The organism is Streptomyces sp. NPDC101166, assembly GCF_044768125.1.
Classification (GTDB): Bacteria; Actinomycetota; Actinomycetes; order Streptomycetales; family Streptomycetaceae; genus Streptomyces.
The window spans coordinates 110132-167167 of the sequence record NZ_JBIWPF010000013.1 but is presented as its reverse complement, the minus strand read 5'-3'; the positions used below and the strand labels follow the sequence as shown (position 1 = coordinate 167167).

Genomic DNA, 57036 nt, shown 5'->3' with positions numbered 1-57036 from the left:
CCGAGGTCAACGAGGAGTGGATCTGCGACAAGGGGCGCTTCGCGTTCCGGTACGCGCAGCAGCGTGACCGGCTCGACACGCCGCTCGTGCGCGACGCCGAGGGCGTCCTGACGCCGGCGTCCTGGCCGGAGGCCCTGCAGATCGCGGCGCAGGGCCTGCTCGCCTCCCGCGGCCGCACCGGCGTCCTGACCGGCGGGCGTCTCACCATCGAGGACGCGTACGCGTACAGCAAGTTCGCGCGCGTGGCGCTCGACACCAACGACATCGACTTCCGCGCGCGCGTGCACAGCACCGAGGAAGCGGACTTCCTGGCCGCGCGGGTGGCCGGGCGCGGCCGCGATCTCGACGGCACGGGCGTCACGTACACCGCGCTGGAGAAAGCGCCCGCCGTCCTCCTCGTCGGCTTCGAGTCGGAGGAGGAGGCGCCCGGCGTCTTCCTGCGGCTGCGCAAGGCCTGGCGCAAGCACGGGCAGAAGGTGTTCTCCCTGGCCACGCACGCCACGCGCGGTCTGGAGAAGGCGGGAGGCACGCTGCTGCCGGCCGCTCCCGGCACCGAGACCGAGTGGCTGGACGCGCTGTCCGGCGGCGTCGGCCTGGAAGACGACGGCAGCAGGGCCGCCGAAGCGCTGCGCGCCGAGGGCGCGGTGATCGTCGTCGGTGAACGGCTGGCCGCCGTGGCAGGCGGTCTCACCGCCGCCGCGCGGGCCGCGAACGCGACCGGGGCCGCCCTGGTGTGGATCCCGCGCCGGGCAGGCGAACGGGGCGCCGTCGAGGCCGGCGCGCTGCCCTCGCTGCTGCCCGGCGGGCGTCCGGCCACCGACCCGCGCGCGCGGCAGGAGGTCGCGGCCGCCTGGGGCGTCGCGGAACTCCCGCACCGCCACGGTCGGGACACCGGGCAGATCGTCGAGGCCGCCGCCAGCGGTGAGCTTCAGGCACTGCTCGTCGCCGGTGTGGAGGTCGCCGACCTGCCGGATCCGGCACGCGCGCGTGAGGCGCTCGCCGAGGTCGGGTTCGTGGTGTCGCTGGAGTTGCGGCCCGGGGAGGTCACCGAGCACGCCGACGTCGTCCTGCCGGTGGCCGCGGTCGTCGAGAAGGCGGGCGCCTTCCTCAACTGGGAGGGGCGGGTGCGCTTCTTCGAGGCCGCGCTCAAGCCCGACCAGATGACCCGGAGCCTCGCGCCGGCCGACGCGCGCGTGCTGCAGATGCTCGCCGACGCCATGGACGTCCACCTGGGCCTGCCGGACCTGCGCACCGCCCGCGCGGAGCTGGACCGGCTCGGCGCCTGGGACGGACCGCGGGCCACCGAACCGCTGGACACCGCGGGCGTCCTGCCCCGGCCCGCCGCCGGCGAGGCCGTGCTCGCGGGGCACCGCCTGCTGCTCGACCGGGGCGTCCTCCAGCAGGGCGACGAGGCGCTCGCCGGGACGCGGCACGCCGCACACGCACGCGTGTCGCCCGCGACGGCCGCCGAGGCGGGCGTCAAGGACGGCGACGCGCTCGCGGTGACCGGACCGGCCGGGACCGTGGAACTGCCGCTGGAGATCACCGAGATGCCCGACCGGGTGGTGTGGCTCCCGCTGAACTCCGTGGGCGGGGGCGTCGCCTCCGACACCGGGGCCCGGCCCGGCTCCCTCGTCCGTATCGGCCCGGCGACGCTCACCGCCGACGCCCCCGAGGAGGTGGAGGCATGAACATGTACCTCGCCGCTGAAGATCTCTCCATGTTCGGCCGCGACCCGTGGTGGCTGGTCGTCGTCAAGGCGGTCTTCTGCTTCGCCTTCCTGATGGTGACCGTGCTGTTCTCCATCGTCTGGGAGCGCAAGGTCGTCGCCTGGATGCAGCTGCGCGTCGGCCCCAACCGGCACGGCCCCTGGGGCATGCTCCAGTCGCTCGCCGACGGCATCAAGCTGATGCTGAAGGAAGACGTCATCGTCAAACGCGCCGACAAGGTGGTGTACGTCCTCGCACCGATCGTCGCGGCCGTCCCCGCCTTCATGGCGATCGCGGTGATCCCCTTCGGTCCGGCCGGCAACGAGATCTCGATCTTCGGCCAGCGCACCACGATGCAGCTCACCGACCTGCCGATCGCGATGCTCTACATCCTCGCGGTCGCCTCGGTCGGCATCTACGGCATCGTCCTGGCGGGCTGGAGCTCCGGATCCACCTATCCGCTTCTCGGCGGTCTGCGCTCCTGCGCGCAGATGATCTCCTACGAGATCGCGATGGGCGCCGCGTTCGCCTCCGTCTTCCTGTACTCCGGTTCGATGTCGACGTCGACGATCGTCGAGCAACAGCACGACCGCTGGTACATCATCCTGCTGCCGGTCTCCTTCATCCTCTACGTCGTCACGATGGTCGGCGAGACCAACCGCGCCCCGTTCGACATGCCGGAGTCCGAAGGCGACCTGGTCGGCGGCTTCAACACCGAGTACTCGTCGATCAAGTTCGCGATGTTCATGCTCGCCGAGTACGTGAACATGGTGACGGTCTCGGCCGTGTCGGTGACGCTCTTCCTCGGCGGCTGGCGGGCCCCGTGGCCGATCAGCGGCTTCTGGGAGGGCGCGAACCACGGCTGGTGGCCGATGCTCTGGTTCACCGTCAAGGTGCAGCTGCTGCTGTTCTTCTTCATCTGGCTGCGCGGCACGCTCCCGCGTGTGCGCTACGACCAGCTGATGAAGCTCGGCTGGAAGGTCCTCATCCCGGTCTCGGTGACCTGGCTGATGCTCGTCGCGACCGTGCGGACCCTGCGCAACGAGAACTACGACTTCGCCGACATCGCCCTCTACGTCGGCGGCGCGGTCCTGCTCCTGCTGCTGCTCTCCTTCGTCGCCGACATGTACCGCGACCGCGGCAAGCAGGCCGAGACCCCCGCCGAGCCCGCCGCGTTCGACCCGATGGCGGGCGGGTTCCCCGTACCGCCGCTGCCCGGACAGGAGCTGCCGTCGGCCCCGAGGCGCCGCCCGCGCCGGGAGCGGGAGTTGATTGTCAGTGGCGGGCCCGATACTCAGAGTGACGGATCTCTGGATGGAAAGGAGGCGTCCGATGGCTGAGGAGCCCAAGGAGGCCGGGGACACGTCGCCCGGTTTCCAGAACCCCGTCGCCGGCTTCGGCGTGACCTTCAAGGCCATGTTCAAGAAGCGGCTGACCGAGCAGTACCCGGAGCAGAAGAAGACCACGGCTCCGCGCTTCCACGGACGGCACCAGCTCAACCGCCATCCGGACGGCCTGGAGAAGTGCGTCGGCTGCGAGCTGTGCGCCTGGGCCTGCCCCGCCGACGCCATCTACGTCGAGGGCGCGGACAACACCGAGGAGGAGCGCTACTCCCCGGGCGAGCGGTACGGCCGGGTCTACCAGATCAACTACGCCCGCTGCATCCTGTGCGGCCTGTGCATCGAGGCGTGCCCCACGCGCGCGTTGACGATGACCAACGAGTTCGAGCTCGCCGACTCCAGCCGGGCCAACCTGATCTACACCAAGGAGCAGCTGCTCGCCGGCCTTGACGAAGGCATGGTCGACACGCCGCACGCGATCTACCCCGGGACGGACGAGCAGGACTACTACCGGGGACTGGTCACGGAGGCCGCGCCCGGTACCGAGCGGCAGGTCGCCCTCTCCAAGGGCGAGGCCCCGCAGGAGGCCGACTCCACCGTCGGTGAGGACGAGCCCGCCTCGCAGGAGGTGATCGGCCGATGAGCGCCCAGCTCGCCGCGCACTCCGTCGGCCGGCTCGCCGCCGACTCGGCCCCGCAGCTCGCGGCCTACTCCACCTCCACCGGCGAGGCGTTCCAGTTCTGGGTGCTCGGCACCGTCGCGGTGATCGGCGCCCTGTGCACCGTCTTCATGAAGAGGGCCGTGCACAGCGCGCTCTGTCTCGCCGGCACCATGATCGTCCTGGCGGTGTTCTACCTCGCCAACGGCGCCTACTTCCTGGGCATCGTGCAGATCGTCGTGTACACCGGCGCGATCATGATGCTGTTCCTGTTCGTGGTGATGCTCGTCGGCGTCACCGCGGCGGACTCCCTGAAGGAGACCATCAAGGGCCAGCGCTGGCTGGCCCTCCTGTGCGGCGTCGGCTTCGGGGTCCTGCTTTTCGCGGGCATCGGCAACGCCTCCCTGACGGAGTTCGACGGCCTCGCCGAAGCCAACGGGGGCGGCAACGTGGAGGGCCTCGCCGCCCTCATCTTCACCAAGTACGTCTTCGCCTTCGAGATCACCGGCGCCCTGCTCATCACGGCCGCCGTCGGCGCCATGGTGCTCACCCACCGGGAGCGCACCGAGCGGCCCCCCACCCAGCGCGAGCTGGCCGAGAAGCGCGTACGCGAGGGCAAGCACCTGCCGCCCCTGCCGGCCCCGGGCGTGTACGCGCGGCACAACGCCGTCGACATCGCCGGACTGCTGCCCGACGGCACCCCGTCGGAGCTCACCGTCAGCAAGACGCTGCGTGAGCGCGGTCAGATGCGTGATGTGTCCACCGAGGCGCTCAACGATCTCAAGGCGCTGGAACAGCGCGCCGAGGACCGCCTGGAGCGGGCCGCGGTCGAGCCGCCGACCTTCAAGCGGACCGAGGAGGCGTCGAAGTGAACCCGGTCAACTATGTCTACCTCGCCGCCCTGTTGTTCACGATCGGCGCGACGGGCGTACTGATCCGGCGCAACGCGATCGTCGTGTTCATGTGCGTCGAGCTGATGCTCAACGCCTGCAACCTCACGCTCGTCGCCTTCTCCCGGATGCACGGCAATCTCGACGGCCAGATCATCGCCTTCTTCACGATGGTCGTCGCCGCCGCGGAGGTCGTGGTCGGACTCGCGATCATCGTGTCGCTGTTCCGTTCCCGCCACTCGGCCTCGGTCGACGACGCCAGCCTGATGAAGCTGTAAGGGGTCGGAAGAATCGTGGACAACCTGATTGCGCTGCTCGTCGCGGCGCCCCTGCTCGGAGCGGCCGTCCTGCTGCTCGGCGGACGCCGGTTCGACGCCGTCGGCCACTGGGTCGGCACCGTGTTCGCGGCCGCCTCCTTCGTGATCGGCCTCGTCCTCTTCGCCGACATGCTCGGCAAGGGGGCCGACCAACGCACGCTGACACAGCACCTGTTCAGCTGGATCCCCGTCGGAGGCTTCCAGGCGGACATCGCCTTCCGCGTCGACCAGTTGTCGATGACCTTCGTGCTGCTGATCACGGGCGTGGGCTCGCTGATCCACCTGTACTCGGTCGGGTACATGGAGCACGACGAGCGGCGCCGCCGCTTCTTCGGCTACCTCAACCTGTTCCTCGCGGCGATGCTGCTGCTCGTCCTCGCCGACAACTACCTGCTGCTGTACGTCGGCTGGGAGGGCGTCGGTCTCGCGTCGTACCTGCTCATCGGCTTCTGGCAGCACAAGCCCAGCGCCGCCACCGCCGCGAAGAAGGCCTTCCTGGTCAACCGCGTCGGCGACGTGGGCCTGTCGATCGCCATCATGCTGATGTTCACGACCTTCGGCACCTTCGCCTTCGGCCCGCTCCTCGGCACACAGGAGAAGGCAGGGCTCGCCGGGGACGCGAGCGAGGGACAGCTCACCGCGATCGCCCTGATGCTGCTGCTCGCGGCCTGCGGCAAGTCCGCCCAGGTGCCGCTGCAGTCCTGGCTCGGGGACGCCATGGAGGGCCCGACCCCGGTCTCCGCCCTCATCCACGCGGCGACCATGGTGACCGCGGGCGTCTACCTGATCGTCCGCTCCGCGGCGATCTTCAACGCGGCCCCCGACGCGCAGCTCGTGGTCACGGTCGTCGGCGCCGTCACGCTCCTGTTCGGTGCGATCGTCGGTTGCGCGAAGGACGACATCAAGAAGGCGCTGGCCGGCTCGACCATGTCGCAGATCGGCTACATGGTCCTCGCCGCGGGCCTCGGCCCCATCGGCTACGCCTTCGCGATCATGCACCTGGTCACGCACGGCTTCTTCAAGGCGGGCCTGTTCCTCGGGGCCGGCTCGGTCATGCACGGCATGAACGACGAGGTCGACATGCGCAAGTACGGCGGTCTGCGCAAGTACATGCCGATCACCTTCGTCACCTTCGGCCTCGGCTACCTCGCGATCATCGGCTTCCCGGGTCTGTCCGGCTTCTTCTCCAAGGACAAGATCATCGAGGCGGCGTTCGCCAAGGGCGGCACCGAGGGCTGGATCCTCGGCGGCTGCGCACTGCTGGGCGCGGCCATCACCGCGTACTACATGACACGCGTGATGCTGATGACGTTCTTCGGCGAGGAGCGCTGGAAGAACCAGCCCACCCGCTCCCCCGAGGCGCCGAGCGCGGAGCCCGCCGCCGAACACCACGGCGCACACGGCGAGCCGCACCCGCACGAGTCGCCCAAGGTCATGACGGCCCCGATGATCGTGCTGGCCTTCGGATCGGTCTTCGCCGGCGGCTTCTTCAGCATCGGTGAGCGCTTCGTGCACTGGCTGGAGCCCGTCACCGGCTTCGAACACGGGCACCCGCCGGTCAGCGCCCTGACCGTCACCCTGTCCACGGTGGCCGTGATGGTCCTGGGCGTCGCTGTCGCCTACGCCCAGTACGGCCGCCGCCCCGTCCCGGTCGTCGCCCCGCGCGGATCGCTGCTCACCCGGGCCGCCCGGCGCGACCTGTTCCAGGACGACTTCAACCACGTCGTCCTGGTGCGCGGCGGCGAGCACCTCACGCGGTCCCTGGTCTACGTCGACCACACCCTGGTCGACGGCGTCGTCAACGGCACCGCGGCTTCGGTCGGCGGCCTCTCCGGGCGGATGCGCAAGCTGCAGAACGGCTTCGCGCGGTCCTACGCGGTCTCGATGTTCGGCGGTGCGGCGGTCCTCATCGCCGCGACCCTGCTGATGAGGGCGGTCTGATACCGATGTCCTTTCCCCTCCTGACAGCGACGGCCGCGCTCCCCGCCATCGGGGCGATCGCGACGGCCGCCGTGCCCGCCGCGCGGCGCAATGCCGCCAAGTCCCTGGCGCTGCTCTTCTCGCTCGCCACACTCGCCCTGGCGGTCGTCGTCGCGGTCCGCTTCGACCCGGGCGGCGACCGCTACCAGCTCACCGAGTCCCACTCCTGGATCAAGGACTTCGGCGTCCGCTACGAACTGGGCGTGGACGGCATCGCGGTCGCGCTCATCGCGCTCACCGCGCTGCTGATCCCCTTCATCATCCTGGCGGGCTGGCACGACGCCGACCCGCTGGAGACCGGCAGCAGGCGCTGGCGGCCGACGCAGGGCTTCTTCGCCCTGATCCTGGCCGTCGAGGCGATGGTGATCATCTCCTTCGAGGCCACCGACGTCTTCCTCTTCTACATCTTCTTCGAAGCCATGCTCATCCCGATGTACTTCCTCATCGGCGGCTTCGGGGACCGGGCCCATGAACACGGCGAGCAGGCGGCGTCCACGCAACGCACCTACGCCGCCGTGAAGTTCCTGCTCTACAACCTCGTGGGCGGGCTGATCATGCTGGCCGCGGTGATCGGGCTGTACGTGGTCGCCGGGAGCTTCTCGCTCACGGAGATCGCCCAAGCGCGGGCCAACGGCTCCCTCGACATGGCGACGAACACCGAACGCTGGCTGTTCCTGGGCTTCTTCTTCGCCTTCGCCGTCAAGGCGCCCCTGTGGCCGCTGCACACCTGGCTGCCCAACGCCATGGGCGAGTCCACCGCGCCGGTCGCCGTCCTCATCACGGCGGTCGTCGACAAGGTGGGCACCTTCGCGATGCTCCGCTTCTGCCTCCAGCTCTTCCCGGAGGCGTCGAAGTGGGCGACGCCCGTCATCCTCGTCCTCGCCGTCATCAGCATCGTCTACGGGGCGCTGCTCGCCGTGGGCCAGCGGGACATCAAGCGGCTGGTGGCCTACGCGTCGATCTCCCACTTCGGCTTCATCATCCTGGGCATCTTCGCGATGACCAGCCAGGGCCAGTCCGGTGCGACGCTCTACATGGTCAACCACGGCATCTCCACCGCCGCGCTCATGCTGGTCGCCGGCTTCCTGATCTCGCGGCGCGGCTCGCGGCTCATCGCCGACTACGGCGGGGTGCAGAAGGTGGCTCCGGTGCTCGCCGGCACGTTCCTGATCGGCGGTCTGGCGACACTGTCGCTGCCCGGACTCGCCCCGTTCGTGAGCGAGTTCCTGGTGCTGGTCGGCACGTTCTCGCGGTATCCGGTGATCGGCGTCATCGCCACCTCCGGCATCGTCCTGGCCGCGCTCTACACCCTCGTCCTCTACCAGAGGACCATGACCGGCCCGGTGAAACCGGAGGTCTCCGCGATGCCGGACCTCCGCGCGCGTGAACTCGTGGTCGTCGCCCCGCTGATCGCGCTGCTGATCATCCTGGGCGTCTACCCGAAGCCCGTCACGGACATCGTCGACCCGGCGGTCAAGCAGACGCTGTCCGACGTACAGAAGAAGGACCCCCAGCCCGAGGTGGAGGCGGCCAAGTGAGCACAGCAGTCGTCCACAGCCTGTGGACAACCGCGGCCGACCCGATCTCGAAGATCGACGCGCCGAAGATCGAATACGCACAGCTGTCGCCCACCCTGATCGTCGTGGGAGCGGCGATCGTCGGGGTGCTGGTCGAGGCACTCGTCCCGCGCAAGCACCGCTACTACGCGCAACTGTTCGTCTCCGTCGTCGCCCTGGCCGCCGCCTTCGCCGCGGTCGTGGCCCTCGCGGCGGACGGCTACGGCACCACCAAGGCACGCATCGCCGCGATGGGAGCGATCGCCGTCGACGGGCCGGCCCTGTTCCTGCAGGGCACGATCCTGCTGGCGGCCCTGGTCGGCCTGTTCACGTTCGCCGAACGGCGGCTGGACCCCGAATCGCACGGCAACCGCGTCGACTCCTTCGCCGCCCAGGCCGCCTCGGTGCCGGGCAGCGACAGTGAGAAGGCCGCGATCAAGGCCGGGTTCACCACCACGGAGGTCTTCCCGCTCCTGCTGTTCGCGGTCGCGGGCATGCTGGTCTTCCCGTCGGCCAACGACCTGCTGACCCTCTTCATCGCCCTGGAAGTCTTCTCGCTCCCGCTGTACCTCCTGTGCGCGGTGGCCCGCCGCAAGCGGCTCATGTCGCAGGAGGCCGCGGTCAAGTACTTCCTGCTCGGCGCGTTCGCCTCGGCGTTCACGCTGTTCGGCATCGCCCTCGTCTACGGGTACGCCGGCTCGGTGTCGTACGCGACCGTCGCGCAGGTCGTCGACGGCACGGTCACCGATGTGAGCCCCGCGCTCGCGAACACCATGGGCAACGACGCGCTGCTCCTCATCGGCGCCGCCATGATCGTCATGGGCCTGCTGTTCAAGGTGGGCGCGGTGCCGTTCCACATGTGGACGCCCGACGTCTACCAGGGCGCGCCCACGCCGGTCACCGGCTTCATGGCCGCAGCGACCAAGGTGGCCGCCTTCGGCGCGCTGCTGCGAATCCTGTACGTCGTCCTGCCCGGCCTGCGCTGGGACTGGCGGCCGGTGATGTGGGGCGTGGCGATCGTCACCATGCTGGGCGGCGCGATCGTCGCGATCACACAGACCGACATCAAGCGGCTTCTGGCGTACTCGTCGATCGCCCACGCCGGATTCATCCTCGCGGGTGTCATCGCGACCACACCTGACGGGGTCTCCTCCGTCCTCTTCTACCTCGCCGCCTACTCCTTCGTCACGATCGGCGCGTTCGCCGTGGTCACCCTGGTGCGCGACGCCGGCGGCGAGGCCACTCACCTGTCCAAGTGGGCGGGGCTGGGCCGTCGCTCGCCCTTGGTGGCGGCGGTGTTCGCGGTGTTCCTGCTCGCCTTCGCCGGTATCCCGCTGACCAGCGGTTTCGCCGGGAAGTTCGCCGTGTTCAAGGCGGCGGCGGAAGGCGGCGCGGCACCGCTGGTCGTGGTCGGTGTGATCTCCTCCGCGATCGCCGCGTTCTTCTACATCCGCGTCATCGTGCTGATGTTCTTCAGCGAACCGCGACCCGAGGGCCCGACCGTCGCGGTGCCGTCACCCCTGACGACGACGGCGATCGCCGTGGGACTGGCGGTGACCGTGGTCCTCGGCGTTGCGCCGCAGTACTTCCTGGACCTGGCGGGACAGGCGGGCGTCTTCGTGCGCTGACACCTGCCCGAGGTTCCCTGCCGCTCTCGGCCCGGCCCGGCACCCGCTCACGGGGGCGCCGGGCCGAGCCGTGTGACGGGACGGACCTGTGGACAACTCCGGCGGTGTCAGTCCTGACGCCTATGGTGGGGGCAGTGGTCGAGGGACGACGTGCGGGGGACGAGACGATGGGCGGACGGGCGGGATCAGGGAGATGACAGACGTCAAGGAGATGCCGGGGACGGAGAGCGAGGCGCTGGCCACGCTGCACCGGGTCTTCGGGTACGACGCCTTCCGCGGAGAACAGGAAGCCGTCGTCGAGCACGTGGTGGCCGGCGGGGACGCGGTCGTCCTCATGCCGACCGGCGGCGGAAAGTCCCTCTGCTACCAGATCCCGTCCCTGGTCAGAGCCGGCACGGGCATCGTCGTCTCACCGCTGATCGCGCTGATGCAGGACCAGGTGGACGCACTGCGGGCTCTGGGCGTGCGCGCCGGCTTCATGAACTCCACGCAGGACTACGACGAGCGGCGCATGGTCGAGGCCGAGTACCTCGCGGGCGAGCTGGACCTGCTGTACCTCGCGCCGGAGCGGCTGCGTCTGGACTCCACGCTGGAACTGCTCTCCCGCGGCAAGATCGCCCTCTTCGCGATCGACGAGGCGCACTGCGTGTCCCAGTGGGGGCACGACTTCCGCCCCGACTACCTCGCCCTGTCCCTGCTGGGCGAGCGCTGGCCGGACGTCCCGAGGATCGCCCTCACGGCGACGGCCACGCGTGCGACCCACCAGGAGCTCACCCAGCGGCTGAACATGCCGGCGGCCCGGCACTTCGTGGCCAGCTTCGACCGGCCCAACATCCAGTACCGGATCGTGCCGAAGGCCGACCCGAAGAAGCAACTGCTGAGCTTCCTGAGAGAGGAGCACGCCGGCGACGCGGGCATCGTGTACTGCCTGTCCCGCAACTCCGTGGACAAGACCGCCGAGTTCCTCTCCCGCAACGGCGTCGAGGCGGTGCCCTACCACGCGGGCCTGGACGCGGGGACGCGTGCCGCGCACCAGTCGCGGTTCCTGCGCGAGGAGGGCCTGGTCGTGGTGGCGACCATCGCCTTCGGCATGGGCATCGACAAGCCGGACGTACGCTTCGTCGCCCATCTCGACCTGCCCAAGTCCATCGAGGGCTACTACCAGGAGACGGGCCGCGCGGGGCGCGACGGGCTCCCGTCGACGGCATGGATGGCCTACGGCCTGGGCGACGTCATCCAGCAGCGCAAGCTCATCCAGTCGGGTGAGGGCGACGAGGCGTTCCGGCGGCGGGCCGCCACCCATCTGGACTCCATGCTGGCGCTGTGCGAGACGGTCGCGTGCCGCCGCGGCCAGCTCCTCGCCTACTTCGGCCAGGATGCCGCCACCGAGACATGCGGCAACTGCGACACCTGCCTCACCGCCCCCGAGACCTGGGACGGCACCGTCGCCGCGCAGAAGGTGCTGTCGACGGTGGTGCGGCTGCAACGGGAACGCGGGCAGAAGTTCGGCGCGGTGCAGATCGTCGACATCCTGTTGGGCCGGCGCACGGCCAAGGTGATCCAGTTCGACCACGACCAGCTCTCCGTGTTCGGCATCGGCGAGGACCTCTCCGAGGGCGAATGGCGCGGAGTGGTACGCCAGTTGCTGGCGCAGGGACTGCTCGCGGTCGAGGGGGAGTACGGCACGCTGGTGCTGACCGAGGCCAGCGGGGCGGTGCTGCGCAGGGAGCGGGAGGTCCCGCTGCGCAAGGAGCCGAAGAAGCCGACTGCGGCCAAGTCGGGTGCGTCCTCCGCCGGGCGCGGCGACCGCAAGGCGAAGACGGTCGCGGCCGAGCTGCCCGAGGAGCTGCTCCCCGCGTTCGAGGCCCTGCGTGCCTGGCGAGCCGAACAGGCCCGCGAGCAGGGCGTCCCGGCGTACGTCATCTTCCACGACGCGACGCTGCGGGAGATCGCCACGGTGTGGCCGACGTCGGTGCGCCAGCTCGGCGGGGTCAGCGGAGTCGGTGAGAAGAAGCTGGCGACGTACGGCGAGGGCGTGGTCGCGGTCCTGGCCTCGCTGGGCGATGCGCCCGGCCCGGCGCCGCAGACCGCCCAGGAGAAGGGCGCAGCGGACGGCGCGGACGACTGGCCGGAGATGGCGGAGGAGCCGGAACCGGAGGACTGGGTATAGGGCTCGCCGGTGAGGCTCGAGCGGCTTGCCCTAAGGGCACCGCGCACCGCTCTGCCTCGCCCGGCCGCCCCTCCCGGGCCCTCGTCCGCCTCGCCGCTCCGCCCTGCCCGGCCGGACGGACTCAGAGGCCCCGCGCCGCGTACGCCCTGACGTCCGCGTCCGTGTCCGTCGTCGCCGTGGCGAGGGCAGCCCGGGCGGCGTCGATGGCGCGGTGCCGGGTCAGGGCCAGCACGGCGGCCTTGCGGACGTCGCCGTTGGGGTCGGCCAGGGCCTTGGCGAGCACCGGAACCGCTGTCTCGGAGTCCGTGGCGGACAGGGCGGTGGCGGCGCCGGCCCGGACCTGCCACGCCGGGTCGTCCAGGGCGCTCACGGCGCGGGCGGCGAGCGGTGCGGGGCAGCCGGTGGCGCCGAGCGCCCCGTAGGCGGCCGCGCGGACCAGGGCGTCGGGATCGGCGATGAGGGAGGTGAGGGCCGTGCGGACGGAGGTGACATCGGCTGTCGTCAGGGTGCCGGAGGGCCCGCCGGAGCCGGAATCGGTGCCGGTCTCGGCGTCGGAGCCGCTCGCGGGGGCGTCGGCCAGGCGGCCCGCGGCCACGGTGGCCAGGGCCTTGGCGAGGGTGACGCGGACCTCGCGGGACGGGTCTGCGGGCGCCGCGTGGGCGAGTTCGGCGGCGGCGTCGACGGAGACGAGGGCGCGCACCGCCTCGATGCGGACGGTGATGTCGGCGTCCGCGAGGGAGCCCGCGAACAGGCCGGCGTCTCCCAGGCGCAGAGCGCGCAGTACGTCGAGCGCGGCGGCGCGGACCACGGGGTCGGGCTCGGCCAGAGCGGCGGAGAGGCCCTCGCGCAGGGCGGGTTCGGGCGGCAGGGTCTCGACGAGTTCGCGCAGTGACGCCGCGGCGGCGGCCCGCACCTCGGGGGCGGTGTCCCGCAGCGCCCCGGCGAGCGCGGTCCCGGTGCCGGGCGGAACCGTCTCGGTCAGGACGGAGACGGCCTCGCGCCGAACAGCGGGGGCCGGGTCGGTGAGATAGGGGCGCAGTGCGTCGAGATCGGGCTGTTCCTCGGCGAGGGCGACCAGGGTGAGGAGGCGGGACGAGGACTCCTCCGGGGCAGGCCCGGTGACCGCGAGGGCGGGGGAGACGACGTCGGCGGGCGACGGCGAGGTCCCACCGGGGTGGGTCGCCACGGGCGCCACCTCGCGCGAGCCGGCCGTGGCCACGTCCTCGGCGTGAACCTCGCCGAGATGCCGAGAGGGGCCGCCGACGGGAGTGAACTCCTCGACCGGGACCAGATAGGGAGCCACGGGACGGGCCGTGAACTCCATGGCGCCAGAGGGGGACTTGTGCAGATCGAGGTGATGGAACCAGGACGCGTCGTCTCGGCCGGGATGGTCGAGGCGTTCGTGGTAGAGACCCCAGCGGGACTCCGTCCGGGCGAGGGAGGCGCGCGCGGCCATCTCGGCGCAGTCGCGGATGAAGGTGACCTCGGCGCAGCGCATCAGTTCGTGCGGGGTGTGCGCGCCCATCGCGGCGATGTCGTCGTGCATCCGCTCGAACGCCTCAAGGGCCAGGGAGAGCCGGGCGCCCGACTTCGGCGGGGCCACGTAGTCGTTCACGAAGCGGCGCAGCTTGTACTCGACCTGGGTCTGCGGCGCGCCGTCCGGGTTGCGCAGCGGGCGGTAGATCAGCTCGTGCGCCTCCCGGAGCTGCTCGGCAGGCAGGTCGCCCTCGTACGCGCGGTACTGGGCGGCGTCGGCGCCCGCGAGGTCGCCGTAGACGAACGCGCCGATCATGTAGTTGTGCGGGACGCAGGCCAGGTCGCCGGCGGCGTACAGACGGGGCACGGTCGTGCGGGCGTGGTCGTCGACGCGGACGCCGGAGGCGGAGTGCCCGCCACACAGCCCGATCTCGGAGATGTGCATCTCGACGTCGTGGGTGCGGTAGTCATGGCCGCGGCCGGAGTGGAAGGTGCCCCGGGTGGGACGCTCGGTGGAGTGCAGAATCGACTCCAGTGCGGAGACCGACTCCTCGGGGAGATGGCTCAGCTTCAGGTACACGGGCCCCCGGTCGGAGGCGACCTCGGCGGCGAACTCGGCCATCATCTGGCCCGACCAGTAGTCGGAGTCGACGAAGCGCTCGCCGTGCCGGTTGACCTGGTAGCCGCCGAAGGGGTTGGCGACGTAGGCGCAGGCCGGGCCGTTGTAGTCCTTGATCAGCGGGTTGATCTGGAAGCACTCGATGCCGGTCAGCTCGGCGCCCGCGTGGTACGCCATGGCGTAGCCGTCGCCCGCGTTGGTCGGGTTCTCGTACGTGCCGTACAGGTAGCCGGAGGCGGGCAGGCCGAGCCGGCCGCACGGCCCGGTCGCGAGGACGACCGCTCCCGCGCGGACCGTCACGAACTGCCCCGTACGGGTGTTGAAGCCCGCGGCGCCCACGGCGCGCCCCTCGGCCGTGAGCACGCGCACCGGCATCACCCGGTTCTCGATGCGGATCCGCTCCCGCATCTCCCGCCGCCGCAGCTGCCGGTACAGCACCTTCTTGACGTCCTTGCCCTCCGGCATGGGCAGGACGTAGGAACCGGAGCGGTGGACCTGGCGGACCGCGTACTCGCCGTGCTCGTCCTTCTCGAACTTCACGCCGTACGACTCCAGCCGCTGCACCATGGCGAAGCCGCGGGTGGCGGTCTGACGGACGGTGGACTGGTCGACGATGCCGTCGTTGGCGCGGGTGATCTCGGCGACGTAGTCGTCCGGCTCGGCGCGGCCCGGGATGACCGCGTTGTTGACGCCGTCCATGCCCATGGCGAGCGCGCCCGAGTGACGCACGTGCGCCTTCTCCAGGAGCAGGACGTTCGCGCCCTGCTCGGCTGCGGTCAGCGCCGCCATGGTGCCGGCGGTGCCGCCGCCGATGACGAGGACGTCGCAGCTCAGCTTCTCGGCGTCGGCGAGCGCGGGGATCCGCGCGAGGGCGTTGGCGGGGGGTGTGTCGACGAGGGTGGCCACCGGGGTGCCTTTCACGTGCCGAAGGGGGTGAGGACGTCGCGCCGCAGGGCCACGCGCGCGGGGTCGTCGTGGGCGGAGCGGTCGCGTGGGCGTGGGACGTCCCGGACGGCGGCGACGCCGCCCGCGCCGAGCAGGGCGACGCGGTCGCCGAGGAAAAGGGCCTCGTCCACGTCATGGGTGACGAAGACGACGGTCGCGCCCGTCCCCTGCAGCACCTCCACCAGCAGGTCCTGCATCCCCGCGCGGGTCTGCGCGTCGAGCGCGCCGAACGGTTCGTCCATGAGGACGGCGCGCGGCCGGCCGGCCAGGGCGCGCGCCAACTGGGCGCGCTGGCGCTGTCCGCCGGAGACACGGTGGGGCAACTGCCCGGTCAGGTCGGCCAGTCCGACACGGCCGAGCCAGGACTGCGCCTGCTCCCTGCGCTGTGCGCGCGGCAGCCCCTGGATGGCGAGCGGGAGTTCGACGTTGGAGCGCAGGGTGCGCCAGGGCAAGAGGGCGTCCTCCTGGAAGACCAGCGCCCGGTCCGCCTCCGGGCCGGTGATCGGCCTGCCGTCCTGTTCCACGGTCCCGGCGAGGGTGGGCAGCAGTCCGGCCAGCGTGCGCAGCAGCGTCGACTTGCCGCAGCCCGAGGGGCCGACGAGGGTGAGGATCTCGCCCGGCGCGATGTCGAGGTCGACGCCGGACAGAGCCGGGGCGCCGGGGCGGCCGAGCGTGGCGGCGCGGAAGCTCAGCCGGGTGCCGCGGCCCGGTGACGGCGTGGGCGTCGCCGGGGCCTGGCGGACCTCGGCGCCGGCGGGCGTTGCGCCCTGTGCGCGGCGCTCGGACGTCTCAGACGAGGTGCTCATCGCGTGCCTCCTCGGCGTCGGATGCGGAACCCCTGCGCGGGGTTCCCCCGAGCACGGAGCCCCTGCGAGCGGATCCCTTGTCCGCGGGGGCGGTCGTGGACGGCGTCGGCGCGCCGGCCCTGGGAGTGCGGGGCCGTGCCCCGAGGACGTACGACGTCCGGGGCAGCCAGCGGGTCAGCCGACGGCCCAGGAGCTCCACGGCCGTGGAGGTGAGCCAGCCGAGCACGCCGATGGTGACCATGCCGACGAAGACGCCCGGGTAGTTGACGATCGTGTAGTCCTGCCAGGTGCGGTAGCCGACGCCGTACTGGCCGGAGATCATCTCGGCGGAGATCACGCAGATCCACGACACGCCGATGCCGACCGACAGGCCGCCGAAGATGCCGGGCAGCGCGCCCGGCAGGACGACGGAGCCGAGGATCCGCCACCGGCCGCCGCCCATGGTGCTCACCGCCTCCTCCCAGACGGGGGTGAGCGCCCGGACCGCGTGGCGCGTGGAGACCAGGACGGGGAAGAACGCGGCGGTGAAGGTGATGAAGACGATGCCCTGCTCGTTGGAGGGGAAGAGGAGGATCGCGACGGGGACCAGGGCGATCGCCGGGATCGGGCGGACGACTTCGAGGACCGGGCCGAGCAGGTCTTCGGCGAGCCGCGAACGCGCCACGAGCACGCCCGTGGCCACGCCCAGGACGGCGGCCAGCAGGAACCCGGTGAGGATGCGGGTGAGACTGTCGGCGAGGTCGGTCCAGTAGTCGCCGCCGGCCAGGCGGTCCGCGAAGGCGTGGGCGACCTCGGTGACCGTCGGGAACTGCGAGAAACGCAGCCACAGGTCGACGTCCAGGCTGGTCAGCAGCTGCCACAGACCGAGGGCGGCGGCGAGGGAGAGCAGCCGGAGGGCGTAGCGGCCCACGCGGGGGGCGGGCCGGCTCACGCGGCACGCTCCAGGGCCTCCGCGTACGTGATGACGCGTGCGCCGCCGTGGGCGCCGATGTAGGCCTGCGCGGTCGCCGGGGCGACGAACGGCACCAGATTCGCTCCGTCCGCCACCCAGACGGCCTTGTCGGCGAACCAGAGGGTGCCGGTGGTGGCGTCGGGGACGTAGGCGGCGCGGACGGCGTCGCGATGTCCGGCCACGTAGGCGAGGAGCTGCGTGGGCGAGGTGAAGGAACGGGTCTCGGAGGCGCCCTTGGGCCACACCTCGCTCGCGGCCGGTGGGGGCGTGGCGGCGAGCCGCTTGCCGTAGGAGGCGCCGAGGGCCTTCTTGACGTACTGGTCGTCGACGAAGGAGTCCACGTCCACGTCCCCGGTCAGCTTCGCCGCCTCGAGGATCGACACGTCGTCCTTGAGAGCGGCGACGAGCTGCGGTTTGACGGAGGGGTCGAAGGTGGAGATGCCGTGGTCGCCGTTGTAGAGGTAGACGACTTCGGCGGGCAGGCCGGTGGCCTCGGCGACCGACTCGGCGGCGGCCACGGGGTGCGCGTCGAGGTAGTCGGTCGCCTGGGCCTGCGCCTTCAGGAACGCTTCGAGGACGGCCGGACGGTCCTTCGCGAAGTTCTCGCGGGCGGTGACGCCGTGGAAGGTCGGGAGGTTCAGCTGGGCGCCGTCGTAGAGGGCCTTGGCCTTGCCCTGGAAGGCGAGCAGGCCGGGCCAGGCGACGAACTGGGAGAGCGCGTCCGCGCTGCCCGCGGCGAGCGCGGACGCCCCCACGGCGGGCTGCTGGTTGAGCTTCTCGATGTCCTTGTCGGGGTCGAGGCCGGCGCGTTGCAGGGCCCTGACGAGGGTGCCGTCGGCGGCCGAGCCCACGCTCGTGGAGACCTTCCTGCCCTTGAGGTCCGTCAGCGAGGCGAGCTTGGACTCGGGGGCGGTGACGATGGTGTTGAGGCCGCCGCGGAGGTTGTAACCGGTGACCGAGACCAGGCGGGTGGGCTGGTCGAGCTGCTTGCCGCGGGCCGCGTTGATGAGGAGGGGGAAGTCGCCCATCGAGCCGATGTCGATCTTTCCCGCGGTCATCTGGGCGGTGATCGGCGCGCCGGTGGCGAAGTCCTGCCACTTCACCTTGTAGGTGATGCCGTCGCCGAGCGCGTCGAGCTGCTTCTCGAAGTAGCCGAGGGAGCGCAGGAGGGTGCCGGCGGTGACCGTGTTGATGGTCTTGGACTGGTAGCCGACGGTGACGGTGACCGTCTTGCCGTCGCCGGCCTCCGCGCTGCCGCCGCAGGCGGAGAGCGGCAGCAGGAGCGCGGCGGCGCCGACGGCGGCCGCTGTGCGTTTCACGTCGAACGCGATGCGTTTCATGGGGGTGCGACCTCTCACCGGAGCAGGTAGGGCATGTTGACCGTGACGGCTCCGGTGGGACAGCGGGCCGCGCACGGGCCGCAGTACCAGCACTCGTCGACGTGCATGTACGCCTTGCCGTTGCTCTCGTCGATGGCGAGGGAGTCCAGCGGACACATGTCCACGCAGAGGGTGCAGCCGTCGATGCACTTCGACTCGTCGATGGTCACGGGCACGTCGGCCCGCTGGGGCACCAAGGGCATGGCTGTCTCCAGGGAATGGCTCGCGAGAAAGGTCGCCCGACGGTGAACCGATCGGACCCCGCGAAACGATGAAGGGGTGAGAGCGGACGGACAGGGGCGAGAGCGGAGGAAAGGGGTGAGCGGAGGACTGGTCTGGGCGGGGCGGGTCGTGAGGGCGGGCGGATCGGGCAGGGCGAGGGGAGGTGTCAGCGGGAGCGGTGCAGCAGACCGCTCATCGAGATGCGGTCGCCGCGGAAGCGGATGAACTCCAGATCGACCGGGCGACCGTCGTCGAGGTGGGTGAGGCGTTCCAGCATCAGGACGGCCGCACCGCGCGGCGCCTCCAGTACGGCGGCGGAGTGGGCGTCGGCGGTCACCGCCTCCAGGGTGATCTCCGCGTGGCCGAGGCGCCGGCCGGTGACGGTCTCCAGCAGGCGGAAGACGTCGTTGTTCTCCAGGTCGGCCCCGAGCAGAGCGGTACCGAGGTCGAGCGGGATGTAGGTGAGGTCGAGAGAGAGGGGGATGCCGCCCAGGCGGCGCAGGCGTTCGATGGAGAGCACGTCGGCCCCGGGCGGGACATGGAGGCGGTCGGCCACTGGGGCCGGCGCGGGGACGGGACCGAGGTTGCGTACCTCGTTGGTGACCCGGCCGTGTTCGTGCAGGGTTTCGGCGAGGCCCATCAGGCGGTCGAGTCCGTGTGGGTACTTCTCGGCGACCACCACCGTGCCGACGCCGGGCAGGCGTTCCACGAGGCCCTCCGCCCGCAGCAGGTCCAGGGCCTGGCGGACGGTGTTGCGGGAGGCGCGGTAGTCGGTGGCGAGCGCCGACTCGTGGGGCAGCGTGCCGCTCGGAAAGCCGCCGGTGAGGAGCTGGCGGCGCAGGAGGTCGGCGAGCTGGCGGGCCTGGTCCGCGCGCAGCCGGCGACGCGTCCGGTGGGCGGCGACGGTGGTCGCGCCCTGTCCGGCGTTGTCTCGGATGCGGTCGGTCGGTGGCATGTTCTGGACCATACCTATCCGGTCGGAATTGTGGTGTTGCAGAACTGTTGCGCCACCTGACGGACCGAAAGGCAAGGCGGTGACCTGGTGCTTTGTGTTCCGTGTGAGGAAGATCCGCCACCGGCGCGACCGGTGCCGGCGGCTCAGCCCAGCGCGGTGAGGCCTGGCGCGAATGTGATCAGCAGCGGCAGCAGGGGGACGAGGGCGGCCACCGTCGTCGTCAGCGCGCGCTGCCGTCGCAGCAGCCGGGGAGGCGGCTGGAGGAGGCGGTCCACCCGTTCGCCCAGGAGACGGTGACTGGACGCGCAGGACAGGACGCCTCGGTGCTGGTTCAGCTCGATCAGGGCCAGCGCGGTGGTCAGGTGACCGCAGCGGCGGGACGCCGTGTCGTCGGCGGCGAGCTCGACCAGACGGTGCGTCTGGTCGCAGAAGTGGGCGAACAGGGGGATGCGCGGGAAGCCGGTGGCCAGCGCCGTCGACAGGTGCAGCAGCCAGTCGTGGTGGGCGCGGGCGTGATCGCGCTCGTGGGTGAGGACCGCGTCGAGCTGAAGGGAGGTGAGGCGGTGCAGAGCACCGGTGGTCACGATCAGTTGGGGAGGATGGCCGGGCATCCACCAGGCGTCCGGATAGTCGTCCTCGAGCACGAGGAGCGGGCCTCGCGCGGAGGGCAGTCCCGCCGGGAGGTCGGGGGCGCGTTCCCGCAGGTGCGCGCGGGCCCGGCCGCGACGCCGGCGCGCCTCGACCAGCTCGCGGGCGAGCATCGCGGTGGTCCAGGCGGCCCCGCAGGCCAGCAGCAGGGTGAGGACGCTCGCCCACGCGGGGGCGGTGGAGAGGTCGTACGCCTCGGTCACCGCAGGCGGGGCGGGGGCGAAGACCTGCGCTCGGACGGTGTGGAAGACGGCGGCGGCGCCCAGGACCAGCGCCGTCAGACAGCACAGCAGGACCGTGGCGACCAGGCACTGCCACACCCACAGGGCGACCACCGGCTCCCGTTCGGGCCACGCGGCCCGGGTCAGCGCGCGCGGAGCCGGCAGGGCGGCCGTCACGGCGACGGCGCTGAGCAGGATCAGGCAGAGGTTCATGCTGCGGCTCCGGATCCTGGTCGAAGGGGGCTCGGCGTGCCCGCGCCGCGAGTCGCCATGGTGTGCGTCGCCGCGCTGGGGGCGGCCGTGCTCCGGGCGGGTGGGGCGGGTCGAGTGCGGTGGACCGTTCCCGCCGCCAGTATGACGGCGGGAACGGCCGCAGTCAGCCCGCCAGGAACTCTGGCCGGTTACCCCCCTGATGGTCCCCTCAGCCGGAGACGATGCGGCCCCTCACCTCTCCCAGTCCGACGCGCAGACCGCGCGGTCCCGGAGCCCATGCCGAGAGGGTCACCTCGTCGCCGTCCTCCAGATATGTCCGCTTGCCGTCGGGGAGGTCCAGGGGGTCGCGGCCGTTCCAGGTCAGTTCCAGGAGGGAGCCGCGCTGGTCGGCGGCCGGGCCGCTCACCGTGCCCGAGCCGTAGAGGTCGCCGGTGCGCAGTGAGGCGCCGTTGACCGTCATGTGGGCGAGCTGCTGGGCGGCGGTCCAGTACATGGTGGAGAAGGGGGGCTCGGAGACGACGTGACCGTTGACGGCGACGGAGATGCGCAGGTCGTAGCCGGCGGACTCGGTGGCGGAGTCGTCCAGGTAGGGGAGGAGGGGGTGGGTGCGCTCGGGAGGTGAGACGCGGGCCTCTTCCAGCGCCTCGAGCGGGGTGATCCAGGCGGAGACGGAGGTGGCGAAGGACTTGCCGAGGAAGGGACCGAGGGGGACGTACTCCCAGGCCTGGATGTCCCGCGCGGACCAGTCGTTGAGGAGGCACAGGCCGAAGACGTGCTCACGGAAGTCGGCCAGCGGGACCGGGCTGCCCTGCCGCGACGGCACGCCCACCACGAAGCCGACCTCGGCCTCGATGTCGAGCCGCACGCTGGGGCCGAAGACGGGCGCCGGGTCGGAGGGGGCCTTGCGCTGACCCGACGGGCGGACGACGTCGGTGCCGGAGACGACGACCGTGCCGGCGCGGCCGTGGTAGCCGATCGGCAGGTGCTTCCAGTTCGGCAGGAGGGTGTCGCCGGAGTCGGGGCGGAAGACGGCGCCCACGTTCCGGGCGTGGTGCTCGGAGGCGTAGAAGTCGACGTAGTCGGCGACCTCGAACGGCAGGTGCAGGCTCACCGAGGACAGGGGGTGGAGGAGCGGGGCGAGCGTCGCGTGGCGGGCGGGGTCGGTGACCCACTCCTTCAGCGCGCCGCGCACCTGTGACCAGGTGGTGCGGCCCGCCGACAGCAAGGGCCCGAGGGTCGGCGCGGAGAGCAGGGAGGTGTGCGGGGAACCGAGCGCCTGGGCTGCCGCGCCCGCGTCCAGGACGTGGTCGCCGAGGCGGACACCGACGGTCCGCCGTGCGGAGCCGGGCAGGGAGAAGACGCCGTAGGGGAGGTTGTGCGGTCCGAAGGGGTCGCCCTCGGGGAGGTCGAAGGGGGCCGGGAGGGGCATCGGGTGCTGCCTCGCTTTCGTGCTCGCCATGCATGCGCCGCGTGTGCGCCGCGCATGCGCCATCAGTGCACACGGGTTCGCCGTGACCGCGGGCTCGCCGTGAGGGAGGGCGCCGCGGGTGCTCGCCGGGGCCCGGCGGTGCTCCGAGCCGCCGCACACGTTACGGCTGACCTTGCGGAAGGGACACCGCAGCGGCACAGGGGAGGCATGCGAACGGCACACCGGCGGCACAAGGGGGTGCCGGACGGAGCGGTTGCCCGGGAGCGCTCCGTGTTCGGGAGGACTTGGGAAGTCGTCGACAGAAAGGGTCGCAATCTTGACGGAGCGGTGCGAACAGGGAGACTCTGGGCAGGCGTCGGAAGGCCTCGGGGGAGGGGCTTTTCCCAGGCACACCTGGGGGGCTGATGGCCATAGGGGAGGCCGGTCTCGGGTCGGCACGGCATGGTTCCCGGTCGAAGCGGCTGGAAGCGATCATGCGCGGCAGACTCGGCCGGGAATGCGTGTACGTGCCGTCGTGTCGGTTCGGGCTGTTCGTGGCCCTGCGGCACTGGTGCCCGCCCGGCGGCCGGGTGTTGATGTCGCCGGTCAACGACGACGTGATCTTCTTCGTGGTGCTCGCGGCGGGACTGCGGCCGGTGCAGGCGCCGTTGAACCCGCTGGACGCATCGATCGACGCGGACGCGGTGCCCGACGAGGTGTGGGGTTCGCTGTCGGCGGTGCTGACCACGAACCTCTACGGCACCCCGGACGACGCGCCGAGGCTGCGGGAGAAGTGCGACGCGCTCGCGATCCCGTTGCTGGAGGACGCGGCGCACGCCATCGGCAGCCGGGTGGGGGGCCGCCCCGTCGGCGGTTGGGGCGACGCCTCCGTCTTCAGCCTGTCCAAGCACGTGGGCGCCAAGGCGGGCGGCTTCCTTGCCTGCGCCGACCCGGGGCTGCGCGAGGCCCTGGAGAAGACCTGCGCGGACCTGCTGCTGCCGGGCCGGCTCTCGGCCGAACTGGCCTTCACCGTCCGGCCGTACGCGGAGGCGGCCGTGCGGGGGCTGCGGCTGCGGCGCGCGGCGTGGGCCGCGATGCGGCTGCTCGGGCTGACGGAGCGCGAGGGGATACGGATGCCGTTGCGTGCGGACGAACTGGCCCGGGCGGTCGAGGCGGCGCCGGACCTCACCGCCCACGACCCCTGGGTCCGCGTCGACATGCACGACTACCGGCTCGGCTCCGGACGTCTCCGCCTGCGCCGGATCGAGCGCCGGCTCCACCGCCTGGACGAGACGCTGGCCGGCTGCCGTGCGGGCGCCGAGACGCTGCTGTCGACGCGGTGGGCGAGACCTGAGGGGATCGCCACGGCGGACGGGCCTGCCACGGTGAGCCTCATGGCGGGCGGTGGTCAGACGCAACCTCTGTTCCGCGTGCCGCTGTTCGTCGCGGACCGGGACGCGGCCGTCGCGGCGCTCGCGCGGCGGGGCATCGTCGTCGGCTACCTGTACGACCCGCCGCTGGACGACTACGCGGGCGCCGCCTTCACCGACCCCTCGCCCGATCCCGTGGGGGCCCGCTGGTTCGCGCGGCACGCGTTGCCCGTGGATCCGCTGCGGGCGCGCGAGGCCGTCGAGGTGCTTCAGGAGTCCGACGCCCGGCCGGCCGAGGCGCCGGGAGGGCTGGAGCGGACGCGTGGCTGAGTCAGGGACCGGAACACAGGCCGGGACGCGGGCGGGGGTGAGCGTGAGGCCGGCGTCCGCCGGGGACGCGGGGAGCTCCGGCTCACTGTTCAAGAACGCCTACTTCCTCATGCTCAGCACGGGCGTCTCCGCCGTGCTGGGGCTGGGCTTCTGGCTGGTGGCCGCGCGCTACTACACCGAGGAGGCGGTCGGGCAGGGTTCCGCCGCGATCGCAGCGATGCGTCTGCTCGCCAGCATCACGGCGACGACGATGATCGGCGCGGTCGTCCGCTTCGTGCCGCGCGCGGGGCGCGTCACCGGCTCGCTCGTGCGGCGGACGTACGCCGCGAGTTCGGTCGTCGTCGCGGTCGCGGGGGTCGTCTTCCTGCTCACCCTCGATCTGTGGGGAGCGTCGTACGCGCCGCTCGGCACGCCGCTCACGGGAGCCGCGTTCGTCGCGGCGTGCGTGGCGTGGGCGCTGCTCACGCTGCAGGACGGGGTGCTGACCGGGCTGCGCAGGTCGGGGTGGGTGCCCGTCGGCAACGCGGTGTTCTCCGTCGGCAAGCTGATCCTGCTGGTCGTCTTCGCCGGCGCGGTCCCGGTGCTCGGCATCTTCGTGTCCTGGGCCGCGGCGATCGTCTTCTCCACGCTGCCGCTCGGCTGGCTGATCTTCCGCAGGCTGATCCCGGCCCAGGCCGCCGCCGACCGCGATTTGGAGCCGCCGCGGCTGCGGGAGATGGGCCGCTTCCTGGCCGGGGACTCGCTGGGCGCGCTGTTCAGCCTGGCGATGATCAACCTGCTGCCGGTGATGGTCGCGGTCCGCTTCAGCGCGGCGGAGAACGGCTACTTCTACGTCGCGTACACCGTCGGCGGGACCATGGAGTTCATGGCCATCAACATGGCCTCCTCCCTGACCGCCCACGCCTCTCACGACCCCGGGCAACTCGCCGACGGAGTGCGTGGAGCGATGCGCCGGATGATCGTGCTGCTGGTGCCGGTGGTGCTGGTGCTGGTGCTCTTCGCCCCGCGGATCCTGCTGTCGTTCAGCGAGGACTACGCCGAGCACGGCACGACCGTGCTGCGCCTGCTGGCCGCCGGCGCGCTGCCACGAGTCGTGGTGGAGCTGTACATAGGGGTGCTGCGGGTGCAGGGCCGCACCGGGGTGCTCGCCGGGCTCCAGGGCGCCATGTGCGCTTCGGTGCTGGGCAGCGCGGCGGTCCTGTTCGCTCCGCTGGGCATCGCGGGGGCGGGGTGGGCGGTGCTGCTGAGCATGTCGCTGATCGCCGTCGTCTCCGTCGTGGGCCTGCGGTCCGCGCTGCGGCGCGACGCGACCCAGCCCTGCGAGCCCCGTGACGTGGCCCTGCCCGGCGGAGCGGCTCGGCCCCTCGACCCGCCGACCTCCGCCGCCCCTGCCTACGGCACCGGCTGGGCGCGACGTAACGCGACGGCCGGATACGACGCAACCGGCCCGGCTCGCCGGGGAGGTGGCGCAAGCACGGCCGTCGACGAGGACACGGTCGCCTTGTTCATGGGGCGCCCCGGGAGGCTCCGAAGCCCCAGGTGCGCCGAGGGGCCGCCCGGGCGGCGGGAACGGTGGCTGTCGGGTGCGCTGTGGGGGCTGCTGGGCGTGGCCACCGCGGCCTACTGGGCCGCGTTGAGCGAGCTGCCCTGGTTCGACGGGGCGTCCGGGGCGATGAGCGGCCGTCAGATGCTGGAGGCGGCGCCGCTCCCGGCGCTCGTCGCGGTCGGCGTGCTGCTCGTGGTGTTCGTCGGATCGGTGACGCTGCGGGACGTGCGGGACGTGTGGCTGCCGGGCGCGGCGCTGGGTTCGGCGCTGCTCGCCCTGCACGCCGTACCGGTGGCGCTCGGCCGGGAACCTCGTCCGGTGGACGGGACGTTGTACGTACGAGCGGCCGAAGTCCTCGCACGGGGCGCGGGGTTCGACGGCCCCGAGCCGTTGCTGCGGTGGGCGCCGCCGCTCCTGCTGCTGTCCGGTCTCGTACCGCTGTGGCTGCTGCTCTCCCGCGTGGGCGGCAGGTTGACGTGGCCGGGGCGATGGGGGGTGCTGTATCTCGTCGCGATGGGCGGCTGGGTGTGGCGGCAGGAGCTCGCGTCGCTGGCCCTGCCGGTGTGCGCCGTGCTCGGGGCACTCGCGGTGAGCGTCAGCGTGACGGCAGGGGCTGGTGGAAGTAGCCGCTCCGGCCGGCCTCGCGGTAACCCTCCAGTCCGGGGCCGTCGTTGACGGTCAGGTCGCACTCGGGCTTCTCGGAGGTCGGCCGGTTCCAGTGGACCAGCGCCTTGACCTCCGGCAGCTTCGTCACGGCGGCAGGGATCGCGGTGTACCAGTCGCGCTGGCGCGGCGGGTCGTCGGCGTCGGGCGCGGTGGCGAACTCGGCGAGCATCACCGGCTTGGCGTCGGAGACGTTCTCGCGCAGCCATGCGTAGCCGGGCTGCTGACTGTCGAGGAAGTCCTTCCAGTCGGTGGTGTCGTGGCAGGCGTAGTAGTTGTACTGGTCCATGGCGATCCAGTCGACGTACTCGTCCCCGGGGTAGAGCGCCTTCATCGCGTCAGCGCCGCCGAGGTAGCCGGAGACGGTCCACACCCACACGACGTTGTCGGCGCCCAGCGCGCGGAACCGTTCGCGCAGGTGACGGTAGGCGGCGACGAACTCCTCCGGGGTGCCCGCGCCCTCCTTCACACGAGCGTCGGTCTCCTGGTCGAAGGAGAGGAGGACGCGTTTGCCGTAGGCCTTGATGCGCCGGATCTGCGGATCGAGGATCTCCTCGTCGTACTTCCCCGAGGCGATGTTCCTCCAGCCGAGCTGGGTCTCGGTCCAGTTCTCGTGGTGCGGCTCGGTCCAGACGGTGGACTCCCACGCCAGCATGAGCAACCGGTCCCGGCCGAGCCGCTGCTCGTCGGGCGTGAGGAGCTGGCCGTCGAGCTCGCCGCCCGACATGTCGTGGTAGTTGTAGACCAGGTCGAGCCTGCGGCCGATCCGCTTCTCGAAGCCGAGCACGGCGTCCTGGAGAGAACCGTTCTCCGCGTACGGGACATAGGCGCCCCACCACGCGCCGCACGGCGGGACCAGTGTGCGGGAGGGGGCGCAGTCGCCGGTGGGCGGTGCGCCGGAGGCCGCGTTCGCGGGCAGCTCACCCCCCGAGGCACCCGAGCCTCCCGAGACCCTCGAGCCTCCCGAAACCCCCGAGGAACCCGAGCGCCCCGAGTGGTCGGGACGGCCGGCCCACAGCCCGAGCCCCGCGAGCAGAGCGACGCCCACCGCGACCACCGCGACCAGCCTCGCGGCGGCGTACCCCCGTTGGGCTCCTCCCGCCCCCGTCACAGCGGACCGCCGGTGCCGCCGCCGTCGATACCGCCACCGCCACCGCCGCCGCCCCCGGGCCGCGCGGCGGGCAGCGGCAACCCGGGCAGAAGCGTGACGACCGTGGTGAAGCCGGCGAGCCAGAAGAGGAAGGCGGTCACCGAGAACGCCTTCACCAGGAACAGCGACGTCGCGGTGAGCACGCCGAGGGACAGGCTCACGGGCGCGGCGAGCGCGAAGGCCTCCAGCCGTGCGCCCAGGGTCAGCCGTTCCGGCTGCGGGTACAGCGCGGCGCAGCCGGGGCCGAACAGAACGAAGAGCAGCACAGGGATCCAGCGCAGCGGCGCCGGGCCGGGGACGGCGGTGGCGGCCAGCGCGACCCAGCCGGAGACCGCGACGAGGAGTCTGAAGCGCGTGGAGGCGGCGCTGCCGTCACCGGCGCCCGGCTCGGAGGCGGAAGGGCCGACGTTCTCATGGCGGGCGGAGCGCATCAGTTCACCTCACTGACCGCGAGGACGGAACGGCGGCCGGGCGGTACTCCAGGACGACGCCGTAAGGGTGGCTCTCCACCGTGCGGAAGAGCGGAGAGGCGGACAGTCTCGTGCGCAGCACCCGGAAGCCACCGGCGGGCATCAGGCCCTCTCCGGCGGCGTAGACGTCCTGGGTGTGGGTGAGGATGACGTACGCCTTCGCCCCCGGCGGGATGCCGGCGGCGAGGTAACGGGCCGGGTCCTTCAGCATCTTCTCGTTCTCCGGCAGCTCCTGCTCGGCGAAGAACCAGTGCTCGAGACGGTCGTAGCGGTGCAGCGCCTGCGGGAAGGAGCCGCTGGTGGCGAGGATGAGGGAGCCGTCGGGCGCGTCGTCGAGGGTCCGGGTGACCAGCGCGGTCTCCGCGGGCGGCGTGTAGAACATCTCCTCCTTGCCGTAGTACGACGGCAGGAAGCCGGCCAGCAGTGCCAGCAGCGCCGTCGGCAGGGCGAACGCCGCGCCCCGGCGCCACAGCCTGTTCGCCGGGCCGTGACGCCGGGCCCCCGCGACGGCCGGCACCAGCGCGGCTGCGGCGAAGAAGGCCGCGCCGGGAAGGGCGAACAGGTAGACCCGGAAGAGCATCTCGCCGCCGTAGTCGTTGACGGCGAACAGCGGCACCGGCGCGACGGACACCAGCAGCAGCGGCAGCGCGCTGCGGGTGAGCCGGCGCCGCAGCACGACGGCGGCGCCGGCGAGGACGGCGACCGTGAGGACCATCAGCACATTGGCCTCGCCGGCGAGTTCGGGCCCGGGGCCGGTGAGCTGCCCGGCGTACCCGGCGCGGGAGTTCTGCGTCAGCTCGCCGATCGACTGCCGGAGGGTGGAGAGCGTCTCCACGAACAGCGGCCGGCCCATGGTCAGGTCCCAGGAGAGCATCAGCAGCGCGGCGACGATCAGAAGCCCGTAGTTGCGGTAGCGGCGGGTGAGGTTGAGCGCGAGGAGGCAGACGCAGAGCATCACCGGGGTGAGCTGGTGCGTGGCGTTGACGGCGGCGATCAGCGGGGCGAGGATCACGACGCAGACCGCGCGCTGCCGGCGGCCCGTGGGCGGCGGCACGGCGGCGGCCGCCGGGTCGAGGAAGGCGCGGTCGCGCAGCCGGCCGGCGGAACCCGGCCGCACGAAATGCCGCAGCACGACCGCGAGGACCGTCAGGTGCAGCAGGTAGGCGAGGCCCTGCGGGGAGAAGTAGTCCTGGCCGACCCAGTTGGCGAGCTGGAAGATCCAGACGGCGGTCCAGATCAGCCGCCAGTCGTCGCAGAACGTGCGGTAGACGAGGACCAGCACCGGCATCATCAGCAGCCCGAGGACGACGGGCGCCCAGTTGGCGTACGAGGAGGAGCTCTGCACGCCGAAGGCGCGCACCAGGCCCGCGTTCAGCGTGAAGAACCCGGGCCACTGGTCGTAGGCCGACATGTTGCCCGAGAGCGCCGCGCCGGGCCGTAGTTCGCCGTTGGCGAGCAGCGTTTCGACGACGGCGTCGTGCTTGGACGCCCAGGGGTAGCGCACCGCGTCGTACAGCACCGCGGGCGGGGCCTTGAGGGCGAACAGGAGGGCGGCGCAGTGCGCGGCCGGCCACCAGGGCGCGGTGCCGGCGCGCCGCAGGCTCAGGACGAATCCGGCGGTGAGGACCAGCAACGACAGGTAGTAGGCGGGCGGGAGGCGGTCGAGCAGACCGTACTGGCCCATCTCCCGGAAGCCGATGCGGGGCAGGGAGTACACCCACAGTCCGGTCGCGAGCAGCAGTACGGGCGCGGCGGGGCCCGGTGGGCGGCCCGGGAACCGCAGGGATCTCCGGCCGTCCCGGGTGCTCCGCCCCGGGCGGCCCGGACCCGTGGAGGCGTCAGGGCCGGGAGCCGGCGGCGGCGCTCCGCTCCCCTTGGCCGGTACGGGCACATGTGACTGCACGCTGAGGCTCCCTCCCCGGGCCGAGTACGGAAACGCTCTCTCCTGTTCATGTCGATCGTGGCGGAAAGCCCCGCTCTTCCGGACGGTTCAGCCGGCGAACACCTGCCCTCGCACGACGGCTCGGGCACGCCGGTACCACCGCCAGCCGACCGTCAGGGGCCCGTCGCGATAAGGGGCGACACGGGCGCCGGAGCCCGCGAGCCAGGTCTCGACGTCGGCGACGGTGTGGCCGCGGCGCACGATGAGACGGGCGATGCGGTAACGCTCGTCGCGGTCCGAACTGAGCGCGTGCCGCACGGCGGTGGCCGTCTCGTAGCCGGCGGCGGCGGCCGTACGGCGGACCCGGCCGCTGTTGTAGCCGTGCGGGTAGGCGAGATGACGGATCGGGTGGCCGAGCGTGTCCTCCAGAACGGCTCGTGACACGCGCAGTTCGCGTTCCAGCGCCCTCGGCCCGAGGGTGTCCAGCTGGGCGTGGGTGACCGTGTGACTGCCGATCTCCATGCCGGACTGCTCCAGCCGTGCCGCGTCCGCCAGCGTCATCATCGGCGCGGGCGGCAGCAGACAGCGGCCGCCGGGGGCGATGGCGCCGGTGGTGAGGTAGGCGGTGGCGGGGAGCCCGCGTCCGGTCAGTGCCTCGGCGGTCGGGCCGGGCAGGTCGGCGAAGCCGTCGTCGAAGGTGAGCAGCACCGGCCGGGCCGGCAGCGGCACCCGCCCCGCGAGGTGGTCGGCGAGCGCGCTGACGGTGACGGGTGTACGGCCGCTGTCGACGACGGCGTCGAGATGCCGGCCGAACTCCTTCGGGCCGACCGTGAACTCGGCGATCCAGTCCGGAGGGTCGTCCATCACGGCGTGATACAGCAGCACCGGTACGGACGTCGGGGTCGTGGCGGCGGTCATCGCGCACCTCGCGGCGGCGTGAACGGCCCGTCCAAAGACCGCCGAAGGGGGCCGCCGAGGGCTCGCCGGGCGCGGAGATAGCCCACCGGTCCGTACAGCATCCCCCTGCGCTGCAGCCGTGACAGCCGCCGGGGCCAGTCGTGCGTCCGCTCGTCGTGTCCCCCGGGCGCACTCCGCGCACCGGCTTCCTCCCCGGCGCTCGCAGCCGCATGAGCGCCGCCGCCCGCACCCGTGCGCGCCTGCGTCTCGGCCTCCGCCTCCCGGCCGGCCGTCAGCGTCCGGGCGTGGGCGAGCCCCCGGGGCAGTCGGGCGAGGAAAGCCGGGAGGAGGGAAGGGCGGTTGACCAGGAGGGCGGTGAGGTAGGCGGTGAGGCCGGCGCCGTAGCCGTACGCCTGGTTCTCCAGGTCGCGCCAGGTCTCCCGGTGGTGGTGCCAGACCAGGGCCAGCGGCGTGTAATGCAGCCGGTGGCCCTGGGCGAGGACGCGGACGAACCCGTACAGGTCGTCGCCCCCTCGGGCCGGGGTGCCGGCGCCGGTCGCCGGGTCGAAGCCGCCGACCGCGCGCAGCAGGTCCGCCCGGAACGCCATGTTCGCGCCGGAGCCGAACCGGCCCGCGGCGAAGGGGAACAGCGGCTCGTCGGCGGGCGGGTCGTACGGGTCGTACGTCCGTGCCGTGAAGCCCTTCGCGAAGCCGCCGTGGCTCTCCAGCAGCACCTGGGCGGGGGTGCGCAGCCGGGCGGGCAGGATCAGTCCGGTGACGCAGCCGAGACCGGGGTCGGCGGCGAAGGGCGCGGTGAGCTCGGTGAGCCAGCGCGGGTCGGCGACGACGTCGTCGTCGGTGAAGGCGACGACCTCGCCGTGCGCGGCCGCGACGCCCCTGTTGTGCGCGACGGCGAGACCGGGCACCGGCTCGGTGACGTGGCGGACCCGCTCGCCGTACTTGCGTTCGACCAGGTCCCGGGTGGTGTCCGTGGTCGGCGCGTTGTCGACGACGACGATCTCGAAGTCGGGATGGTCCTGGGCGAGCAGGGAGTCGAGCGCGTGCGCCAGCCGGTCGGCGCGCTCGCGGGTGGCGATCACGACGGTGGTGGACGGCGCGGGAGGCGTGGGGACGGTGGTGGACGGCGCGGGAGGCGTGGGGACGGCGGTGGACGGCGCGGGAGGCGTGGGGACGGCGGTGGACGGCGCGGGAGGAGTCGTCGGCGCCGGCCGTCGGCCCGCCCGCTCCCGGGCCAGCGCGGCGAGGACCGTCCTGGGGTCGGCGCCCTCCGGGACCCGTCCGAGCAGGGTGCCGACCGGCCGGCCGCCGCTCCTGACCAGGAGGAACACCTCGCCGTGCGTGACGGGCGCGCTGCCGGGCCCGGGCCTCAGCGTCACCTGCGCACCGGCGTCCCCGCCGGCCTCGGTGTACCCCTCGGGGAGGTCCAGTTCGGCCACCTGAACCGGACCGATGTCCAGGAACCTCCGGATCTCCCGCTGTACACGCGGCGCACGCGACACGATGTCCTCCCCTCTCCCGAACCGCCGGCCCCTCCCCGCCAACCGCCCCTCACCTCCCCCGGATCCTGCCCGCGCCCTTCAGCGCCCGGTTCGCCGCCGCGGCCAGCCTCGGCCGGCTGCGGACGAAGTGGTGGGCGCGGCGGGACGGCTCCCGGCTGAGCCAGTGCAGCGCGGCGCCCGTCCACGGCCGCGTCCACGCCCCCTCGTACACGGGCAGCTCGCCCGTTCTCAGCGCGTCCTTGTACTCGGCCGCCCCGCGCCCCAGATCCAGCAGGCCGATCCCCTCGGCGGCGGCCGCCTCCGCCATCCGCAGATGCAGCACCAGACCCGGCGAGTACTTCGCGAACTCCGGGTCGTAGGCGGGGAACCAGCAGGCCAGGACGGTCGTCGACCGCAGCCCGAAGTGGGCGGCGACGGGCCGCCCGCCGGCGTAGAGGACGGACAGCGCGCCGGAGCAGTCGGGGGCGCGCGTCTGTGTCGCGAGCCGGTGCACGAGCCGGGTGATCCACTGTCGGGCGAACCGGTCCCGGCGGCCGGTGCGCCGGTACTGGGCGGACTTCCACGCCATGAGCGTGCGCAGCGCGGCGGGATCCCGTTCGTCGAACACGAACCGCAGCGCTCCGGCCTGCCGTCCGAGCCTGCGCTCCTTGGCCAGCGTCGTCTTCAGGAACTTCGGCGACTGGGCGCGCAGGACGGACTCGTAGGTCTCGTACCCCTTCTCCACGTCGATGACGTAGGAGGCGTACTCGGCCGCCGCGTACCGTGTGAACAGGCCCTGTTCCGCCTCCAGGTTGTCGAAGGCGAAGCTCGACAGGGAGCAGGCACGCATCAGTTCGGCCGCGTCGAGCCCGAGCCCTGGGCTCAGTACGGCCCCCTGCGCGTCGCAGACGCCGTACGCGAGGGCCTGTCCCTGACCCAGCGGGCCCCGCTCGTGGGGCAGGAAACCGGCCGGTTCGCGCCCCTCGTACACCACCGCCACGCGCGTGCGCGGGCGCACACGCCCCACGGCGGCGGCGAATTCGGGTTCCATGAAGGGGTTCCGTGGAGCGGTCGACGCCGCGCGCAGCGCGCGCCACCGCTCCCGCTCCCCCTCGCCGAGATCCTCCGGATCCGACACACGAATACGTCCACTGCTCAACCTGACCCCCCGATCAAGTCCCCCCGGACACTGTGGACGGTACCCCTCCAGACGGTGCGAGCGGTAGGTAGCGGACCATGTTGTTGCCAACCGGTGCAGAACCGCCCTTTCCCTCCCTCCGGAACGGTTGAATCGGCGGTGAGTTGAGGGTGTCCGGGATCCGTATTCTCTGGTCATGGCCGCACCTCACGCATATGCCGCGCGCTCCGCGTACTCCCTCATCGCCACCGACCTGGACGGAACACTGCTCCGCGACGACGACACGTTCTCCGACCGGTCGCTCGACGCGCTCGCAAGGGTGGCGGCCGCCGGCGCCCGCCACCTTGTGGTGACCGGCCGCCCGGCGCCACGGGTGCGGCCGCTGCTGCGGATCCTGCGGAGCAGGGGGCTCGCGGTGTGCGGACAGGGCGCGCAGGTGTACGACATCGGGGCGGACCGCCTGCTGTGGTCGGTCACCCTGGACCGGGAGCTGGCCGAGGTGGCCCTGGGCAAGATCGAGGCCGAGGTCGGTCAGGTGTACGCGGCCGTCGACCAGAACGGCGTCGACGGGCTGACCCTCATCGAGCCGGGCTACCGGATGCCGCACCCGACCCTGCCGGCCCTGCGGGTCGGCTCGCGGGAGGACCTGTGGTGCGAGCCGATCAGCAAGGTGCTGCTGCGCCATCCCACCCTGTGCGACGACGAGTTGGCGGCGACGGCCCGCTCGGTGGTCGGTTCGCTCGCCACCGTCACCATGTCGGGGCCGGGCACGGTGGAACTCCAGCCGTCCGGCGTCACCAAGGCGACGGGACTCGCCCTGGCCGCCGAGCACCTGGGGCTGCGGCCACAGGACACGCTCGCCTTCGGCGACATGCCCAACGACATCCCCATGTTCGACTGGGCGGCGCGCGGCGTGGCGATGGCCAACGCCCATCCCGAGCTCAAGGCGGTGGCCGACGAGGTGACGGCGTCGAACGAGGACGACGGCGTGGCCGTCGTCCTCGAACGACTCTTCCCCTAGGCGCACGGGTCCTACGGGTTCCAGGGGTACCCCTAGTACGCGCCGAAGACGTTGTCGATGGAGCCGTACCGGGCGGCGGCGTAGTTGCAGGCGGCGGTGATGTTGGCGACCGGGTCGTACGGGTCGTACGCGGTGCCGGCGACGTGGTACGCGGCGAAGGTCGGGTCGATGACCTGGAGCAGGCCCTTGGACGGGGTCCCCTTGGCCGCGTTGGAGTCCCACAGGTTGATGGCGTTCGGGTTGCCCGAGGACTCCCGGATGATGTTGCGGTAGATGCCGTGATAGGTGCCCGGGATCTTCTTCTCGGCCATGATGGCGAGCGACTGGCGGATCCAGCCGTCCAGGTTGTTGGGGTAGCCGGCGAGCGTGGTCTCGGGGACGGCGGTGGTGGCCGCCGAGGCGGTGCTCGCTCCGGCGAGGGGAAGGGCGAGCGCGGCGACGCCGGCGCAGGCGACGGCGATGGCACGGGTGAAGCGGCGGCGGTGCTGAGCGGCAGCGGACATGGGGACGTTCCTCTCCGGCGCCTGCGGGGTGAGCTGTCGGGTTCGGGCGGGAGCTGCCCGGTCGGCGCCGTGGGGCACGGCGACACGACTTCACCCCGAGCCGGACCGGTACATGCGTGACGTACTGCGGTCCGGCGTTCTGCCTGGGTCCCCCGCTCCTGCCGTGCGCGAGTGGTTCGTCGATGGGAGTAGCCGGACGGCGGCAGGATGAGGCGTCTGTCCGGCTGGCCGGGAACGTATGCGAGAGCACATGTCCGAAACAAGTGTCGGAGTCGTGGAAAACCCCTATTGACCTTGGTCTGGTGTTTATGGGCTGCTTGATCCTTTGCATTCGGCAAGAGTCAACTCGCGTGACGCCGCAGGGGATCCGGGGGCGTGCGACCACCCGTGTCTCCGCCGGTGAAGTGAGCCAACTCACCCGTGATGACAAGGGTGACTAAATCGGACATCAGGTTCCAAGTCCCTTTTAAAAGGGCGTGAGCGAAATCCGATGGAATTCACGGAGCGGAATGTCTGATTTGATGCTCTGGTTCCGATTTATTTAGTGCGCGCCGTGAGATTCGGCACACACCGGTGGACGTCGCCGGCGGGCGGGGTGGGGGGTGGTTTCCGGGGTACCGGCGCTTCGCGAGCCGGACGCGGCACCTCCCGGTCGAGCGACGTGGGGCCGGGGGACGTGGGGGCTTATCGGTGATCGAAACATGACCGGATACGCTGACTTGAGTGATGTCAGCGACCTATCGACAAACCGTGTAAGCGCCAGCGGACACCAGCAGACAGGAGACCCCTCGTGACCGTCGTCGGGCCGTTTGGGCTGAGCGTGCGGGACCAGGCTCTGGAAGCCGATGTCCAGGCCGGATTGGCGGCTGTCGAGGAAGGCCTGTTCGAGGCCACCAAGAGCGCGGTCCCCTTCATCACCGAGGCCGCGCAGCATCTGGTGAAGGCGGGCGGGAAGCGGTTCCGGCCGCTGCTGGTGATGCTGTCGGCGCAGTTCGGCGACCGGCACGCGCCGGGCATCGTGCCGTCCGCCGTGGTGGTCGAGCTGACCCACCTGGCCACGCTGTACCACGACGACGTGATGGACGAGGCCGAGGTGCGGCGCGGGGTGTCCAGCGCGAACACGCGGTGGGGCAACTCGGTCGCGGTGCTCACCGGCGACTTCCTCTTCGCCCGCGCCTCCCACATCCTCGCCGACCTCGGGCCCGAGGCGGTCCGGGTGCAGGCGGAGGCGTTCGAACGGCTGGTCACCGGCCAGATCCTGGAGACGGCAGGTCCCACGGACGGCCGCGACCCGGTCGAGCACTACCTCGACGTGCTGGGCGGCAAGACCGGCTCGCTGGTCGCAGTGGCGTGCCGCTTCGGCGCGATGATGTCCGGCGCCGACGAGACGGTCGTCGACGTGCTCACCCAGTACGGGGAGCGGCTCGGGGTCGCCTTCCAGCTCGCGGACGACGTCCTGGACATCGCCTCGGACTCGCACGAGTCGGGGAAGACGCCCGGGACGGACCTGCGGGAGGGCATCCCCACGCTGCCGGTGCTGCGGCTGCGGGAGCGCGCGGACCGGCTGTCGATGCCCGAGGACATCGCGCTCTGCGAACTGCTCGACTCCGACCTCAGCGACGACGCACGGCACGCGGAGGCGCTGGCCGCCCTCCGGGCCCACCCGGCGCTGGAGCAGGCCCGCGCGGACACCGTGCGGTACGCCAAGGAGGCGCGGGCCGCGCTGGCGCCGCTGCCCGACTGCGAGGCGAAGCGGGCGCTGCTGGAGCTGTGCGACGCGGTGGTGCACCGGGCGGGGTGACGCCGTGGTGCGCCGGGCGGGGTGCCGCCGTGGCGCACCGGCGGGTGACGTGGTGGTGCGCCGCGAGGGGTGACCTGGTGGTGCAACCGGACGGGTGACGCCTCCTCACCCATGGGCGCCCCCATCCCCTACGGGTCCCTCCACCCGCCCAACCCCCGTGTCATACCGCAGGCGTACGCGGAGTTGCGCCCTCGGGTTGACGTATCGAGGCGGGTTGTTTGGTCATATGGAAACCACGGAAATCACCACCGCTCACCGATTCGGGTGAGAATGGCGGCTTGTGGTGGGGACCGTCGCACCCGAGATGACCAGCCGCCGCCGACGACGGAGGTAAGGCACACATGGCACCGTTCGCATCCGACGACCGCACGCACGCCGGGGAGGCCGACGACCTGCCCGTCGGACGACGCAAGGCCGTGCGGTACGTCGTCCCGGTCACCGTGGTGGGCGTCGCGGCGGCGACGATCGGGCTCGTCCCGGCGCTCGCCGACTCGGGCGACCCCGACCTGCCGAAGATCACCGCACAGCAGCTCATCCAGAAGATCGCCGCCTCGGACGTCCAGCAACTGTCCGGCACCGTGAAGATCACCACCGACCTCGGCCTGCCCGACCTGGGCGGACTGGAGAGCGGGCTGCTCTCCGGAGCGGCCGGCAAGAAGGGCGACGCGTCGTCCGCCGACCCGTCCGCCAAGCTGACCGAACTCGCGGCCGGCACGCACACCTTGCGGGTCGCCGCCGACGGCCCCGACCGGCAGAAGCTGTCGCTGCTGGAGAACGCCGCCGAGTACAGCCTCATCCACGACGGCAAGGACGTGTGGGGGTACGACAGCGCCTCCAACCAGGTCTACCACTCCACCGCCGAGGAGGGACGCGACGGTCACGACGCGGCTCCCGCCACGCCCAAGGACTTCGCCGACGAGGCCCTCAAGGCCGTCGACGACACCACCTCCGTGACCGTGGACGGCACCGTGCGGGTCGCCGGCCGGGACGCCTACAAGCTGCTCGTGAGGCCGAAGCAGTCCGGCTCGACCGTCGGCGCGATCAGTGTGGCCGTGGACGCGAAGACGGGGCTGCCGCTGAAGTTCACGCTGACCCCCGCCGCGGGCGGCGCCGCCGTCGTGGACGTCGGCTTCACCCAGGTGACGTTCGCCAGGCCCGCCGCCTCCACCTTCGACTTCACCCCGCCGAAGGGCGCGAAGGTCACCGAGGCGGACGAGGACGGTCCGGCCGGAGGCGGGGACAAGGCTCCCGGGCAGCCGGGCAAGGCCCCCGGGCACGAGGGCGGGACGCCCGGCCGGCCGGGCACGGCCGACGAGGAGGGCCTCGGCCGGGACCTCGCCGGTCTCAACGTCCTCGGCGAGGGCTGGACCTCGATCGCCACCTTCGACACCGGCGGCGAGGGCGTGCCCTCCGGCAAGACCCCCGAGGCGGGCGCCTTCGGCGGCTTCCTGGACTCCTTCGGCGACAAGGTCACCGGAAAGTTCGGCTCCGGCACCGTCTTCTCCACCCGGCTGATCAACGCCCTCGTCACGGACGACGGCAAGGTCTACGTCGGGGCCGTCACCAAGGACGCCCTCGTCAAGGCGGCGGACGCCGGGCGGTGAGAGCCGGGCGGTGGGAAACGGCCCGAGTACGCTGACGTGAACCGACGATCGGGGGAGCCGATGGACGAGGTCGCGGACGGCGCGGTGGCGCAGGCGGCGCTTGTGACCCCGGACGCCGACGACGCCGTCATCCGCACCCGCGGCCTCACCAAGCGCTACCGCGGCGGTCAGCTCGCCGTGGACGGTCTCGATCTGACCGTCCCGGCGGGCAGCGTCTTCGGCTTCCTCGGTCCGAACGGCTCCGGCAAGACCACCACGATCCGCATGCTGATGGGCCTGATCGAGCCCACCTCCGGCACGGCGCGGGTGCTCGGGCGGCCCATGCCGCGCGCCTCCCGCGCCGTCCTGCCGCACGTCGGGGCCCTCATCGAGGGCCCCGCCCTCTACGGCCACCTGTCCGGCCGGGACAACCTCCTGCGCTACGACGCCGCCGACCCGACAGCAGACCCCCGCACCCGGCGCGACCGGGTCGCCGAGGCCCTGGAGCGGGTGGGGCTGACCGCGGCCGCCGGAAAGAAGGCCAAGGCGTACTCGCTCGGCATGAAGCAGCGGCTGGGCCTGGCCGCCGCCCTGCTCCAGCCCCGCCGGCTGCTCGTCCTGGACGAGCCGACCAACGGGCTCGACCCGCAGGGCATGCGGGAGATCCGGGTCCTGGTCAGGGAACTCGCCGCCGACGGCACCACCGTCTTCCTCTCCTCCCACCTGCTCGACGAGATCGAGCAGGTGTGCACGCACGCGGCCGTGATGGCCCGCGGACGGCTTCTCATCCAGGGCCCGGTCGCGGACCTGGCGGCCCGCGCGCGCGGGCGGCTCGTCGTCTCCACCCCGGACCCGGCGGAGGCGGCCCGGGTGCTGAAGGAACAGGGCGTCGGGGACGTCGTCGTCGCCGAGGACCGGGTCACGGGCGAGCCCGGGGAGCTCGAACCGGCCGATCTCAACGCCGCGTTGGTCGACGCGGGCGTCCGCGTCCGAGGCTTCGGCGTGGAACGCGCCTCCCTGGAGGACGCGTTCGTGGCACTCACGGGAGAGGGATTCGATGTCGCGGGCTGAACTCGCACCGGATCGGGGGAGCGCGATCGCCCGGCCGCCCCGTGCGCTGTGGACGCTCGGTCTCTTCCGCAGCGAGTTCGTCACCACCCTCCGCCGCTGGCGCACCCTCGCCCTGCTGGGCGTGCTGGCCGCCGTGCCGGTGCTCGTGGGCATCGCGGTGAAGATGGAGACCGGCGACGGCTCGGGAGGGGGCGGCGGGGGAGGCGGTGGCGGCGAAGGGCCGGCGTTCGTCGCGCAGATCACCAACAACGGCCTGTTCCTGGTGTTCACCGCGCTGGCGGCGACGCTCCCCTTCTTCCTCCCGATGGCCGTCGGCGTCGTCGCGGGCGACTCGATCGCCGGCGAGGCCGACGCGGGCACGCTGCGCTACCTCCTGGTCGCCCCCGCCGGCCGCACCCGCCTCCTCCTCGCCAAGTACGCGACCACCATGGCCTTCTGCCTGCTCGCCACCCTCGTCGTCGCCGTGTCGGCCCTCGCCGTCGGCACCCTGCTGTTCCCGCTCGGCGAGCTGACCACCATCTCCGGCACCCGCATCAGCTTCGCCGACGGCCTGTTCAGGGCCCTGCTCATCGCCCTCGCCGTCGCCGCTTCACTGCTCGGGGTGGCGGCGCTCGGACTGTTCGTGTCCACGCTCACCAACAGCGGAATCGCCGCGATGGCGACGACCGTCGGGCTGCTGATCACCGTCCAGATCCTCGACCAGATCCCGCAGCTGCACGCCGTCCACCCGTATCTGTTCTCCCACTACTGGCTGTCCTTCGCCGACCTGATGCGCGACCCGGTCTACTGGGAGGAGCTGCGCAAGAACCTCGGACTCCAGGCCGTGTACGCGGCGGTCTTCGGCACGGCGGCCTGGGCGCGGTTCACGACGAAGGACATCGCGACCTAGTGCCGTGACCGGAAAGGTTCACCGGCTCGCGACGCCCGGCACGGTGCCTCGCCGCGTTGTCGCATCACCCGGGTACATCCAGTACACGGGCGATGCTCCGCCTTGCGATCCACCGCGCCGGACGCCGCGAGCTTCCCGGCAAACCTTTCCGGTCACGGCACTAGCGACGCCGTCAGCTCTCGTACGGGAAGCGAGCGAGCGGCGCCTCCCGCGCGAAGAACGTCTTCGCGCGCGCCAGCGCCTCCGTGTCCCCAAGGACGTCCCCGGGCTTGCTGCCGTTGCCGAACAGCACCCCGCCGAACCGCATCTCCATGTACGCGGCCGAGTTGCGCAGTGCGCCGACCAGCGGATCGGCGACGACCGTCTGATCGTGGGCGAGCGCGGCCACCCCCCACAGGGTGCGCCCGGCGAGGGTCGCCTTGAAGTCGAGTCCGGGGGTGCGCAGCCAGCCCGACCAGTGGTCGAGATAGCGCTTGGTCTGGGCGGAGAGCGTGTACCAGTACAGCGGAGAGGCGATCACGAGGTCCGTCGCCGCGAGCGTGGCGTCGAGCAGCAGGGCGGCGCTGCCCTCGGTGGGGCGGACGTGGTCGCTGTCATGGCGCAGGTCCTCGAAGTCGGGCAGCGGATGCTCGGCGAGGCTGATCCACTCCTGCTCGACGTCGGCGGGCAGCTGCTCGGCGGCTCGGCGGGCGAGCAGTTCGGTGTTGCCCTCGTCGCGGGCGCTGCCCAGCACGAACAGGAAACGGCGCGTGCTCATGAGTGTCCCCAGGTGGTCGACGTGAAAGAGGGCGCACGGCAGGCGTACGCCGACTAAGTGCATGTGCATCATATGTGTGTGCAACTAGATTCGCCAAGGGGCGTTCTCCTCCGCGGCTCTCGCCACGGCGAGCAGTGACGCCTCCCGCCCGTGCGCCGCCACCGCCTGGAGTCCCACCGGGCAGCCGTCCTCGCCGACGCCCGCCGGGATGCTGATCGCGGGGTGGCCGCTGAGGTTGAACGCCCAGGTCAACGCCGTCGAATAGCGGTCCCCGGGGCCTTCGTGGCCGTGCGGGGGATCGGGAGTGGCGGGGGTCAGCAGAAGGTCGGCGCGGTCGAAGAGGCGCACCAGCCGCCGGTCGTTGACGCTCCGCGCGGGCGCGATCGTGTCCGGGGCGCCGGCTCCGCGCAGGGCGAGCCAGGCGGGCGCGGGATCGTCCAGCCGCAGCGGCGTCCGGGGCCTCAGCAGTCGTACGACTCCGGCGGCGACGAGACGTTCCACGGCACCTCGTGCGACAGCCGCCACCTCGGGGTCGGTGTCGGCGAAGCCGAGGTCGGGGGAGTAGACGGCGCTGAAGGAAGTGCCGGGGAAGGGCTCGGGGCCGGTCTGGTCCCGCGGTCGGCCGAGCGATCCTGTCATCACCCTCCACCACGCCTCCGCGTCCGCCGCGTGGCGGGCGAGCACCCCCGGTGCGGCCAGGCCGGTCCGGTCGGCGGAAGGGAGGTGTCCGTTCGTGGGCTTCAGGCCGACGGCCCCGCACCAGGCCGCCGGGATCCGCACCGAGCCCGCCCCGTCGCCGCCCGTCGCCAACGGCACCAGGCCGGCCGCGACCGCCGCGGCGGAACCGGCCGAGGAGCCGCCCGGCGTCCGGTCGGCGCGCCACGGGTTGACGGTACGGCCGTGCGCCCCGAGGCCCCACGTCCGCCAGGGCGTTCCCGGCCCGGGCACGGCGGTCGCCCCCACCGGCACGCACCCCGCGTCGACCAGCGCCCGCGCCGAGCGGGTCCCGTTCCGCCCCTTCACGCCGACCGGCACCCCGGCCAGCGGCAGCGGCTCACCCCTGGCGACCCGAGCGTCCACCTCCCGCGCCCGAGCGTGCGCCGCCTCCTCCCACACCTCCAGGAACGCCCCCAGCGAGGGGTCGACGAGCCGGATGCGTTCCAACGCCCCGGCCACCACGTCGACGGCCCGCGCCCGCCCGTCCCGCACGGCGGCGGCGGTCTCCACGGCGGAGAGAGGGGCCGGGCCGAGGGCGGCCGCGGGCCCGGCGGTCAACCTCGCGGCCGGCGTGACCGCGGGCCGGCCGCCCGGGACCGCGCCCGCCTCCTCCCCAGAACATCCGTTCCCCTCCCCGGGACTTCCCCTCATCTCCCCGCCCCCTTCCCGTGCCCGCCGCCCTGCCGGAGTCCCTTGCAACGATGCTGTGACGTCGCGGTGACGTGGGGACCGTGGGCGAGCGGAGAGACTCGACGGTACGTGTACGCGTGCGTGCACGGGTTATGAGCACGAAGTACGTGCACGGGTGACGAGTCCGAGTGAGGAACCGATGTCTCGACTCAGCCGCGAGAAGAAGCGGGATCAGGAACACGCCGGTCGGCCGGCCGGCGCGGCGGCGCCGCTCGACGTGCACGTCCCCGGGGGCGGCCCGGCGACGATCGGCGGTGTCCCCGTCGTGCCGGGAGACGGCGAGGAACCGCAGCAGGCGGTACTGCGCCACCTCCACCGCATCGCCCTCGCCGGCGGGCGTCCCGTCACCGCCACGGTGCACGACGAGCGCATCGGCTACGTCGTCCCGCTGCGTGTCGAGCCGAACGGCTCCAGTCACTTCACCGGGCAACCCCTACGGGTCGCCCCGCCCGCCGGAGAGTCGCCGACGACCACGTCTCCCGTGACGGCGCAGGTGCCCGAACAGTCCCGCATCCCCGGGGGCGTCCCGGAGCAGCGGGACGCCGCCCAGCCCGCCCCCGGAGCGGTCACCGCCCCGACCGGCGTCTTCGGGCCGCCGCCGGCGATGGAAGCGCAGCACCGGGCACCCGCCCCGCGCGCGGAGGACTCCCCGGGGCCTGTCCCGCGCCCCCGAGAGCTTTTCGAAGAGCACGCCCCGGCGGAACCGTCCGGCCGGGTCCCGGCTCCGGCCCCGGCCGCCGACGCGTCGGCCTTCCGGCTCATCCCCGAGTCCGCGCGCCCCCGGCCGCTGATCCCGGAGTCCGACCCCGAGGCCGACCCGGACCCCGACTCCAAGCCGGCGCCCGCCCGCGGTTTCGACGCCGTGGCGGAGGCCGTCCTGGGGGAGGACCCCCGCACCCTTCCGGGCGAGGGAGGCGCTCCCGCCCTCCTCGGGGAGCCGATGGCGCAGATCAACGAGGCGGTGCGGGCGGGCCGCACGGAAGCGGCCGCGGCGCTCGCCGAGCGGACCGTGACCGAGGCCTCCGCGACCCTGGGGCCGGAGCACCCCGAGGTGCTGCGGCTCCGCGAACTCACGGCGTACATCGCCTACTTGGCCGGCGATCCGCTCCGCTCCTTCCATGTCTCCCTGGACCTGGCCCGGATCCACCGGCGCAACCGGGACGCGGAGGCCGCGTACGGCAACGTCCAGAGCGCCGCGACGGCCTGGCGTGCCGTGCGGGACCCCTTCCAGGGCCTCCACCTCGGCAGCGAACTCCTCACGCTGTGGTCGGAGTTGGCAACCGAGGAGGGACCGGCGGCCGACGACGTCGAGGAGTTGGAGTCGGCCCGCGCCCGGATGCTCCGCCTGGCCGAGCGGGCCCGCAAGGCGGGCGCCGCTCAACCAGGCTGACGCAGCCCCGAGGCGAGCAGGGCGGGGAAGGGCGGTTCGGCCTAGGCCGACAGCGTCCACACCGCGTACGCCAACGCGTCCGCGTTGCGGTTCAGTGCCGTGTCGTTGACGTTGGCGGTGGTGTCGCAGGAGGAGTGGTAGCAGCGGTCGAACGCCTGGCCCGCCGTACCGCCCCACTTGGTCGCCTGCGCCGTCGTCTTGGTGCGGCTCGCCCCGGTGAAGAGCCCGCCGACCGGGACGCCCGCGCTCTTGAAGGGCGCGTGGTCGGAGCGGCCGTCGCCCTCGGTCTCTATCTCGGTCGGGACGCCGATGCCGGTGAAGTAGTCCTTGAAGGTCTTCTCGATGGCCGGGTCGTCGTCGTAGACGAAGTACCCGGGGTTCGGCGAGCCGATCATGTCGAAGTTGAGGTAGCCGCTGATCTTCGCGCGGTTCGCGGCGGACAGGCTGTTGACGTAGTACCGCGAGCCGACCAGTCCCAGCTCCTCCGCGCCCCACCAGGCGAACCGCAGGTGCTTCGTGGGCTGGTAGTTGGTGCGGGCGACGGTCAGCGCGGCTTCCAGGACGGCAGCCGAGCCGGTGCCGTTGTCGTTGATGCCGGCGCCGGAGGTCACGCTGTCGAGGTGCGAGCCGGCCATGACGACCCGGCCCGTGTCGCCGCCCGGCCAGTCGGCGATCAGGTTGTAGCCGGTGCGGCCGGACGCGGTGAACTGCTGGATCGTCGTGACGAATCCGGCGGCGTCCAGCTTGGCCTTCACGTAGTCGAGCGAGGCTCTGTAACCGGTCCGCCCGTGGGCGCGGTTGCCGCCGTTGGCGGTCGCGATGGACTGGAGCTGGGTGAGGTGCGCCTTGACGTCGGCCACCGGGATGTCGGGCGCGGCGGCGAGGGCGGTGGACCCCTGGGCCGAGGCCGCGGTGGCGGCGGACCCGTGGGTGACGGCTTCGGGGGCGGGCGCCGCGCCGGCTATGGATCCGGTGGCGACGAGCGTGACGGCGGCGACGACGGCGACCGCCGACGCCCGCCCGGAAACGGAGAGCTTCATGGTGGGGGGCTCCGAATTCCAGAGGGGCACCCCGCGACACGGTCACGGAGAACCCCCGGTGAATGGGGTGCCTGGATGGTGAAGCTCTGGCCAACTGTCCGTCAAGAGCGCCTGGGAAAAAGGGAGTTAAGTCCGGCAGCAGGGTGCCCCCTCCTCACTGCACGCAGAACTCGTTCCCCTCCGGGTCCGCCATCACGACCCACTGGCCGGACGGCTCCTTCACCTCCCGCAGCACGCTCGCCCCCAGCGCGGTCAGTCGCTCGACCTCCGCGTCCCGCCGCTCCGGACCGGCGTGCACGTCGAGGTGGAGCCTGTTCTTGGCCGACTTCGCCTCCGGCACCCGCTGGAACAGCAGCCGCCGGCCCAGCCCCGTGCCGCTGTCCGCGTCGAACGGGTCCTGCGGATGCCGTACGGCGACCAGGTCCCGGAAGGCGAGCCTCCCGTGGTACTCCACCGTCGCCTCGCCCGGCAGCGCGCCGGCCTCCAGCAGCCGTTCGATGAAGGCGCCGTTGTCCTCGGCCGTGTAGTGCAGCGCGGCCGCCCAGAAGTCGGCCTGGGCCTGCGGGTCCGCGCAGTCGATCACGAGCTTGAAGTGCAGGGGGGCGGGGGCGGCCTCGAATGTCTCGCTCATGTAACCACTTATATTGGTTACATGAGCGAGCGGGCAAGGGACCACGCGGAAGAACACGCCGCGAAGAAAACGGAGTTGACGCGGAAGCCGGACTCGGCACGCGAACCGCAGCCGTCGGGGCCCGCCCGCCGGCCCCTCGGTCTGACCCTGCGCTCCCACGACGGCAGGCCCTACCGCTTCGACCCGGGCGCGCTCTGCCTGGAGCTTCTCCTCACCGGCGGCCCGGGCGCGTTCGCCCGCTACGAGGCGCTGCACGAGCCCGCGGACCTCGTGCTCTGGGCCGCCCGCAGCCGGCTCCCGGAGGGACTGGAACCGGTCGTCTCCACGGCGGAGCTGGCCGACGCGCGCCGGACGCGCGACGCGCTCTTCCTCCTGACCGCCGCCCGCGCCCACGGCCGCCCGCTCGAACCGCGGCACGTGGACGTCCTCAACCAGGCCGCGGGCGAACCCCCGCTCATCTCCCGGCTCACGCCCGACGGCACTCGCGTCTGGGCCCCTGGCGCCACCGGAACCGCGTTGCTCTCCACGGTCGCCCGCGACGCGATCGACCTCTTCACGGGCCCCCATGCCGACCGCATCCGGGTCTGCGACGCCGACGACTGCCACCTGCTCTTCGTCGACACCTCCCGCCCGGGCCGCCGCCGCTGGTGCGCGATGGAACACTGCGGCAACCGCGAGAAGGTACGCGCGCACCGGGCGCGCCAGGATCCCTGAGGGGCTGGACTACGCCTGTGCGTCCAGGGTGTCGGGCGCGGTCGCGTCCTGGACCGCCAGCTCGGGAGCCGCCATGTCGGGCGTCGCCGCCTCGGCCACCGGGGCCCCGGCCGCCGTCACGCCGGCCGACCCGGCCTCGGCGAGCGGCGCCGCGGTGACGTCCAGGGCGGTCGCCGAGGAGCGCGCGATCCTCGCCCGCGCCCGTCGCGCCGTCCTGAGCGCGTCCCACGTCAGCAGCGTCAACGCCAGCCAGACCAGCGCGAAGCCCGCCCAGCGCTCCGGCGGCATGGCCTCGTGGAAGTACAGGATGCCGAGCAGGAACTGGAAGACCGGCGCGAGGTACTGCAGCAGGCCCAGTGTGGACAGCGGCACCCGGATCGCCGCCGCGCCGAAGCAGACCAGCGGCAGGGCGGTCACGATGCCGGTGGCGGCGAGCAGGGCGGAATGGCCGAGGCCCTCGTCGGCGAAGGTGGAGCCGCCGTCGGCGGACAGCCACAGCAGGTAGCCGAGCGCGGGCAGGAACTGGATCGCGGTCTCGGCGGCCAGCGACTCCACCCCGCCGAGGTTGACCTTCTTCTTGACCAGCCCGTAGACCGCGAAGGAGAACGCGAGGCACAGCGAGATCCACGGCGGTCGGCCGTAGCCGACGGTCAGCACCACTACGGCCGCAGCTCCCACGCCGACCGCGGCCCACTGCGCCGGCCGCAGCCGCTCCTTCAGCAGCAGCACGCCCATGGCGATGGTGACCAGCGGGTTGATGAAGTACCCGAGGGACGCCTCGACCACGTGTCCGCTGTTCACGGACCAGATGTAGACGCCCCAGTTCACGGTGATCACGGCCGCGGCGATCGCGACGAGCCCGAGCCGCCGGGGCTGGCGCAGCAGTTCGCCCGCCCAGGCCCAGCGTCGGATGACGGCCAGCGCGACGACGACGAAGGCGAGGGACCACACCATGCGGTGGGCGAGGATCTCCATCGCCCCGGCCGGTTTGAGCAGCGGCCAGAAGAGGGGGACAAGGCCCCACATCCCGTAGGCGGCGAAGCCGTTCAGCAGGCCTATCCGGCCCTCACCCTTCGACGTCCCGGCCACCGGGCCCTCCTCTCACCTCGGGCGCGCAGCCGTGCGGCCGTGCGTGGACGAAGGTAACGCCGAGCACCCTCGGCTGTCATGCCCGTATCGCCATACGGTCATGACAGCCGAGGGCGCCGGTCCGTCCGGGGCCCCCGCGGCGTGCTCAGCCCTTGAGCGCGGCCGTGATCGCCTCCGACAGGGGCGTGGTCGGACGGCCCGCCAGCCGGGACAGGTCGCCGGAGGAGACGACCAGCTCGCCCTTCGCTATCGAGGCGTCCACGCCCGCGAGGATCGCGGCGAACGGCTCGGGCAGCCCGGCGCCGGTCAGGATGCCGACGAGGGCCTCCGCCGGGACGTCCTTGTAGGCGATCTCCTTGCCGGTCTGCCGGCTCAGCTCGGCCGCGTACTCGGCGAAGCTCCACGCCTCGTCGCCGCCCAGCTCGTAGGTCTTGCCCTCGTGGCCCTCGCCGGTCAGGACGGCGACCGCGGCAGCCGCGTAGTCGGCGCGGGCGGCGGAGGACACGCGGCCCTCGCCGGCGGCCGCGACGACCGCGTCGTGCTCCAGCACCGGGGCGAGCTGCTCGGTGTAGTTCTCGTGGTACCAGCCGTTGCGCAGCAGTGCGTACGGCACGCCGGAGGCGGCCAGGGCCTGCTCGGTGGCACGGTGGTCGTCGGCCAGGGCGGCGGTGAGGCTGCCCGGCGCGCTGGTGTAGGCGAGCAGCGCCACACCGGCCGCCTTCGCGGCGTCGATGACGACCTGGTGCTGCTGCGGGCGGCCCTTGTCGAACTCGTTGCCCGAGATCAGCAGCACCTTGTCCCCGGCGGCGAGCAGGCCGTCGAAGGTCTCGGGCGTGTTGTAGTCGGCGATCGCGAGCTTCACCCCGCGCGCCGCGAAGTCGGCGGCCTTGGCCTCGCTGCGGACGACGGCGGTGATCTGCTCCGCCGGGACCTTCTCCAGCAGCTGCTCCACGACGTGACGGCCGAGGTGTCCGGTGGCGCCGGTGACGATGATGCTCATGGTGAGAACTCCCAGGGGTGAGGGGCGGAGAAGCGATCTGTCACTAACCCTAGGTCGTGCGCTAACTCTTGGAAAGTACCCACTTTGAAGTAAGGTACTGGCATGGCGGTAAGTGAAGTGAGCGGAGCGGACGGCACGCGGTACGACCACGGCGCGGAGCTGTGCCCGTACCGCCTGGTCCTGGAGCACGTCACCAGCCGCTGGGGCGTCCTGGTGCTGATGGAGCTGCTGGAGCGCCCGTACCGCTTCAGCGAACTGCGCCGCGCGATCGGCCGGGTCAGCGAGAAGATGCTCACCCAGACCCTGCAGACCCTGGAGCGCGACGGCCTCGTCCACCGCGACGCCAAGCCGGTGATCCCGCCGCGTGTCGACTACTCGCTCACCGCGCTGGGGCGCGAGGCCGCCGCGCAGGTCAAGGCGCTGGCGACCTGGACCACCGAGCGCATGGCCGACGTGGAGGAGGCCCGCCGCGCCTACGACGAAGCCCGGGAGGAACGCTCCCGGGCCTCCTGACACCCGTACGACTCGAGGGGGAGAGCGCGGGGACACCCGGTCGGGCGTCCCCGCACGGCCACCGCCTCAGCCGACGACCGTCCACGTGTCCCCGCCGGCCAGCAGCGCCGCCAGATCGCCCTTGCCGTGCTGCTCGATCGCCGCGTCCAGCTGGTCCGCCATCTGCGTGTCGTACACCGGCCGCTCCACCGCGCGGAAGACGCCGATCGGCGTCTGGTGCAGGGTGTCCGGGTCGGCCAGCCGCGACAGGGCGAAGGCGTTGGTGGGGGACGCCGCGTGCGCGTCGTGGACCAGGACGTCGGACTCGTTCTCCGCCGTCACGGTCACCACCTTCAGATCGCCGGTGGCCGCGTCCCGCACGACGCCCTTGCCCAGGTCGCCGCCGAAGCGGATGGGCCGCCCGTGCTCCAGCCGGATCACCGTCTCCTCGGCCGACTGCTTGTCCTTGAGCGCCTCGAACGCGCCGTCGTTGAAGATGTTGCAGTTCTGGTAGATCTCGACGAGCGCCGTGCCCGGGTGGGCGGCCGCCTGGCGCAGCACCTCCGTGAGATGCCTGCGGTCGGAGTCGACGGTCCGGGCCACGAAGGACGCCTCGGCCCCGAGGGCCAGCGACACCGGGTTGAACGGCGCGTCCAGCGAGCCCATCGGCGTCGACTTGGTGATCTTGCCGACCTCGGAGGTGGGCGAGTACTGGCCCTTGGTGAGCCCGTAGATCCGGTTGTTGAACAGCAGGATCTTCAGGTTGACGTTGCGCCGCAGGGCGTGGATGAGGTGGTTGCCCCCGATGGACAGCGCGTCCCCGTCGCCCGTCACCACCCACACGCTGAGGTCCTGCCGGGAAGCGGCGAGCCCCGTCGCGATCGCCGGCGCACGGCCGTGGATGGAGTGCATGCCGTAGGTGTTCATGTAGTACGGGAACCGGGAGGAGCAGCCGATGCCCGACACGAAGACGATGTTCTCCCTGGCCAGCCCCAGTTCCGGCATGAAGCCCTGGACGGCCGCCAGGATCGCGTAGTCACCGCAGCCCGGGCACCAGCGCACTTCCTGGTCCGACTTGAAGTCCTTCATGGACTGGCGGGCCTCGGCCTTGGGGACGAGCGAGAGCGCCTCGACGGCGCCGCCCGTGCGTCCGGCGGCGCGCTCTGCGGAGGAACCGGTCGTCTCAGCCATCGATGGCCTCCTTGAGTGCCGTGGCGAGCTGCTCCGCCTTGAACGGCATGCCGTTGACCTGGGTGTACGAATGCGCGTCGACCAGGTACTTCGCCCGGATCAAAGTGGCGAGCTGGCCGAGGTTCATCTCGGGGATCACGACCTTGTCGTACGCCCGCAGCACCGTGCCGAGGTTGCCCGGGAAGGGGTTCAGATGCCGCAGATGGACCTGTGCGACCGCCTCACCGGCCGCCCGCAGCCGCCGTACCGCCGCCGTGATCGGCCCGTACGTCGAGCCCCAGCCCAGCACCAGCGTCCGTGCCCCGTGCGGGTCGTCGACCTCGACGTCGGGGACGTCGATGCCGTCGATCTTCGCCTGACGGGTGCGGACCATCAGATCGTGGTTGGCCGGGGCGTAGGAGATGTTCCCCGTCCCGTCCTCTTTCTCGATGCCGCCGATGCGGTGCTCCAGCCCCGGCGTCCCCGGCACCGCCCACGGCCGGGCGAGGGTCTGCGGGTCCCGCTTGTACGGCCAGAAGACCTCCGTGCCGTCCGCCAGGGTGTGGTTCGGGCCCTGCGCGAACTGCACGCTCAGATCGGGCAGCTCCTCCAGCTCCGGGATCCGCCAGGGCTCGGAGCCGTTGGCGAGGTAGCCGTCGGACAGCAACATCACCGGCGTGCGGTAGACCAGGGCGATGCGGGCGGCTTCCAGAGCGGCGTCGAAGCAGTCGGCCGGGGTGCTCGGGGCCACGATCGGGACCGGCGCCTCGCCGTTGCGCCCGAACATCGCCTGGAGCAGGTCGGCCTGCTCCGTCTTGGTCGGCAGCCCGGTGGACGGGCCACCCCGCTGGATGTCGACGACCAGCAGCGGCAGCTCCAGCGACACGGCCAGCCCGATGGTCTCGCTCTTGAGCGCCACACCCGGACCGGAGGTGGTCGTCACCGCCAGCGAGCCGCCGAAGGCCGCGCCCAGCGCCGCTCCGATGCCCGCGATCTCGTCCTCGGCCTGGAAGGTCCGCACGCCGAAGTTCTTGTGCCGGCTCAGCTCGTGCAGGATGTCCGAGGCCGGGGTGATCGGGTACGAGCCGAGGAACAGCGGCAGATCGGCCTGGCGGGAGGCGGCGATCAGCCCGTACGCCAGCGCCAGGTTCCCCGAGATGTTGCGGTAGGTGCCCACCGGGAACGCCCTCGCCGCCGGAGCCACCTCGTAGCTGACGGCGAAGTCCTCGGTGGTCTCCCCGAAGTTCCAGCCGGCGCGGAACGCGGCGATGTTGGCCGCCGCGATGTCGGGCTTCTTCGCGAACTTCGACTTCAGGAACCGCTCGGTTCCCTCCGTCGGCCGGTGGTACATCCACGACAGGAGGCCGAGCGCGAACATGTTCTTGCTGCGCTCGGCCTCCTTACGGGTGAGGTCGAAGTCCTTCAGTGCCTCGACGGTCAGAGTGGTCAGTGGGACCGGATGGAGCTGGTAACCGTCGAGGGAGCCGTCCTCCAGCGGCGAGGCCGCGTACCCCACCTTCTGCATCGCCCGCTTGGTGAACTCGTCCGTGTTGACGATGATCTCCGCGCCCCTCGGCACATCGCCGATGTTGGCTCTCAGCGCGGCCGGGTTCATGGCGACCAGCACATTGGGCGCATCACCCGGGGTGAGGATGTCGTGGTCGGCGAAGTGCAGCTGGAACGAGGACACGCCAGGAAGGGTGCCTGCGGGCGCGCGGATCTCGGCGGGGAAGTTCGGCAGCGTCGACAGGTCGTTGCCGAACGACGCCGTCTCCGAGGTGAAGCGGTCGCCGGTGAGCTGCATGCCGTCACCGGAGTCGCCCGCGAACCTGATGATCACCCGGTCGAGACGGCGGACGTCCTTCGCCCCGTCCGGTTTGCGCTGCTCTCCCACCACGGATCCGTCGGTGTGCTCCGCTGGGCTGCTGACCTGACTGGTCACTGACTGGACCTCCCTCGAGGGTGGCTGTCCCGGGCGGGCCTTGCCGAAGGCCCTCCCTGGATCAACCCTACGTCGGCAGGGGTCGCCTCCCTCGGCCTTTCACATGACGGACATCGCCGTGAGACGGCCGGGCGCCCCGACTTGCCATGATTTCCCGAGTTCTCCCGCCTGTCACGAATTGAGATAGGTGAGCACGGCGAGTACGCGCCGATGGTCCCCGTCGCTGGGCGACAGTCCCAGCTTCAGGAAGATGTTGCTGACGTGCTTCTCCACCGCGCCGTCGCTGACCACCAGCCGCCGGGCCACCGCCGAGTTCGTACGCCCCTCGGCCATCAGCCCCAGCACCTCCCGCTCCCGTGGGGTGAGCCCGGCCAGCACGTCCTGCTTACGGCTGCGTCCGAGCAGCTGGGCGACCACCTCGGGGTCGAGCGCCGTGCCCCCCTCGGCCACCCGCACCACCGCGTCCACGAACTCCCGCACCTCGGCCACCCGGTCCTTGAGCAGATAGCCCACACCATGGCTGGATCCGGCCAGCAGTTCGGTGGCGTACCTCTCCTCCACGTACTGCGACAGCACCAGCACCCCGAGCCCCGGATGGGCCTTCCGCAGCTGTACGGCGGCCCGCACCCCCTCGTCGGTGTGCGTCGGCGGCATCCGCACGTCCGCCACCACCACGTCGGGCAGCGCACCCTCCGAGTCCAGCTCGGTGATGGTCTTCACCAGCGCCTCGCCGTCCCCGACCCCTGCGACGACCTCGTGCCCCCGGTCGGTCAGCAGCCGTGTGAGCCCCTCCCGCAACAGCACGGAGTCCTCGGCGATGACCAACCGCACCCTGTCCTCCACGATCCCGGCCCCCCAGCGCACATCCCTGTCCCACCCCTCTGGTTGAACGCGTCCAGCATTCCAGCAAACCTGGGCGGCGCGCGCGGACGTCGAGAGGTTGTTGAGCGGTTTCGGCCGTGCGGGGGAACCACCCGCCCGTCCGGGGGAGTTCGAGGACGAAGCCGTCCAGGGCCGAAAGGGGGTCCGGGCGCAGCCCTCGGGGGGCGGGCCGGGACGGGAAGGGGACGGCGGGGGCGACATCCCCCACCGCCCCGCGACCGACCGACGCACCAGGCGCGAACTACGCCCGCCAGGGCAACTCCGCGGTGATCCGGGTGGGCCCGCCGGCAGGCGAATCCACCACCAGGACCCCGTCCACCGCGTCCAAGCGCCCCGCCAGCCCCGCGAGCCCGGACCCGTCGGAGGCATCCGCCCCGCCCACCCCGTCATCCGCGACCTGCAACAGCAACCGGTCCTCCACCCGCCACACGTCCACCGACGCCGACCGTGCCCCGCTGTGCTTGCTGACGTTCTGCAGCAGCTCCGACACCGTGAAGTACGCGATCCCCTCGATCGCCGCCGCGGGCCGCGCGTCCAGATCCACCTCCACCCGCACCGGCACCGTGCACCGCGAGGCCACCGCCGACAGCGCCGCGTCCAGCCCCCGGTCCGTCAGCACCGCCGGATGGATCCCCCGCGCCAGATCCCGCAGCTCGCGCAGCGCCGTCTTCACCTCGCCGTGCGCCTCGTCCACCATCCGCGCCGCAGCGCGCGGATCCTCCCGCAGCTTCTCCTTCGCCAGCCCCAGATCCATCGCCAGCGCCACCAGCCGCGCCTGCGCGCCGTCGTGCAGATCCCGCTCGATGCGCCGCAGATCGGCGGCGGCGGTGTCCACCACGACACCCCGGTCGGACTCCAGCTCCACCACCCGCGAGACCAGCCGCGACCGCCCCAGCAGAGCGCGCACCAACACCCGGTCCACCGAGGTCAGCGCCCGCACGATCCACGGCGTGGCCAACGTGAACAACAGCCCCACCAGCGCCGTCACCGTGATCTCGAACGGGTTGTCGAGATAGATCCGGTGCTCCTCGTCGCCGTACACCTGGAGCCCGCCCTGCCCGCCGTACAGCGGGAAGACCCAGAACCACAGCGGGTACGTCAGCAGCGCCCAGCCGTACGTCCAGAAGGCCACCGACACGGAGAAGGAGAACACCGCCCAGGGCAGGTGCACCACCGAGTACAGCGCGTGCCGCCAGGAGGCGCCGCTCTTCAGCACCGCGCCCATCCAGGCCATCGCGCTCCGCCGACGCGGCCGCAGCGGCTCGGGCGCCGACACCTCCACGCCGAGCAGCGCCCGCGCCCGCGCCCGCTCCAGCGTCCCGAACCCCCGGCACCCGGCCAGCCCCGCCGCCAGCACCGGAACGCCGAGGAACGTCACCAGCAGCCCCGCGCCCAGCGACAGCGTCACCACCGCGTACGTGAACAGGACGATGCTGATCGGCAGGCTCAGCAGGACGAAGGCGAGCTCCCGCCACAGCCGCGCCCCCACCGGCGCCCGCAGCACCGACGGCACCCGGCGCCACCGCCCCCCGGAGCCGAACCCCGAGTCCCCGTACGCCCCGTACCCCCCGTGTTCCCCGTACTCCCCGAACTGCGTGGCCATCGGCGTCGTCCGTCCTACTCGTCTCGTCCGCGGGTGTCGTCCACCGCCTCCACCCTCCCGGGCGGCGACGCCGACGGCCATGGAGTCCGTCGGCCTCTTGGACGGGGGGTTTCCCCCACCCCCTCCACGGCCGGCGGCAGGGCCGCGCAACCCCTACCGGTCCCGCCAGGGCAGCTCCGCCGTCACCGTCGTCGGCCCGCCCGGCGGCGAGTCCACGACGAACAGACCGTCCACGGCGCCCAGCCGCTCCGCCAGCCCCCGCATCCCCGTACCGCCGTCGAGCCGGGCGCCGCCGTGGCCGTCGTCCCGCACCTGGATGAGCAGCCGGTCCTCCGCCCGCCACACGTCCACCGACGCCGACCGTGCCCCGCTGTGCTTGCTGACGTTCTGCAGCAGCTCGGAGACCGTGAAGTAGGCGATCCCCTCGATGGCCTGCGCCGGCCGGGCCGTCAGCTCGGCCGTCACCCGCACCGGCACCGTGCAGCGCGAGGCCACCGACGACAGCGCCGCGTCCAGCCCCCGGTCGGTCAGCACCGCAGGGTGAATGCCCCGCGCCAGATCACGCAGCTCCTGGAGCGCGAGCTTCACCTCACCGTGCGCCTCCTCGACCATCGCCGAAGCCGTGTCGGGATCCTCCAGCAGCTTCTCCTTCGCCAGGCCCAGCCCCATCGCCAGATTGACGAGCCGCGCCTGCGCGCCGTCGTGCAGATCCCGCTCGATGCGCCGCAGATCGGCGGCCGCCGTGTCCACCACGACCCCCCGGTCGGACTCCAGTTCGGCGATCCGCCGCTCCAGCTCGTCCGACGGGGACAGCAGCGCCCGCACCAGCATCCGGTCCACATTGGTCAGCCCCCGCGCCACGAACGGCAGCACCGGCCACGCCACGAACAACGACGTGAAGACGATCACGAACGTGGCGATGCCCCACGGCAGCCGGATCACGTCGTACAGCAGCGTCCGCCAGGCCACCGGATCCTTCAGCGCCAGCCACATCGCCTGGAACGGATTGCCCGACCGCCGCAGGGGCAGCGGGCTCGGCTCGTCGATCCGCAGCCCCAGCAGCATCCGCGCCCGGCCCCGCTCGAACCGGCCGATCAGCCGCGCGCCCAGCAGGCCGAGCGCGAGCACCGGCAGCCCCACCGCCGTCAGCGCCAGCACGGCGCCGACCAATGAAGCGGTGAACCCGTAGGTGAACCCCATGACGGCCATGGGCAGGTTCGCCAGAAGATGCGCGATCTCCTTCCAGGACTGCGCGTCGAAGGCGAAACGAGGCGGCGGCAGAGGGTCCTCGCGTTCACCCGTGCCCCGCGAGGGCCGGGCGGGCCGGCCGGTCACCGGCACGGCCACGGCAGGTCTGTACGCCGCCGCGGGGGCGGGCTTGGATACGGTCATGCGGCTCAGCGTGCCGCGCCGGACGCCGCCGCGCCATGGAGTTCACTGCCCGAGCCTCCGGGGGAAAACCCCACCCCCTTTGCCCCGGGTGAGACGGGCTGCTTACTGTGCCTTTATCAGGCCCTAGACTCCCGTGCGTACAGATCGTCGAACAGGCCGAGGTCGGGGAGCGAGGGACGGACGGTGCCGCAGACGTCGCACGAAACGCTGGCGAGTTCGACGGTCGTGGTCGCGTCGGACTACTTCGACTCCTACGCGGTCGTCGGACTGCTCGCCGCCGTCGGCGTGCTGTTCGTCGCCGTCGCCTTCGGCGCCGGCCGCCTGCTGCGCCCGGTGGTCCCCACCCCCGAGAAACTCCTGACGTACGAGTGCGGCGTCGACCCCGTCGGCGAGGGCTGGGCCCACACCCAGGTCCGCTACTACGTCTACGCCTTCCTCTACGTCATCTTCGCCGTCGACTCGATCTTCCTCTTCCCCTGGGCGACGATCTTCGCCGCGCCCGGCTACGGCGCCACCACGCTCGTGGAGATGTTCGTCTTCCTCGGCTTCCTCGCCGTCGGCCTGCTGTACGCATACAAGAAGGGCGTCCTGGCATGGACGTGACCCCCTCGGAGCCCGTGCTCCTCCCCGAGCCGAAGCGGCTGGGCGCGCTCGCCCGCCTCGCGCCCGAGCCGATGAAGGTGGTCCTGAACTGGGGCCGGCGCTACTCCCTCTGGGTGTTCAACTTCGGCCTCGCCTGCTGCGCGATCGAGTTCATCGCCGCGTCGATGGCCCGCCACGACTTCATCCGCCTCGGCGTGATCCCCTTCGCGCCCGGCCCGCGCCAAGCCGACCTGATGGTCGTCTCCGGCACGGTCACGGACAAGATGGCCCCCGCCGTCAAGCGCCTCTACGAGCAGATGCCGGAACCCAAGTACGTCATCTCCTTCGGCGCCTGCAGCAACTGCGGCGGCCCCTACTGGGACTCCTACTCCGTCACCAAGGGCGTCGACCAGATCATCCCCGTGGACGTGTACGTTCCCGGCTGCCCGCCCCGCCCCGAGGCGCTGCTCCAGGGCATCCTCAAGCTCCAGGAGAAGATCGCCCGGGAGTCGCTGGGGGAGCGGTACGCCTCCGACGCCTCCCGCCCGTCGACGGCCGCGCTGCAGAGCGGGCTCGTCCGGCCGCCCGCCGCGGAGGGGGACGCCCGATGACCGCCCCCGGCTGGCTGCCCGCCCCCGCCGAGGAGATCTTCGGCGCCGACGCCACAGCCGAGGAGTCCTACGACCTCCTCACCGTCGACGTCCCCCCGGCCTCCTGGATCACCGCCCTGGAGACCGCCCGCGACCGCCTCGGCTGCACCTACTTCGACTGGCTCAGCGCGGTCGACGAACCCGACGCCGGCTTCCACGTCTGCGCCCACCTCGTCGCCCTGTCCCCGGTCCGCCGCCTCCTCCTGCGCACCACCGTCCCGCACGACGCCCCGGCCCTCCCCTCCGCCGTCGACGTCTACGCGGGCGCGGCCTGGCACGAACGCGAGACGCACGAGATGTTCGGCGTCCGCTTCACCGGCCACCCGGGCCTGGACCACCTCCTCCTGCCGGAGAACTTCGAAGGCCACCCCCTCCGCAAGGACTTCGTCC

Annotated in this window: 48 protein-coding genes and 1 riboswitch (2 of these 49 only partly in view); of the genes, 22 read left to right on the top strand and 26 right to left on the bottom strand. The window is 72.1% G+C overall.

What is annotated here, in order from left to right; all coding sequences use genetic code 11:
* The 9 genes from ACIRS4_RS23730 to recQ all read left to right on the top strand — a co-directional run.
* Positions 1-1691: the 3' portion of an NADH-quinone oxidoreductase subunit G gene (locus ACIRS4_RS23730; RefSeq protein WP_404199259.1), read on the top strand. It extends 814 nt beyond the left edge of the window; the window shows 1691 of its 2505 coding nt (coding positions 815-2505); its start codon lies off the left edge, out of view; the stop codon is at positions 1689-1691.
* Complete coding sequence (gene nuoH, locus ACIRS4_RS23725) at positions 1688-3049, top strand: NADH-quinone oxidoreductase subunit NuoH (protein WP_404199256.1); 1362 nt, start codon at positions 1688-1690, stop codon at positions 3047-3049. Before ACIRS4_RS23730 ends, nuoH begins: the two co-directional genes overlap by 4 nt.
* A complete protein-coding gene (gene nuoI, locus ACIRS4_RS23720; RefSeq protein ID WP_404199253.1) occupies positions 3042-3692 on the top strand; it encodes an NADH-quinone oxidoreductase subunit NuoI in 651 nt (216 codons plus the stop codon). The genes nuoH and nuoI overlap by 8 nt, the downstream gene beginning before the upstream one ends.
* The gene (locus tag ACIRS4_RS23715; protein WP_404199250.1) at positions 3689-4579 is read left to right on the top strand and encodes an NADH-quinone oxidoreductase subunit J; all 891 of its coding nucleotides are present in this window, start codon (positions 3689-3691) and stop codon (positions 4577-4579) included. Before nuoI ends, ACIRS4_RS23715 begins: the two co-directional genes overlap by 4 nt.
* Positions 4576-4875 carry an NADH-quinone oxidoreductase subunit NuoK gene (gene nuoK / locus ACIRS4_RS23710; protein ID WP_130440912.1) on the top strand — a complete coding sequence of 100 codons (300 nt, stop codon included), beginning with the start codon at positions 4576-4578 and terminating at the stop codon, positions 4873-4875. The genes ACIRS4_RS23715 and nuoK overlap by 4 nt, the downstream gene beginning before the upstream one ends.
* A 15-nt stretch (positions 4876-4890) precedes the next feature.
* On the top strand, positions 4891-6855 hold the full coding sequence (gene nuoL, locus ACIRS4_RS23705; RefSeq protein WP_404199245.1) for an NADH-quinone oxidoreductase subunit L: 1965 nt from the start codon (positions 4891-4893) through the stop codon (positions 6853-6855).
* A 5-nt stretch (positions 6856-6860) separates the two neighbouring features.
* A complete protein-coding gene (locus ACIRS4_RS23700; RefSeq protein ID WP_404199242.1) occupies positions 6861-8432 on the top strand; it encodes an NADH-quinone oxidoreductase subunit M in 1572 nt (523 codons plus the stop codon).
* Positions 8429-10078, top strand: a complete 1650-nt coding sequence (gene nuoN, locus ACIRS4_RS23695) for an NADH-quinone oxidoreductase subunit NuoN (RefSeq protein WP_404199239.1) — start codon at positions 8429-8431, stop codon at positions 10076-10078. Before ACIRS4_RS23700 ends, nuoN begins: the two co-directional genes overlap by 4 nt.
* A gap of 193 nt (positions 10079-10271) precedes the next feature.
* Positions 10272-12248, top strand: coding sequence for a DNA helicase RecQ (gene recQ, locus ACIRS4_RS23690; RefSeq protein ID WP_404199236.1), 1977 nt, complete (start codon positions 10272-10274; stop codon positions 12246-12248).
* A gap of 121 nt (positions 12249-12369) precedes the next feature.
* On the opposite strand, the gene ACIRS4_RS23685 is transcribed toward recQ, so the two are convergent.
* The 8 genes from ACIRS4_RS23685 to fahA form a co-directional block, all read right to left on the bottom strand.
* Positions 12370-15249: a fumarate reductase/succinate dehydrogenase flavoprotein subunit gene (locus ACIRS4_RS23685; protein WP_404199520.1), complete on the bottom strand. Its 2880-nt coding sequence runs from the start codon at positions 15247-15249 to the stop codon at positions 12370-12372.
* A gap of 11 nt (positions 15250-15260) precedes the next feature.
* Positions 15261-16094: an ABC transporter ATP-binding protein gene (locus ACIRS4_RS23680; protein WP_404199233.1), complete on the bottom strand. Its 834-nt coding sequence runs from the start codon at positions 16092-16094 to the stop codon at positions 15261-15263.
* Positions 16078-17004: an ABC transporter permease gene (locus ACIRS4_RS23675; RefSeq protein WP_404199518.1), complete on the bottom strand. Its 927-nt coding sequence runs from the start codon at positions 17002-17004 to the stop codon at positions 16078-16080. Before ACIRS4_RS23675 ends, ACIRS4_RS23680 begins: the two co-directional genes overlap by 17 nt.
* A gap of 17 nt (positions 17005-17021) precedes the next feature.
* Positions 17022-18386 (bottom strand): ABC transporter substrate-binding protein, encoded by a 1365-nt coding sequence (locus ACIRS4_RS23670; RefSeq protein ID WP_404199230.1) that lies wholly within the window; start codon positions 18384-18386, stop codon positions 17022-17024.
* Positions 18387-18400: 14 nt separating this feature from the next.
* Complete coding sequence (locus tag ACIRS4_RS23665) at positions 18401-18628, bottom strand: ferredoxin family protein (RefSeq protein WP_030790138.1); 228 nt, start codon at positions 18626-18628, stop codon at positions 18401-18403.
* Positions 18629-18813: 185 nt separating this feature from the next.
* Positions 18814-19602 (bottom strand): GntR family transcriptional regulator, encoded by a 789-nt coding sequence (locus ACIRS4_RS23660; protein ID WP_404199227.1) that lies wholly within the window; start codon positions 19600-19602, stop codon positions 18814-18816.
* Positions 19603-19745: 143 nt separating this feature from the next.
* Positions 19746-20684: a M56 family metallopeptidase gene (locus ACIRS4_RS23655; RefSeq protein WP_404199224.1), complete on the bottom strand. Its 939-nt coding sequence runs from the start codon at positions 20682-20684 to the stop codon at positions 19746-19748.
* Positions 20685-20892: 208 nt separating this feature from the next.
* Complete coding sequence (gene fahA, locus ACIRS4_RS23650) at positions 20893-22113, bottom strand: fumarylacetoacetase (RefSeq protein ID WP_404199221.1); 1221 nt, start codon at positions 22111-22113, stop codon at positions 20893-20895.
* 404 nt (positions 22114-22517) lie between these two features.
* Between fahA and ACIRS4_RS23645 the strand changes: the two genes are divergently transcribed.
* Both ACIRS4_RS23645 and ACIRS4_RS23640 read left to right on the top strand, forming a co-directional pair.
* The gene (locus tag ACIRS4_RS23645) at positions 22518-23792 is read left to right on the top strand and encodes a DegT/DnrJ/EryC1/StrS family aminotransferase (RefSeq protein ID WP_404199218.1); all 1275 of its coding nucleotides are present in this window, start codon (positions 22518-22520) and stop codon (positions 23790-23792) included.
* Between the two features lie 109 nt (positions 23793-23901).
* Positions 23902-26013 carry a lipopolysaccharide biosynthesis protein gene (locus ACIRS4_RS23640; RefSeq protein WP_404199515.1) on the top strand — a complete coding sequence of 704 codons (2112 nt, stop codon included), beginning with the start codon at positions 23902-23904 and terminating at the stop codon, positions 26011-26013.
* On the opposite strand, the gene ACIRS4_RS23635 is transcribed toward ACIRS4_RS23640, so the two are convergent.
* From ACIRS4_RS23635 to ACIRS4_RS23610, 6 genes are all read right to left on the bottom strand, one after another.
* Complete coding sequence (locus ACIRS4_RS23635) at positions 25934-26920, bottom strand: glycoside hydrolase family 26 protein (RefSeq protein ID WP_404199513.1); 987 nt, start codon at positions 26918-26920, stop codon at positions 25934-25936. The genes ACIRS4_RS23640 and ACIRS4_RS23635 overlap by 80 nt on opposite strands.
* 188 nt (positions 26921-27108) lie before the next feature.
* Entirely contained in the window at positions 27109-27582 is a 474-nt protein-coding gene (locus ACIRS4_RS23630) for a hypothetical protein (RefSeq protein WP_404199215.1), read from the bottom strand.
* Positions 27583-27586: 4 nt separating this feature from the next.
* Positions 27587-29524, bottom strand: coding sequence for a hypothetical protein (locus tag ACIRS4_RS23625; RefSeq protein ID WP_404199212.1), 1938 nt, complete (start codon positions 29522-29524; stop codon positions 27587-27589).
* A gap of 87 nt (positions 29525-29611) precedes the next feature.
* A complete protein-coding gene (locus ACIRS4_RS23620) occupies positions 29612-30421 on the bottom strand; it encodes a polysaccharide deacetylase family protein (RefSeq protein ID WP_404199209.1) in 810 nt (269 codons plus the stop codon).
* A complete protein-coding gene (locus ACIRS4_RS23615) occupies positions 30418-31920 on the bottom strand; it encodes a glycosyltransferase (protein ID WP_404199206.1) in 1503 nt (500 codons plus the stop codon). The genes ACIRS4_RS23620 and ACIRS4_RS23615 overlap by 4 nt, the downstream gene beginning before the upstream one ends.
* A 49-nt stretch (positions 31921-31969) precedes the next feature.
* Positions 31970-33058, bottom strand: coding sequence for a GNAT family N-acetyltransferase (locus ACIRS4_RS23610; RefSeq protein ID WP_404199203.1), 1089 nt, complete (start codon positions 33056-33058; stop codon positions 31970-31972).
* 175 nt (positions 33059-33233) lie between these two features.
* On the opposite strand from ACIRS4_RS23610, the gene ACIRS4_RS23605 reads away from it, so the two are divergent.
* The gene (locus tag ACIRS4_RS23605; RefSeq protein WP_404199200.1) at positions 33234-34058 is read left to right on the top strand and encodes an HAD family hydrolase; all 825 of its coding nucleotides are present in this window, start codon (positions 33234-33236) and stop codon (positions 34056-34058) included.
* A gap of 32 nt (positions 34059-34090) precedes the next feature.
* Here ACIRS4_RS23605 and ACIRS4_RS23600 read toward each other — a convergent pair whose 3' ends face one another.
* Entirely contained in the window at positions 34091-34561 is a 471-nt protein-coding gene (locus tag ACIRS4_RS23600; protein ID WP_404199197.1) for a transglycosylase SLT domain-containing protein, read from the bottom strand.
* A 3-nt stretch (positions 34562-34564) separates the two neighbouring features.
* A riboswitch (cyclic di-AMP (ydaO/yuaA leader) is annotated at positions 34565-34753 on the bottom strand.
* Between the two features lie 598 nt (positions 34754-35351).
* Between ACIRS4_RS23600 and ACIRS4_RS23595 the strand changes: the two genes are divergently transcribed.
* From ACIRS4_RS23595 to ACIRS4_RS23580, 4 genes are all read left to right on the top strand, one after another.
* Positions 35352-36362, top strand: a complete 1011-nt coding sequence (locus tag ACIRS4_RS23595; protein ID WP_404199194.1) for a polyprenyl synthetase family protein — start codon at positions 35352-35354, stop codon at positions 36360-36362.
* 341 nt (positions 36363-36703) lie between these two features.
* Positions 36704-37966, top strand: a complete 1263-nt coding sequence (locus ACIRS4_RS23590; RefSeq protein WP_404199191.1) for an outer membrane lipoprotein carrier protein LolA — start codon at positions 36704-36706, stop codon at positions 37964-37966.
* A 60-nt stretch (positions 37967-38026) separates the two neighbouring features.
* Complete coding sequence (locus ACIRS4_RS23585) at positions 38027-39016, top strand: ABC transporter ATP-binding protein (RefSeq protein ID WP_404199188.1); 990 nt, start codon at positions 38027-38029, stop codon at positions 39014-39016.
* Entirely contained in the window at positions 39003-39905 is a 903-nt protein-coding gene (locus ACIRS4_RS23580; RefSeq protein ID WP_404199185.1) for an ABC transporter permease, read from the top strand. The genes ACIRS4_RS23585 and ACIRS4_RS23580 overlap by 14 nt, the downstream gene beginning before the upstream one ends.
* Before the next feature lie 172 nt (positions 39906-40077).
* On the opposite strand, the gene ACIRS4_RS23575 is transcribed toward ACIRS4_RS23580, so the two are convergent.
* Both ACIRS4_RS23575 and ACIRS4_RS23570 read right to left on the bottom strand, forming a co-directional pair.
* The gene (locus tag ACIRS4_RS23575; RefSeq protein WP_404199182.1) at positions 40078-40662 is read right to left on the bottom strand and encodes a flavodoxin family protein; all 585 of its coding nucleotides are present in this window, start codon (positions 40660-40662) and stop codon (positions 40078-40080) included.
* Positions 40663-40746: 84 nt separating this feature from the next.
* Complete coding sequence (locus ACIRS4_RS23570; RefSeq protein WP_404199179.1) at positions 40747-41937, bottom strand: amidase; 1191 nt, start codon at positions 41935-41937, stop codon at positions 40747-40749.
* A 271-nt stretch (positions 41938-42208) separates the two neighbouring features.
* Between ACIRS4_RS23570 and ACIRS4_RS23565 the strand changes: the two genes are divergently transcribed.
* Positions 42209-43459: a tetratricopeptide repeat protein gene (locus ACIRS4_RS23565; protein WP_404199176.1), complete on the top strand. Its 1251-nt coding sequence runs from the start codon at positions 42209-42211 to the stop codon at positions 43457-43459.
* Positions 43460-43500: 41 nt separating this feature from the next.
* Here ACIRS4_RS23565 and ACIRS4_RS23560 read toward each other — a convergent pair whose 3' ends face one another.
* Positions 43501-44499, bottom strand: coding sequence for a M28 family metallopeptidase (locus tag ACIRS4_RS23560; RefSeq protein WP_404199173.1), 999 nt, complete (start codon positions 44497-44499; stop codon positions 43501-43503).
* A gap of 154 nt (positions 44500-44653) precedes the next feature.
* Complete coding sequence (locus tag ACIRS4_RS23555) at positions 44654-45130, bottom strand: VOC family protein (protein WP_404199170.1); 477 nt, start codon at positions 45128-45130, stop codon at positions 44654-44656.
* Between the two features lie 21 nt (positions 45131-45151).
* On the opposite strand from ACIRS4_RS23555, the gene ACIRS4_RS23550 reads away from it, so the two are divergent.
* Positions 45152-45844, top strand: coding sequence for a CGNR zinc finger domain-containing protein (locus ACIRS4_RS23550; protein ID WP_404199167.1), 693 nt, complete (start codon positions 45152-45154; stop codon positions 45842-45844).
* A gap of 9 nt (positions 45845-45853) precedes the next feature.
* Here ACIRS4_RS23550 and rarD read toward each other — a convergent pair whose 3' ends face one another.
* Positions 45854-46933, bottom strand: a complete 1080-nt coding sequence (gene rarD / locus ACIRS4_RS23545; protein ID WP_404199164.1) for an EamA family transporter RarD — start codon at positions 46931-46933, stop codon at positions 45854-45856.
* Positions 46934-47078: 145 nt separating this feature from the next.
* Complete coding sequence (locus tag ACIRS4_RS23540; protein ID WP_404199160.1) at positions 47079-47933, bottom strand: SDR family oxidoreductase; 855 nt, start codon at positions 47931-47933, stop codon at positions 47079-47081.
* 102 nt (positions 47934-48035) lie between these two features.
* Here ACIRS4_RS23540 and ACIRS4_RS23535 point away from each other — a divergent pair, with 102 nt between their 5' ends.
* Entirely contained in the window at positions 48036-48446 is a 411-nt protein-coding gene (locus ACIRS4_RS23535) for a winged helix-turn-helix transcriptional regulator (RefSeq protein WP_404199157.1), read from the top strand.
* A 66-nt stretch (positions 48447-48512) separates the two neighbouring features.
* Here ACIRS4_RS23535 and ACIRS4_RS23530 read toward each other — a convergent pair whose 3' ends face one another.
* The 5 genes from ACIRS4_RS23530 to ACIRS4_RS23510 all read right to left on the bottom strand — a co-directional run bounded on the left by ACIRS4_RS23530 (position 48513) and on the right by ACIRS4_RS23510 (position 55414).
* Entirely contained in the window at positions 48513-49514 is a 1002-nt protein-coding gene (locus ACIRS4_RS23530; RefSeq protein WP_404199510.1) for a 2-oxoacid:ferredoxin oxidoreductase subunit beta, read from the bottom strand.
* A 94-nt stretch (positions 49515-49608) separates the two neighbouring features.
* Positions 49609-51537 carry a 2-oxoacid:acceptor oxidoreductase subunit alpha gene (locus tag ACIRS4_RS23525; protein ID WP_404199154.1) on the bottom strand — a complete coding sequence of 643 codons (1929 nt, stop codon included), beginning with the start codon at positions 51535-51537 and terminating at the stop codon, positions 49609-49611.
* A 171-nt stretch (positions 51538-51708) separates the two neighbouring features.
* On the bottom strand, positions 51709-52380 hold the full coding sequence (locus tag ACIRS4_RS23520; RefSeq protein WP_404199151.1) for a response regulator: 672 nt from the start codon (positions 52378-52380) through the stop codon (positions 51709-51711).
* Positions 52381-52660: 280 nt separating this feature from the next.
* Positions 52661-54022, bottom strand: coding sequence for a sensor histidine kinase (locus tag ACIRS4_RS23515; protein WP_404199148.1), 1362 nt, complete (start codon positions 54020-54022; stop codon positions 52661-52663).
* 153 nt (positions 54023-54175) lie between these two features.
* A complete protein-coding gene (locus ACIRS4_RS23510; protein WP_404199145.1) occupies positions 54176-55414 on the bottom strand; it encodes a sensor histidine kinase in 1239 nt (412 codons plus the stop codon).
* Between the two features lie 183 nt (positions 55415-55597).
* Here ACIRS4_RS23510 and ACIRS4_RS23505 point away from each other — a divergent pair, with 183 nt between their 5' ends.
* The 3 genes in view from ACIRS4_RS23505 to ACIRS4_RS23495 are tightly spaced (each overlapping or abutting the next) and all read left to right on the top strand, a layout consistent with a single transcriptional unit that may run on beyond the window.
* The gene (locus tag ACIRS4_RS23505) at positions 55598-56017 is read left to right on the top strand and encodes an NADH-quinone oxidoreductase subunit A (RefSeq protein WP_404199142.1); all 420 of its coding nucleotides are present in this window, start codon (positions 55598-55600) and stop codon (positions 56015-56017) included.
* Complete coding sequence (locus tag ACIRS4_RS23500) at positions 56008-56607, top strand: NADH-quinone oxidoreductase subunit B family protein (protein ID WP_358798466.1); 600 nt, start codon at positions 56008-56010, stop codon at positions 56605-56607. Before ACIRS4_RS23505 ends, ACIRS4_RS23500 begins: the two co-directional genes overlap by 10 nt.
* A protein-coding gene (locus ACIRS4_RS23495; protein ID WP_404199139.1) for an NADH-quinone oxidoreductase subunit C crosses the window boundary here: on the top strand, positions 56604-57036 show its beginning. It continues 1193 nt past the right edge of the window; the window shows 433 of its 1626 coding nt (coding positions 1-433); the start codon lies at positions 56604-56606; the stop codon falls past the right edge of the window. The genes ACIRS4_RS23500 and ACIRS4_RS23495 overlap by 4 nt, the downstream gene beginning before the upstream one ends.

What these genes read in the sequence shown, in the direction of transcription:
- recQ (WP_404199236.1), top strand. Translation starts at nt 10,272, where the DNA reads ATGACAGACGTCAAGGAGATGCCGGGGACGGAGAGCGAGGCGCTGGCC.
- ACIRS4_RS23670 (WP_404199230.1), bottom strand. Translation starts at nt 18,386, where the DNA reads ATGAAACGCATCGCGTTCGACGTGAAACGCACAGCGGCCGCCGTCGGC.
- ACIRS4_RS23680 (WP_404199233.1), bottom strand. Translation starts at nt 16,094, where the DNA reads ATGAGCACCTCGTCTGAGACGTCCGAGCGCCGCGCACAGGGCGCAACG.
- ACIRS4_RS23555 (WP_404199170.1), bottom strand. Translation starts at nt 45,130, where the DNA reads ATGAGCGAGACATTCGAGGCCGCCCCCGCCCCCCTGCACTTCAAGCTC.
- ACIRS4_RS23655 (WP_404199224.1), bottom strand. Translation starts at nt 20,684, where the DNA reads ATGAACCTCTGCCTGATCCTGCTCAGCGCCGTCGCCGTGACGGCCGCC.
- ACIRS4_RS23660 (WP_404199227.1), bottom strand. Translation starts at nt 19,602, where the DNA reads ATGCCACCGACCGACCGCATCCGAGACAACGCCGGACAGGGCGCGACC.
- ACIRS4_RS23715 (WP_404199250.1), top strand. Translation starts at nt 3,689, where the DNA reads ATGAGCGCCCAGCTCGCCGCGCACTCCGTCGGCCGGCTCGCCGCCGAC.
- fahA (WP_404199221.1), bottom strand. Translation starts at nt 22,113, where the DNA reads ATGCCCCTCCCGGCCCCCTTCGACCTCCCCGAGGGCGACCCCTTCGGA.
- ACIRS4_RS23700 (WP_404199242.1), top strand. Translation starts at nt 6,861, where the DNA reads ATGTCCTTTCCCCTCCTGACAGCGACGGCCGCGCTCCCCGCCATCGGG.
- ACIRS4_RS23565 (WP_404199176.1), top strand. Translation starts at nt 42,209, where the DNA reads ATGTCTCGACTCAGCCGCGAGAAGAAGCGGGATCAGGAACACGCCGGT.
- ACIRS4_RS23575 (WP_404199182.1), bottom strand. Translation starts at nt 40,662, where the DNA reads ATGAGCACGCGCCGTTTCCTGTTCGTGCTGGGCAGCGCCCGCGACGAG.
- ACIRS4_RS23620 (WP_404199209.1), bottom strand. Translation starts at nt 30,421, where the DNA reads ATGACCGCCGCCACGACCCCGACGTCCGTACCGGTGCTGCTGTATCAC.
- ACIRS4_RS23590 (WP_404199191.1), top strand. Translation starts at nt 36,704, where the DNA reads ATGGCACCGTTCGCATCCGACGACCGCACGCACGCCGGGGAGGCCGAC.
- nuoI (WP_404199253.1), top strand. Translation starts at nt 3,042, where the DNA reads ATGGCTGAGGAGCCCAAGGAGGCCGGGGACACGTCGCCCGGTTTCCAG.
- ACIRS4_RS23580 (WP_404199185.1), top strand. Translation starts at nt 39,003, where the DNA reads ATGTCGCGGGCTGAACTCGCACCGGATCGGGGGAGCGCGATCGCCCGG.
- ACIRS4_RS23540 (WP_404199160.1), bottom strand. Translation starts at nt 47,933, where the DNA reads ATGAGCATCATCGTCACCGGCGCCACCGGACACCTCGGCCGTCACGTC.
- ACIRS4_RS23640 (WP_404199515.1), top strand. Translation starts at nt 23,902, where the DNA reads ATGCTCAGCACGGGCGTCTCCGCCGTGCTGGGGCTGGGCTTCTGGCTG.
- ACIRS4_RS23605 (WP_404199200.1), top strand. Translation starts at nt 33,234, where the DNA reads ATGGCCGCACCTCACGCATATGCCGCGCGCTCCGCGTACTCCCTCATC.
- nuoH (WP_404199256.1), top strand. Translation starts at nt 1,688, where the DNA reads ATGAACATGTACCTCGCCGCTGAAGATCTCTCCATGTTCGGCCGCGAC.
- ACIRS4_RS23665 (WP_030790138.1), bottom strand. Translation starts at nt 18,628, where the DNA reads ATGCCCTTGGTGCCCCAGCGGGCCGACGTGCCCGTGACCATCGACGAG.
- ACIRS4_RS23585 (WP_404199188.1), top strand. Translation starts at nt 38,027, where the DNA reads ATGGACGAGGTCGCGGACGGCGCGGTGGCGCAGGCGGCGCTTGTGACC.
- ACIRS4_RS23630 (WP_404199215.1), bottom strand. Translation starts at nt 27,582, where the DNA reads ATGCGCTCCGCCCGCCATGAGAACGTCGGCCCTTCCGCCTCCGAGCCG.
- ACIRS4_RS23530 (WP_404199510.1), bottom strand. Translation starts at nt 49,514, where the DNA reads ATGAAGGACTTCAAGTCGGACCAGGAAGTGCGCTGGTGCCCGGGCTGC.
- ACIRS4_RS23550 (WP_404199167.1), top strand. Translation starts at nt 45,152, where the DNA reads ATGAGCGAGCGGGCAAGGGACCACGCGGAAGAACACGCCGCGAAGAAA.
- ACIRS4_RS23645 (WP_404199218.1), top strand. Translation starts at nt 22,518, where the DNA reads ATGGCCATAGGGGAGGCCGGTCTCGGGTCGGCACGGCATGGTTCCCGG.
- ACIRS4_RS23535 (WP_404199157.1), top strand. Translation starts at nt 48,036, where the DNA reads ATGGCGGTAAGTGAAGTGAGCGGAGCGGACGGCACGCGGTACGACCAC.
- ACIRS4_RS23515 (WP_404199148.1), bottom strand. Translation starts at nt 54,022, where the DNA reads ATGGCCACGCAGTTCGGGGAGTACGGGGAACACGGGGGGTACGGGGCG.
- ACIRS4_RS23510 (WP_404199145.1), bottom strand. Translation starts at nt 55,414, where the DNA reads ATGACCGTATCCAAGCCCGCCCCCGCGGCGGCGTACAGACCTGCCGTG.
- ACIRS4_RS23500 (WP_358798466.1), top strand. Translation starts at nt 56,008, where the DNA reads ATGGACGTGACCCCCTCGGAGCCCGTGCTCCTCCCCGAGCCGAAGCGG.
- ACIRS4_RS23560 (WP_404199173.1), bottom strand. Translation starts at nt 44,499, where the DNA reads ATGAAGCTCTCCGTTTCCGGGCGGGCGTCGGCGGTCGCCGTCGTCGCC.
- ACIRS4_RS23600 (WP_404199197.1), bottom strand. Translation starts at nt 34,561, where the DNA reads ATGTCCGCTGCCGCTCAGCACCGCCGCCGCTTCACCCGTGCCATCGCC.